At 59.1% G+C, this 57,671-nt stretch carries 51 protein-coding genes, 3 tRNA genes and 1 pseudogene (1 of these 55 running past the window's edge); 34 read left to right on the plus strand and 21 right to left on the minus strand.

Features of this window, described 5'->3' with window-relative positions; genetic code table 11:
- On the plus strand, nucleotides 1-1,065 hold a 1,065-nt coding region (locus tag QP868_RS06925; RefSeq protein WP_284925870.1), incomplete at its 5' end, for an HNH endonuclease signature motif containing protein.
- Between the two features lie 108 nt (nucleotides 1,066-1,173).
- On the opposite strand, the gene QP868_RS06930 is transcribed toward QP868_RS06925, so the two are convergent.
- Nucleotides 1,174-1,839, minus strand: a complete 666-nt coding sequence (locus QP868_RS06930) for a response regulator (protein ID WP_284925871.1) — start codon at nucleotides 1,837-1,839, stop codon at nucleotides 1,174-1,176.
- Nucleotides 1,836-3,053: a sensor histidine kinase gene (locus tag QP868_RS06935; protein WP_284925872.1), complete on the minus strand. Its 1,218-nt coding sequence runs from the start codon at nucleotides 3,051-3,053 to the stop codon at nucleotides 1,836-1,838. Before QP868_RS06935 ends, QP868_RS06930 begins: the two co-directional genes overlap by 4 nt.
- 164 nt (nucleotides 3,054-3,217) lie before the next feature.
- Here QP868_RS06935 and serA point away from each other — a divergent pair, with 164 nt between their 5' ends.
- Nucleotides 3,218-4,801 (plus strand): phosphoglycerate dehydrogenase, encoded by a 1,584-nt coding sequence (gene serA / locus QP868_RS06940; protein ID WP_284925873.1) that lies wholly within the window; start codon nucleotides 3,218-3,220, stop codon nucleotides 4,799-4,801.
- 1 nt (nucleotide 4,802) lies between these two features.
- On the opposite strand, the gene QP868_RS06945 is transcribed toward serA, so the two are convergent.
- Entirely contained in the window at nucleotides 4,803-5,660 is an 858-nt protein-coding gene (locus tag QP868_RS06945; RefSeq protein WP_284925874.1) for an HpcH/HpaI aldolase/citrate lyase family protein, read from the minus strand.
- 89 nt (nucleotides 5,661-5,749) lie between these two features.
- Here QP868_RS06945 and QP868_RS06950 point away from each other — a divergent pair, with 89 nt between their 5' ends.
- From QP868_RS06950 to QP868_RS06975, 6 genes are all read left to right on the plus strand, one after another.
- A complete protein-coding gene (locus QP868_RS06950; RefSeq protein WP_284925875.1) occupies nucleotides 5,750-6,790 on the plus strand; it encodes a 3-isopropylmalate dehydrogenase in 1,041 nt (346 codons plus the stop codon).
- A 48-nt stretch (nucleotides 6,791-6,838) separates the two neighbouring features.
- The gene (locus tag QP868_RS06955) at nucleotides 6,839-7,930 is read left to right on the plus strand and encodes a branched-chain amino acid aminotransferase (RefSeq protein ID WP_284925876.1); all 1,092 of its coding nucleotides are present in this window, start codon (nucleotides 6,839-6,841) and stop codon (nucleotides 7,928-7,930) included.
- 265 nt (nucleotides 7,931-8,195) lie between these two features.
- On the plus strand, nucleotides 8,196-9,578 hold the full coding sequence (locus QP868_RS06960; RefSeq protein ID WP_284925877.1) for an MFS transporter: 1,383 nt from the start codon (nucleotides 8,196-8,198) through the stop codon (nucleotides 9,576-9,578).
- A gap of 65 nt (nucleotides 9,579-9,643) precedes the next feature.
- Nucleotides 9,644-10,723 (plus strand): lipoate--protein ligase family protein, encoded by a 1,080-nt coding sequence (locus QP868_RS06965; RefSeq protein WP_284925878.1) that lies wholly within the window; start codon nucleotides 9,644-9,646, stop codon nucleotides 10,721-10,723.
- A 70-nt stretch (nucleotides 10,724-10,793) separates the two neighbouring features.
- On the plus strand, nucleotides 10,794-11,579 hold the full coding sequence (thyX, locus tag QP868_RS06970) for an FAD-dependent thymidylate synthase (protein ID WP_284925879.1): 786 nt from the start codon (nucleotides 10,794-10,796) through the stop codon (nucleotides 11,577-11,579).
- Between the two features lie 13 nt (nucleotides 11,580-11,592).
- Nucleotides 11,593-12,258: a maltokinase N-terminal cap-like domain-containing protein gene (locus QP868_RS06975; RefSeq protein ID WP_284925880.1), complete on the plus strand. Its 666-nt coding sequence runs from the start codon at nucleotides 11,593-11,595 to the stop codon at nucleotides 12,256-12,258.
- Nucleotides 12,259-12,260: 2 nt separating this feature from the next.
- Here the strand turns inward: QP868_RS06975 and selB are convergent, their stop codons facing one another.
- The 4 genes from selB to QP868_RS06995 form a co-directional block, all read right to left on the minus strand.
- Entirely contained in the window at nucleotides 12,261-14,033 is a 1,773-nt protein-coding gene (gene selB, locus QP868_RS06980) for a selenocysteine-specific translation elongation factor (RefSeq protein WP_284925881.1), read from the minus strand.
- Nucleotide 14,034: 1 nt separating this feature from the next.
- A complete protein-coding gene (gene selA, locus QP868_RS06985; protein ID WP_284925882.1) occupies nucleotides 14,035-15,366 on the minus strand; it encodes an L-seryl-tRNA(Sec) selenium transferase in 1,332 nt (443 codons plus the stop codon).
- A gap of 14 nt (nucleotides 15,367-15,380) precedes the next feature.
- Nucleotides 15,381-15,475 (minus strand) — tRNA-Sec (locus QP868_RS06990).
- 31 nt (nucleotides 15,476-15,506) lie between these two features.
- Nucleotides 15,507-15,692, minus strand: a complete 186-nt coding sequence (locus QP868_RS06995) for a hypothetical protein (protein ID WP_284925883.1) — start codon at nucleotides 15,690-15,692, stop codon at nucleotides 15,507-15,509.
- 124 nt (nucleotides 15,693-15,816) lie between these two features.
- Between QP868_RS06995 and selD the strand changes: the two genes are divergently transcribed.
- Both selD and QP868_RS07005 read left to right on the plus strand, forming a co-directional pair.
- On the plus strand, nucleotides 15,817-16,818 hold the full coding sequence (gene selD, locus QP868_RS07000; protein WP_284925884.1) for a selenide, water dikinase SelD: 1,002 nt from the start codon (nucleotides 15,817-15,819) through the stop codon (nucleotides 16,816-16,818).
- Between the two features lie 127 nt (nucleotides 16,819-16,945).
- A complete protein-coding gene (locus QP868_RS07005; protein ID WP_284925885.1) occupies nucleotides 16,946-18,652 on the plus strand; it encodes an ABC-F family ATP-binding cassette domain-containing protein in 1,707 nt (568 codons plus the stop codon).
- A gap of 38 nt (nucleotides 18,653-18,690) precedes the next feature.
- On the opposite strand, the gene nrfD is transcribed toward QP868_RS07005, so the two are convergent.
- From nrfD to glsA, 7 genes and pseudogenes are all read right to left on the minus strand, one after another.
- Nucleotides 18,691-19,785 (minus strand): NrfD/PsrC family molybdoenzyme membrane anchor subunit, encoded by a 1,095-nt coding sequence (nrfD, locus tag QP868_RS07010; RefSeq protein ID WP_284925886.1) that lies wholly within the window; start codon nucleotides 19,783-19,785, stop codon nucleotides 18,691-18,693.
- A complete protein-coding gene (locus tag QP868_RS07015; protein WP_284925887.1) occupies nucleotides 19,782-20,864 on the minus strand; it encodes a 4Fe-4S dicluster domain-containing protein in 1,083 nt (360 codons plus the stop codon). Before QP868_RS07015 ends, nrfD begins: the two co-directional genes overlap by 4 nt.
- 77 nt (nucleotides 20,865-20,941) lie before the next feature.
- Nucleotides 20,942-24,199 (minus strand): annotated as a pseudogene (fdnG, locus tag QP868_RS07020) (formate dehydrogenase-N subunit alpha); the annotation flags it as partial.
- 25 nt (nucleotides 24,200-24,224) lie between these two features.
- On the minus strand, nucleotides 24,225-25,115 hold the full coding sequence (locus QP868_RS07025; RefSeq protein WP_284925888.1) for a 3-methyladenine DNA glycosylase: 891 nt from the start codon (nucleotides 25,113-25,115) through the stop codon (nucleotides 24,225-24,227).
- A gap of 3 nt (nucleotides 25,116-25,118) precedes the next feature.
- Nucleotides 25,119-26,111, minus strand: coding sequence for a malate dehydrogenase (locus QP868_RS07030; protein WP_284925889.1), 993 nt, complete (start codon nucleotides 26,109-26,111; stop codon nucleotides 25,119-25,121).
- 52 nt (nucleotides 26,112-26,163) lie between these two features.
- On the minus strand, nucleotides 26,164-28,620 hold the full coding sequence (locus tag QP868_RS07035) for an ATP-dependent RNA helicase (protein ID WP_284925890.1): 2,457 nt from the start codon (nucleotides 28,618-28,620) through the stop codon (nucleotides 26,164-26,166).
- Nucleotides 28,620-29,927, minus strand: a complete 1,308-nt coding sequence (gene glsA / locus QP868_RS07040) for a glutaminase A (protein ID WP_284925891.1) — start codon at nucleotides 29,925-29,927, stop codon at nucleotides 28,620-28,622. Before glsA ends, QP868_RS07035 begins: the two co-directional genes overlap by 1 nt.
- A 19-nt stretch (nucleotides 29,928-29,946) precedes the next feature.
- Between glsA and QP868_RS07045 the strand changes: the two genes are divergently transcribed.
- The 3 genes from QP868_RS07045 to QP868_RS07055 all read left to right on the plus strand — a co-directional run bounded on the left by QP868_RS07045 (nucleotide 29,947) and on the right by QP868_RS07055 (nucleotide 33,625).
- Complete coding sequence (locus QP868_RS07045) at nucleotides 29,947-30,756, plus strand: fumarylacetoacetate hydrolase family protein (RefSeq protein WP_284925892.1); 810 nt, start codon at nucleotides 29,947-29,949, stop codon at nucleotides 30,754-30,756.
- A gap of 62 nt (nucleotides 30,757-30,818) precedes the next feature.
- Nucleotides 30,819-32,291: a glutamate--tRNA ligase gene (gene gltX, locus QP868_RS07050; protein WP_284925893.1), complete on the plus strand. Its 1,473-nt coding sequence runs from the start codon at nucleotides 30,819-30,821 to the stop codon at nucleotides 32,289-32,291.
- Between the two features lie 65 nt (nucleotides 32,292-32,356).
- Nucleotides 32,357-33,625: an alpha/beta fold hydrolase gene (locus QP868_RS07055; protein WP_284925894.1), complete on the plus strand. Its 1,269-nt coding sequence runs from the start codon at nucleotides 32,357-32,359 to the stop codon at nucleotides 33,623-33,625.
- Nucleotides 33,626-33,639: 14 nt separating this feature from the next.
- On the opposite strand, the gene QP868_RS07060 is transcribed toward QP868_RS07055, so the two are convergent.
- Nucleotides 33,640-33,912 (minus strand): hypothetical protein, encoded by a 273-nt coding sequence (locus QP868_RS07060; RefSeq protein ID WP_284925895.1) that lies wholly within the window; start codon nucleotides 33,910-33,912, stop codon nucleotides 33,640-33,642.
- 154 nt (nucleotides 33,913-34,066) lie between these two features.
- Here QP868_RS07060 and QP868_RS07065 point away from each other — a divergent pair.
- Together QP868_RS07065 and QP868_RS07070 are read left to right on the plus strand one after the other, a co-directional pair.
- Nucleotides 34,067-34,138: transfer RNA gene (locus QP868_RS07065), tRNA-Gln, on the plus strand.
- 16 nt (nucleotides 34,139-34,154) lie between these two features.
- Nucleotides 34,155-34,227, plus strand: a tRNA-Glu gene (locus QP868_RS07070).
- Between the two features lie 86 nt (nucleotides 34,228-34,313).
- On the opposite strand, the gene QP868_RS07075 is transcribed toward QP868_RS07070, so the two are convergent.
- Together QP868_RS07075 and QP868_RS07080 are read right to left on the minus strand one after the other, a co-directional pair.
- The gene (locus QP868_RS07075; protein ID WP_284925896.1) at nucleotides 34,314-34,973 is read right to left on the minus strand and encodes a DUF4282 domain-containing protein; all 660 of its coding nucleotides are present in this window, start codon (nucleotides 34,971-34,973) and stop codon (nucleotides 34,314-34,316) included.
- A 104-nt stretch (nucleotides 34,974-35,077) separates the two neighbouring features.
- Nucleotides 35,078-35,797: an IclR family transcriptional regulator gene (locus tag QP868_RS07080; RefSeq protein ID WP_102238688.1), complete on the minus strand. Its 720-nt coding sequence runs from the start codon at nucleotides 35,795-35,797 to the stop codon at nucleotides 35,078-35,080.
- Between the two features lie 140 nt (nucleotides 35,798-35,937).
- Between QP868_RS07080 and leuC the strand changes: the two genes are divergently transcribed.
- The 7 genes from leuC to QP868_RS07115 all read left to right on the plus strand — a co-directional run bounded on the left by leuC (nucleotide 35,938) and on the right by QP868_RS07115 (nucleotide 42,784).
- Nucleotides 35,938-37,341 carry a 3-isopropylmalate dehydratase large subunit gene (leuC, locus tag QP868_RS07085; RefSeq protein WP_284925897.1) on the plus strand — a complete coding sequence of 468 codons (1,404 nt, stop codon included), beginning with the start codon at nucleotides 35,938-35,940 and terminating at the stop codon, nucleotides 37,339-37,341.
- Nucleotides 37,342-37,373: 32 nt separating this feature from the next.
- Nucleotides 37,374-37,973 (plus strand): 3-isopropylmalate dehydratase small subunit, encoded by a 600-nt coding sequence (leuD, locus tag QP868_RS07090; protein WP_284925898.1) that lies wholly within the window; start codon nucleotides 37,374-37,376, stop codon nucleotides 37,971-37,973.
- A 67-nt stretch (nucleotides 37,974-38,040) separates the two neighbouring features.
- The gene (murA, locus tag QP868_RS07095) at nucleotides 38,041-39,360 is read left to right on the plus strand and encodes a UDP-N-acetylglucosamine 1-carboxyvinyltransferase (RefSeq protein WP_284925899.1); all 1,320 of its coding nucleotides are present in this window, start codon (nucleotides 38,041-38,043) and stop codon (nucleotides 39,358-39,360) included.
- Nucleotides 39,357-40,091 (plus strand): lysophospholipid acyltransferase family protein, encoded by a 735-nt coding sequence (locus QP868_RS07100; protein ID WP_284925900.1) that lies wholly within the window; start codon nucleotides 39,357-39,359, stop codon nucleotides 40,089-40,091. The genes murA and QP868_RS07100 overlap by 4 nt, the downstream gene beginning before the upstream one ends.
- Nucleotides 40,088-41,092 (plus strand): NAD(P)H-dependent glycerol-3-phosphate dehydrogenase, encoded by a 1,005-nt coding sequence (locus QP868_RS07105; RefSeq protein ID WP_284925901.1) that lies wholly within the window; start codon nucleotides 40,088-40,090, stop codon nucleotides 41,090-41,092. Before QP868_RS07100 ends, QP868_RS07105 begins: the two co-directional genes overlap by 4 nt.
- A 31-nt stretch (nucleotides 41,093-41,123) precedes the next feature.
- A complete protein-coding gene (locus QP868_RS07110) occupies nucleotides 41,124-41,672 on the plus strand; it encodes a YbhB/YbcL family Raf kinase inhibitor-like protein (protein WP_284925902.1) in 549 nt (182 codons plus the stop codon).
- 2 nt (nucleotides 41,673-41,674) lie between these two features.
- Entirely contained in the window at nucleotides 41,675-42,784 is a 1,110-nt protein-coding gene (locus tag QP868_RS07115) for a D-alanine--D-alanine ligase family protein (RefSeq protein ID WP_284925903.1), read from the plus strand.
- A 48-nt stretch (nucleotides 42,785-42,832) separates the two neighbouring features.
- Here the strand turns inward: QP868_RS07115 and QP868_RS07120 are convergent, their stop codons facing one another.
- Complete coding sequence (locus QP868_RS07120) at nucleotides 42,833-43,342, minus strand: DUF3515 domain-containing protein (RefSeq protein WP_284925904.1); 510 nt, start codon at nucleotides 43,340-43,342, stop codon at nucleotides 42,833-42,835.
- Between the two features lie 43 nt (nucleotides 43,343-43,385).
- Between QP868_RS07120 and thiL the strand changes: the two genes are divergently transcribed.
- From thiL to mutM, 9 genes are all read left to right on the plus strand, one after another.
- A complete protein-coding gene (thiL, locus tag QP868_RS07125) occupies nucleotides 43,386-44,348 on the plus strand; it encodes a thiamine-phosphate kinase (protein ID WP_284925905.1) in 963 nt (320 codons plus the stop codon).
- Complete coding sequence (locus QP868_RS07130; RefSeq protein ID WP_284925906.1) at nucleotides 44,345-45,844, plus strand: DAK2 domain-containing protein; 1,500 nt, start codon at nucleotides 44,345-44,347, stop codon at nucleotides 45,842-45,844. The genes thiL and QP868_RS07130 overlap by 4 nt, the downstream gene beginning before the upstream one ends.
- Before the next feature lie 2 nt (nucleotides 45,845-45,846).
- Nucleotides 45,847-48,048 (plus strand): ATP-dependent DNA helicase RecG, encoded by a 2,202-nt coding sequence (locus tag QP868_RS07135; RefSeq protein WP_284925907.1) that lies wholly within the window; start codon nucleotides 45,847-45,849, stop codon nucleotides 48,046-48,048.
- Nucleotides 48,049-48,594: a 16S rRNA (guanine(966)-N(2))-methyltransferase RsmD gene (gene rsmD, locus QP868_RS07140; RefSeq protein ID WP_284925908.1), complete on the plus strand. Its 546-nt coding sequence runs from the start codon at nucleotides 48,049-48,051 to the stop codon at nucleotides 48,592-48,594.
- Between the two features lie 3 nt (nucleotides 48,595-48,597).
- A complete protein-coding gene (coaD, locus tag QP868_RS07145) occupies nucleotides 48,598-49,092 on the plus strand; it encodes a pantetheine-phosphate adenylyltransferase (protein WP_284925909.1) in 495 nt (164 codons plus the stop codon).
- Between the two features lie 83 nt (nucleotides 49,093-49,175).
- A complete protein-coding gene (locus QP868_RS07150; protein WP_102238701.1) occupies nucleotides 49,176-49,685 on the plus strand; it encodes a YceD family protein in 510 nt (169 codons plus the stop codon).
- A 2-nt stretch (nucleotides 49,686-49,687) separates the two neighbouring features.
- Nucleotides 49,688-49,891, plus strand: a complete 204-nt coding sequence (rpmF, locus tag QP868_RS07155) for a 50S ribosomal protein L32 (RefSeq protein WP_040348679.1) — start codon at nucleotides 49,688-49,690, stop codon at nucleotides 49,889-49,891.
- Between the two features lie 10 nt (nucleotides 49,892-49,901).
- Complete coding sequence (gene rnc, locus QP868_RS07160; protein ID WP_284925910.1) at nucleotides 49,902-50,594, plus strand: ribonuclease III; 693 nt, start codon at nucleotides 49,902-49,904, stop codon at nucleotides 50,592-50,594.
- A gap of 30 nt (nucleotides 50,595-50,624) precedes the next feature.
- A complete protein-coding gene (mutM, locus tag QP868_RS07165; RefSeq protein WP_284925911.1) occupies nucleotides 50,625-51,596 on the plus strand; it encodes a bifunctional DNA-formamidopyrimidine glycosylase/DNA-(apurinic or apyrimidinic site) lyase in 972 nt (323 codons plus the stop codon).
- Here the strand turns inward: mutM and QP868_RS07170 are convergent.
- Nucleotides 51,523-52,755 carry a sensor histidine kinase gene (locus tag QP868_RS07170; RefSeq protein WP_284925912.1) on the minus strand — a complete coding sequence of 411 codons (1,233 nt, stop codon included), beginning with the start codon at nucleotides 52,753-52,755 and terminating at the stop codon, nucleotides 51,523-51,525. The genes mutM and QP868_RS07170 overlap by 74 nt on opposite strands.
- Nucleotides 52,756-52,879: 124 nt before the next feature.
- Between QP868_RS07170 and QP868_RS07175 the strand changes: the two genes are divergently transcribed.
- The 3 genes from QP868_RS07175 (at nucleotide 52,880) to QP868_RS07185 (ending at nucleotide 55,098) form a co-directional block, all read left to right on the plus strand.
- Entirely contained in the window at nucleotides 52,880-53,179 is a 300-nt protein-coding gene (locus QP868_RS07175; protein ID WP_284925913.1) for a hypothetical protein, read from the plus strand.
- Between the two features lie 93 nt (nucleotides 53,180-53,272).
- Nucleotides 53,273-54,460, plus strand: coding sequence for a hypothetical protein (locus QP868_RS07180; RefSeq protein WP_284925914.1), 1,188 nt, complete (start codon nucleotides 53,273-53,275; stop codon nucleotides 54,458-54,460).
- A complete protein-coding gene (locus QP868_RS07185; RefSeq protein ID WP_284925915.1) occupies nucleotides 54,457-55,098 on the plus strand; it encodes a response regulator transcription factor in 642 nt (213 codons plus the stop codon). Before QP868_RS07180 ends, QP868_RS07185 begins: the two co-directional genes overlap by 4 nt.
- A gap of 53 nt (nucleotides 55,099-55,151) precedes the next feature.
- On the opposite strand, the gene QP868_RS07190 is transcribed toward QP868_RS07185, so the two are convergent.
- The gene (locus QP868_RS07190; RefSeq protein WP_284925916.1) at nucleotides 55,152-56,732 is read right to left on the minus strand and encodes an SLC13 family permease; all 1,581 of its coding nucleotides are present in this window, start codon (nucleotides 56,730-56,732) and stop codon (nucleotides 55,152-55,154) included.
- A 138-nt stretch (nucleotides 56,733-56,870) separates the two neighbouring features.
- On the minus strand, nucleotides 56,871-57,671 hold the 3' portion of the coding sequence (locus QP868_RS07195) for a DMT family transporter (protein WP_284925917.1). 84 nt of this gene lie beyond the right edge of the window; only the last 801 of its 885 coding nucleotides appear in the window; its start codon lies off the right edge, out of view; the stop codon is at nucleotides 56,871-56,873.

Below are 57,671 nucleotides of genomic sequence, written 5' to 3' on the forward strand. Positions count from 1 at the left end.
GAGCTTGAGTTGTGCGTGTCGATGCCTGAAAAAGAAGAATGGTTAAAAGCCCAAGCCGGTATCACTGTCACAGTCCCGGTCCTGCACTTCCTCACGCACCTACCGCCACCAAACAAAAACAGGGACAAATACCGGGGCACAGTTTCAGGGAAAGACCCCGGGGCAGATAAACGCAGACCCGAATCAGATCAAGACTTCAGAAGAAACCAAACTGACGAACGAATACATGAGGACCAAGGGAGTAGTGCGCCACCAGGGACTAACAGCCTGCCGGGCGATAGTGCGGGTAGTGGGCTTGATTACGGGTTGCCGATCAAGGTGGACCTAGATGCCCGAGTGCCGGTGATGATGAATGGCCGGGTGCCATTAGACGTAAAGACTGCCGATGAGGTGATCGCTCAGGCGAAGTGGGTGTACCAGATGTTCACAGACCCCGAAACCGGGGTAGTCCTAGAATCCACGCCGACGAAGTATTACATCCCAGCTGCTCTGAAACGCATGGTTGAAGCTAGGCATCCTGATTGCAGTGCCCCCTGGTGTGCCACACCTGCCAGGGTGTGCGAAAAAGACCATATCGAACCGTTCAACCACGAGGACCCCGAAAACGGTGGGCTCACAGTGATGGAGAATCTGCACCCGTTGTGTAAGCGGCATCATCAGGAGAAAACCCAGAAACGATTACGCGTCGACAAGATGGATGACGGTTCCCTGGCGTGGGTGTTCCCACGGATTGGTGCCATGCTGGTCTACCCACCAGAATCACGGATTAACCAACTCCAGTACGAACGGTTACTTGAGTACTTCGACACCGGCGACCAAGACATCAGCCACACCATTAATGAGTACCTCGCAACAGAACACGAAACCACGTGCCGCTCTGAACCCGGGACTGGTCATGGTGCAGAACCCACAGAGGCAGGCAGCCCTGAACCCGGGCCTGTTGAATGTCCAGGGTGGGCCCAGGAGTTCCCCCGTGACGTAGCTGACGAATACGCAATCGCAGCGGAAGTGTTCAACGGTGACACCCGCCCCTGGGAACCCAGCGAAGAACCACCGCCCTTCTAATCTTGGTTGTTTTGGTCTCCACAGTTCTAACCACGGCGTGTAAGCCGGTGCTGCTCTAACCCGCGGGGCGCCTCGGGGTCAGCCAAAGCAAAACAGCGGCTCAGCGCCTCACACCACACCGGCCTCGTAGGCGAAGATGACGGCGTGGATGCGGTCGCGCACCTCGAGCTTGGTCAGAATATGACCCACGTGCGTCTTCACAGTGGGGCCCGCCATAAACAGCTCGCCCGCAATTTCAGCATTGGACTTCCCACGCGCCACCAGCTCAAACACCTCACGCTCACGCGCCGTGAGCCGCTCCAACTTCTGCGCGTGCTCATCAGGCACCACCGGCGCAGCGACCACCGTCTCCAACAGGCGGCGCGTCGTCGTCGGCGCAATCACCGCACCACCCACGTGCGCCTGCCGGATCGAGTCCAGCAACACCTCGGGCCGGGCATCCTTCAACAAAAACCCGCTCGCCCCCGACCGCAACGCCGTCAACGCATAATCATCCGTATCAAACGTCGTCAACACAATAATCGTGGGCACCTGCGGCAACGCCCCGGCATCACCCAAGGCCACAATTTCCTGCGTAGCAGAAAGCCCATCCAAAACCGGCATGCGAATATCCATGAGAACCACGTCAACCGCATGCGCCCGCACAGCTTCAACCGCCTCACGACCGTTCTCCGCCTGCGCCACCACCCGCATGTCATCCTGCGAATCAATCACCATCGCAAGACCCGCACGCACCAAAACCTGATCGTCAACAAGCAACACCCGAACAGTCACGCAACATCCTCCGGCAACGACAGCTCAACCAAAAAACCAGTCTCAGTGGGTTCAGCAACCAGCGAGCCCCCATGAATATGCGCGCGCTCCTCCATGCCCTGGATGCCCGCCCCAGACCCTGGCGCCACAGCAGATTCGGCCCGCCCGGTAGAAACAACTCGTGCCACGACCCCCGCCTCACCAGGCTCCACCGTGACATCTGCACGCGCTTCCGGCCCACCATGCTTCATCGTGTTGGTAAGCGCCTCCTGCACAATCCGAAACACCGCCAACTGAGCCGCCGGCGCCAACGCGGGCACATCAGCCGCAACACGCAGCGTCACCTCAAGCCCCGCCGCCCGCACATTCTCAACAAGCGCCCCGAGGTCCTCAATACCTGGCATCGGAGTAGTCTGCGCACTGGCACTGGGATCACGCAGAACCCCCAACATCCCACGCAAATTACCCAGCGCTTCACGGCCAGTCTCTGCAATCGTTTCCAACGCATCTACAGCAGCCTGAGGTGAAGCCTTCGCTGCATAACGACCACCGTCAGCTTGCGTAATAATCACCGACATCGAGTGGGCCACGATGTCGTGCATCTCGCGTGCAATCCGCATCCGCTCCGCATCAGAAGCCAGGCGAATCTCATTCTCACGTTCACGCTCCAGCAGCGTGTTACGCTCAGCAATCCTCTGCGTATCGTCACGCTTACGCCAATGAATATCCCCAAGCGTCCACGCAAGCGCCACCGTCACCATGGGGAAAACCAACCCCGCCAAAACTATGAACAGCAGTTCGCCAGCGGTGGCATCCGAAAGCCTGGCACCAGACACATAAAAGTAAGCGAAATTACTGGCCGCAAAAATGAACGCCGCCACAATTCCAATGCCCAGGAAAACCTTTCCCCACCGCCGAGGTGCATAAGCAGTGACCGCGTGCACCGTCACGGGGACGGCGATAAGGGCAGGGTGCGGGAACGCAAACGTCAAGGCGTAAACAAACCCAGTCGCTACCACAATCCATCCCGTGACCAGGGGAAACGTTCGCCTAAACACAAGTGAAGCGCTCATCGCGGTCAAAACCACGGTCTGAATCACCCCGCGAGGTCCGGGCTCATACGCCGGAAGCCCGACAGAAATGAGCACCAGCGGAGCAGCGAAGATAAGCGAGTCAACCACCCACATGTGGGCCGACATAAACTGTGATGCCCTCACATGCCACGGTTTTCCCATGCCCATTAGTTTAGGTAGAAGGCACGGGTTGTTCATCGTCCCGCGGTATGAAATGTTCCGCGTAGAACGCCACCCCCGCTGTAAAACATATTCATCGCCATGAATAAGATACGTATAGGCCCGTATTCCGCACCTGGGTCGTCAGCACGTGTTCAGGAGGCACAGTGAAACCCGTTGTCCTAATTGCAGAAGAACTATCACCCGCCACCGTCGACGCACTAGGGCCAGATTTTGAAATCAGGAAATGTAACGGGGCAGACCGCGCCGAACTCCTGCCCGCCCTCAAAGACGTCAACGCCGTGCTCATCCGCTCCGCAACCAAAATGGACGCAGAGGCAATCGCAGCAGCCCCAGAACTCAAAGTCATCGCTCGCGCCGGTGTTGGTCTTGACAACGTAGAAATCCCCGCCGCCACCCGCGCTGGCGTCATGGTGGTCAACGCGCCTACCTCCAACATCATTTCGGCAGCCGAACTCACCATGGCGCACATCCTGGGTTCAGCACGCAACTACGGTGCAGGTCACGCTTCCCTCAAAGCAGGGGAGTGGAACCGCTCCAAACTCTCCGGCGTCGAACTCTACGAAAAGACCCTGGGCATCGTGGGCCTGGGACGCATCGGTGGCCTGGTCGCTGAACGCGCAAAAGCCTTCGGCATGAACCTCATCGGCTACGACCCCTACATCTCCGCGGCACGCGCAGCTGCCATGGGCGTGACCGTTGTGAGCCTTGACGAGCTCCTCGAACAGTCTGACTTCATCACCGTTCACATGCCAAAAACCCCTGAAACAATCGGCATGATCGGCGAAGAAGCATTCACCAAAGTCAAACCCACCGTGCGCATCATCAACGTTGCCCGCGGAGGAATCGTGGACGAAGCAGCACTCGCCAAAGCCGTTGAAGACGGCCGCGTAGGTGGCGCCGGTATCGACGTGTTCACCCAAGAACCACCCGTGGACTCACCTCTCATGGCACACGACCGCATCAACGTCACCCCACACCTGGGCGCCTCCACCGCCGAAGCCCAAGAAAAAGCCGGCATCGCTGTGGCCCAGTCCGTGCGTAAAGCCCTTGCCGGTGAACTCGTGCCAGACGCTGTCAACGTTGCCGGTGGTGCAATCGACCCGCAAGTCCGCCCCGGCATTGCCCTCACGGAACGCCTGGGTCGCGTCGTTTCAGCCATGGCAGGCGATCCGGTCACTCACCTGCGCGTCGAAGTGCGCGGCGAAGTCACCCAAAAAGACGTCAGCGTCCTCAAACTGTCTGCCCTCAAGGGACTGTTCCTCGACGTGGTCGACGGCGCGGTGTCCTACGTCAACGCCCCACTTTTTGCGCAAGAACGCGGCGTCACCGTCGAACTCGCCACCGAACCCCTAAGCGAGAACTTCCGCAACGTCGTCACGCTTGTCGCTGCCACCTCGGCGGGGCAACAAATCCGCGTCGCTGGAACCGTTACCGGCCCCAAGGACGTACAGAAGCTCACCGAAATCGACGGCTACGACCTCGAAATGAAACTCAACGACCACCTCGTCATCTTCAAATACGACGACCGCCCCGGCGTCATTGGGCTGTTTGGTCAGGCGTTGGGCAACCTGGACATCAACATTGAAGCCATGCAGGTTTCGCCCAACAACGATCAGGCGTTGGCCGTGCTCGCGGTTGATTCGGAAGTGTCGGCCGAGGTCGTTAACACCGTCGCTTCTGAAATCGGGGCGAGCTTCGCTCGGGTTGCGAATATCGAAGAGGAGTAACTCAGTTCTTCCACAGCCCATAGGAGTCTGACAGTTGCGCAATTTTCTTTGCGCGGGCCAGACGGGGCAGGTAGGAGCCGTCGGCGATCGCGTCATCGCCGGCGGATTCTGCTTCCTCCAGCATTTTGCGCGCCCACGTGCGGTCATCCTCACTGGGTGCTAACGCGTCATTCGTGGTCACAGCCTGTTGCGGGTTCAAAATGAGCTTGCCCGTCATGCCCATCTTCAACGTCCACCCGCAGTCATGGAGCAGGGCTTTGGAGTTTGCGCTCGCGGGGGAGGGGCCATCGATTGCGCCAGGCAAACCGCCCACACGGGTGGCAACGACCAGCCGTGAGCGCGCGTAGGCAAGTGCCATGGGGTCATCGCCCACACCCGTGTCCTTGCGGAAGTCATTAGTACCCAGGGCCAGGCGGAACGTGCCCGGTGCCTGTGCGATGCGGGTCGCAGCTTCGATACCAATTGCTGTTTCAATGAGCGCTAAAACTGGGATGCCCGCACCGGCCCGCATTGCGGTCAGGGTGACCTGGTCCGGCTCCTCAGTGTTGGGCAACATGACCCCTTTGAGGCCCGGGAGCCCGTTGAGGGCATCCAAGTCTTCTTCCCACAGGGGCGTTGTGATCGAGTTGACGCGGACCCACCCTGCCATGTCGGTGGACAAAGCCTTGACAACATTGGCACGCGCTTGGTCCTTGGAAACGTCTGGAACGGCTGCTTCGAGGTCGAAAATCACGGAGTCTGCTTCGCTCGTTTGAGCTGGTTCAAACGATTCGGGGCGGATCGCGTTGACCAGAAGCCAGCTTCGGGACAGTTTTGCGGGCAGAGCGGCGGCTCTTTTGTTGCGAATGGTTGTGGGCATATGAGCAGTGTATGTAACACTCGCACCAAATCGACCATGTTGTGAGATGTGTTACTGAATAGTGAGACTGTGCGGCTACTGTGAACCCTATGACTACGTTCAAAATTGCAGTAATCCCCGGCGACGGAATCGGAAAAGAAACAGTCCCAGAAGGACTGAAAGTTCTCAAGCGCGCAATCGAAGCAAGCGGCGATTTCGTTGAACTCGATCTCAAGGAATTCGGGCCATCCGCCGAACGCTACTTGGAAACCGGCGAAACCCTCACCGACGAAGAACTCGAACAGCTGCGCACCCATGACGCGATTTTCTTTGGTGCTATCGGCGACCCGCGCGTGCCATCCGGTGTCCTTGAACGTGGCGTCATCATCAAACTGCGCTTCGAACTCGACCACGCGATTAACCTGCGCCCCTCCCGCTACTTCCCAGGTACCAGCTCGCCTCTGAAAGACCCCGGCAACATCGACTTCATCGTGGTGCGTGAAGGAACCGAAGGATCATACTCAGGGCAGGGCGGTTTCCTGCGTGCTCACACTGAACATGAAGTGGCAAACGAAATTTCCGTCAACACCCGCTACGGAGTCGAACGCGCCGTCCGCTACGCGTTCGAGCAGGCCAACAAGCGCCGTCAGAGGCTCACCTACGTGCACAAAACCAACGTCATGGTCCACGCCGGCAACCTGTGGGAACGCGTCGTGAAAGACATCGCGCCGGAGTTCCCTGACGTGGCCGTTAACTACGAACACGCCGACGCCTGCACCATGTACGTTGTCAACGACCCACAGCGCTACGACGTGATCGTCACCGACAACCTGTTTGGTGACATCATCTCCGACCTCGCAGCCGCGGTGACGGGCGGGATTGGTCTTGCCGCCTCGGCGAACCTCAACGTCACCGGAACCGGGCCGTCACTCTTCGAACCTATCCACGGATCCGCCCCCGATATCGCTGGTGAAGGAATCGCAGACCCCACCGCAACCATCCTGTCTGCAGCTCTCATGGCACAGAACCTGGGCCTGGATGTTGCGGCCAAAGCAATCGAAACAGCGGTCGAAGCTGACATCGTTGAACGGGGCGATGCGAAGCGTTCAACTTCAGAAATCGGGGATGCGATCGCGCAACGCATTGGCTAAGGGAGTAACATCGGTCACAGAAGCGAATCGAGTTAATGGAGACTTACTATGAGCACATTTGTCCAGCAGAAGAACTCGCAGCCCGCTCCACAGGGTGTACGCGAAGCAATCCTGGCTAAGCCAGGTTTCGGTGACTACTTCACTGACCACATGAGCCACGTCCGTTACACCAAGGACCAAGGGTGGCACGCACACACCGTGAAGCCATACGGCCCACTGGTTCTGGACCCTGCCGCTGCAGTTTTCCACTACGCGCAGGAAATCTTCGAAGGAATGAAGGCATACCGTCACGCTGACGGTTCCGTGTGGACGTTCCGCCCCACCAAGAACGCGGAACGCATGAACAAGTCAGCAGCCCGTCTAGCGTTGCCTGAAATTTCAGCCGAAGACTTCGTCGGATCCCTCCGTGCGTTGGTTGAACTCGACGAAGCGTGGGTCGCAACCCCGAAGGACGCAGCTGACGAAGTCTCGCTGTACCTGCGCCCCTTCATGATCGCCTCCGAAAAGTTCCTGGGTGTCCGCGCAAGCCACGAAGTCGACTACTACGTGATCGCGTCACCAGCCGGACCGTACTTCGCAGGCGGGATCAAGCCTGTTGACATTTGGCTGTCCAAGGACCTCAAGCGTGCTGGCACCGGCGGAACCGGATTCGCCAAGTGCGGTGGTAACTACGCAGCATCTCTGCAGGCCGGTAACCAAGCGGCTGAAAAGGGCTGCCAGCAGGTGATGTTCACCGACGCTAAAGAGTCCAAGTACTTGGAAGAACTGGGTGGCATGAACCTCATGCTGGTCACCAAGGACAACGAACTGATCACACCAAGCGTTTCAGAAACGATTCTGGACGGTGTGACCCGCCGTTCACTGCTGGAACTGGCGCCTTCGATTGGCCTGACCCCTGTTGAGCGTGACATCGAGGTTGCCGAATGGCGTGAACGTGCCGCTGCCGGTGAAATCGTTGAAGCGTTTGCGTGTGGAACCGCTGCGGTGATCACACCAATCGGACGCCTGGTATCAGACGACTTCACGATTGAGCAGAGCACAGAACCAGGCGAAGTAACGATGAAACTTCGCTCGACCCTGCTGGGCATTCAGTACGGCCGGGCAGAAGGACCTGAAGGCTGGATGGTCAAGCTGGCCTAAACTCCTGGTCTAAACTCCTTGGCGTAAACCGCGCTAGAACTCCTCTCGAGGGCCCCTTCGGGGGCCCTCGCGGTGTCTCGCATTTAGCCCCTCCGTTTTCACCCCACTCAAAAAATGGAGTAAGGTGTACCGCTAAGCGCGTAAGGTGTGTGACCTAGCTCGTGGAAGGGCTCAATAGCCAATCAACTTCCAGGCCGCAGTGACGGCATACAAATTCCGGTCGGCAGATCTGATCGGCGCGCCACTTCAGATAGGAATAACTGTCATGAATCGTGTGGCAACAAACGTGCCAACGGCACAACAGGTGGTTTCAAACCTCCCCTGGAAATGGAATGTTCAAGGCGCAATCTTCATTGTGGGTGGCCTTGGATTCATGTTCGATGCGTGGGACGTGGCCCTCAACGGGTTCCTCATCCCACTGTTGGCAAAAGAGTGGGGCTTAAGCATTGGGCAGGCGGCTTGGATCGCCACCGCCAACCTCATTGGAATGGCCTTGGGAGCCTTCATCTGGGGCGGAATCGCCGACCGCATGGGACGCAAAAAAGCGTTCACACTGACCCTGCTGATCTTTTCCGCGTTCACGGTGCTGGGAGCCTTCGCACCCAACTACGCACTGTTCCTCATCTTCCGCTTCTGCGCCGGATTTGGACTAGGCGGGTGCATCCCAGTGGACTACGCCCTGGTAGGCGAGTTCACCCCCACGAAACACCGTGGCCGCGTACTTACAGCCATGGACGGCTGGTGGCCAGTGGGCGCAACCCTCTGCGCCGTTGTTTCAGCATGGCTCGTGAGCTTCGCATCATGGCACACCATCATGCTGGTCATGGTGCTACCTGCCCTGCTGATTGTCGCAGTCCGCTTCTTCATCCCAGAATCACCCATGTACCTGCTGTCCCAGGGCCGCCACCAGGAAGCAGACGCAGTCATCCGAAAACTCGTCAACCGCACCGGCGCCAACGTCACCGAATGGTCCCACGACGGCGTTGAAGAAGCCCCCAAGGCTGCACCTCTTATGCAACGCTTGCGCGCCATGACCGGACAGGTGAACCTGCTATGGCAGTACTCGTGGAAGATCACGCTCACCTCGTGGGTCTTGTTCATTTCAGTGCTTCTGCTGTACTACGCGGCCCTGACCTGGCTACCGGGAATCCTTAAGAAACAAGGACTCACCGACCAGGCTGCGTTCATCACCACGGGCGGCATGACCGCGATCGGAATCGCCGGTGTGGTCGCTTCAGCGCTCCTCATCGAAGTCATTGGCCGCAAATGGGTGCTGGGCTCCTCCGCTGTGCTCGCATCAGGGGCACTTGTGTGGTTCGCGCTCGAACTCGAAAACTCCGGAGCACAGCTTTCGCGCGCCGCAGTGATCGCAATCCTACTGTTCGGATTCCTCATCCAAGTTTCCGTGCCCGCCCTCTACACCTACGTCACCGAGCTGTACCCCACACGCCTGCGCTCGTCCGGATTCGGCTGGGCCTCGTCCGCCAGTCGCGTGGCCATTGGTATCGCCCCCATTGTGTTCGGTTCGCTCTTGTGGCCAACGATCGGGCTGGTCAACACGTTCGCGCTCACCGGCGCCCTAGTGGTGCTCGCTGTGATCGTCATGGTGTTCTTTGGCCGGGAAACCGCAGGCGAGGAACTCGACTAAAGCTGCAACCCACCTCGGCGGGCGAGGCTCCCGCAACCTGGTCCCAAAGCGGTAGGCTCGACTGTATGAACACGTTTCACACGGAAAGAAAAGTCCCTGGCGGAAAACTCGTCGTTGTTGACGGTGAACTCACCGACGGTGTCATCACCCACGCGCAAGTGTCCGGGGACTTTTTCTTCGAGCCTGAAGAAGCGTACTTTGCGTTGGCCCCCGCCTTGGCGGGCGTGAGCATTGCGGATAGCCGTGAGAGCATCACTGAGCGGCTGGATAAGGCTGTCACTCAGGCCGCCGCCGAGGTGGGTGCCCAGGTGGACTTGCAAGGTTTCAGCACCGCTGATGTCGCGTTCGCGGTGCGACGCGGTCTGACAGGTGCCACCGATTTTTGGGACCACGAGTGGGAAATCTTTCACGACGAGTCACGCCCCACGGTTGAAAACGTGGCACTGGACCAGGTGCTTCTGGAAGAGGTGGCTGCTGGCCGCAGAAAACCCACCGTGCGCTTCTGGGAGTGGGACGACACCGCGGTGGTGATCGGGTCGTTCCAGTCGTACTCCAACGAAGTCGAACCTGAAGGCGTTTCGCGCTACGACGTGCAAGTCGTTCGACGAATTTCAGGTGGGGGAGCGATGTTCATGGAAGGTGGCAACTGTGTGACCTTCTCGATTTACGCCCCAGACAGCCTGGTAGCTGGACTGAGCTACGAAGAGTCCTACGCTTTTATGGACCAGTTCATTCTGGATGCGCTTACCCAACTGGGGGTCAACGCAAGCTACGAACCCATCAACGACATCGTGTCTCAACACGGCAAAATCGGGGGTGCAGCCCAGAAGCGCGTGTCCGCAGGTGCTGTTCTGCACCATGACACGTTGAGTTACGACATCGACGCCAACAAAATGGTCGAAGTTCTGCGCATCGGAAAAGCTAAGATTTCTGACAAGGGCGTCGCTTCGGCGAAGAAGCGCGTGGACCCCCTGCGCAGCCAAACGGGTGTGAGCCGTGAACGGGTGATTGAGACCATGATCGACACGTTCACCAGCAGAACCGGGGCCAGCAACGGCGGCGTCACCGCTCAGGAACTGGAGCGAGCACGCGAACTCATCGAAACGAAATTCGGCACGGAAGAGTGGACGAAACGAGTTCCATAAACGTACGCGTGGACCACGCGCATAAGCCACTAGACTGGCAGTCAAAAGTACCACAACAGAAGGAGCCCACGTGCGCCCCGTTGAGCCCAGTGTTGAACTGATTTCACGCCCTAAAATCGACTGGGAAGAAATCACAGCCTACCTTGAAGAAGTAGGCGGAACCGCGTGGTCAGACCGCGTACGCGAACAGGAATCCCCTGACAGCGAAGACTTGCTCGAATTCGCCGGACGCATGTGTTACCGCTCGTGGGAACCGGGTCTTAACCCAAACGTGGGGCGCGTGCGCACCGACTCCACACAGTACTTGGGCAACGTGGTCGCCTCCCAGCACGGGTCCGTTCTGGAACACGCCAGCTACACGTTCATTCTGCACAACGTGTCGCGCGTCTTTACCCACGAACTCATCCGCCACCGTGCAGGTGCCGCATACTCCCAAGAGTCCTTGCGCTACGTACGCTTAGAGGACATTCCCTTCTGGTTCCCCGAATGGGCGCGTGAAGATGAAGAGCTCATGAAGCGTAGCCTCGACCTCCTGGACCGGATGGAAGAGCACCAGAAGTGGATGAGCGAACACTTTGGGCTGGACGAAGAAGGCCAGAACTTTACACACAAGAAGCACATGACATCGTTCATGCGCCGTTTTGCTCCTGAAGGACTGGCAACCGGGATCGTGTTCACCGCGAACCTGCGCACGCTGCGCCACGTGATCGAGATGCGCACCGCGAAAGGCGCAGAGGAAGAAATTCGCCTCGTGTTTAACAAGATCGGTGAGATCATGAAGAAGGAAGCCCCCGCGATCTTCGCCGACTACACAGTGGAAGACGGAGAGTGGATTCCGGGCACACGCAAAGCATAAAAGGAGCCCCACCATGTCTGATATTTACGACGCAGAACTTAAACCTTCTAAGAACCAGGTGCTTGCCACCGTCTTAGGAACCGACGAAGCAGACATCGAGAAACTCGCAAGCTACCGTTTCGACGACCCTGCTGGCCAAATCGGCATGGAAGTACACATTGTGCGTACCCCCGACGGCTCAGTTCTTCAGGTGCCACTGGTGTACCGCCCCGAACCGTTGGAAGACGCGGAAGAAGACGAACTCATCACCACCATGGAACACTCGGTGCTGGGCACACGCTACGTGTACCTGGGCATGTCAGACCCCGTGTTCGCAGAAGCACTCGACGTCACCATCAGTGAAGAACAGGGCGGTGCTGAACAGTTCTTGGTGGAAGACGACACGCGAACCCCCATCACTGAGGGTCTTGCGACTGTTACCGGAACCGGTGAGATCGAACTCGAAGAGGAAGAAGACGACGAAAACCTCATCGGCGTTCTTGAACTGTTCGCAGAACTCGACCTTGAGGGCCTCAGCCAAGAAGAAGCCGCTCAACCAGGCCAGCTCATTGGCACGTGGGAAGGACAGGACACGCCTGTCCTGCTGGCCCACTCCGGCCTGGTGTACGTCGATGACGCAGAGTTCGACGACGAAGACGGTGAAGAGGAAGACCTCGACGACGCCACCCAGGACAACTAAAACTAACCCCGCACACGCCTGAGGTTGCCATCCACACGGGTGGTCCAACCTCGGGCGTCTGTGTGTTCCAACAGCGGAATGGCAACCCGGCGGGTCGTGTCCAACGCCTGCCGGGCCTGACTCAAAGTGAACGGTTGCGACAGCCCTGCCAGCACCCGCATGGCCCGCGCCGGCGTAGACGGAAGCACCACAACCCCGTCGCCTAGACGCAACAGCCTGCCAGCCTGTTCAGCGGCCGCAAGCTCACGCACACCCAGGCCCAGATCCTCCAGATCTCTGGCTTCCGGCGCATCAAACGGGCGCTCAGACAAACGCCGCTCCAGCTCCGCAACACCAGACTCTGCAGCCCCCAAAGAACCAGAGCCGGGAAGACGGGCAAAGCCGGAAACCACCTCGGCGGGGGTCTTAACCAGACCTTCCACCAACTCACGCGGGCACCCCACACGCTTCGCCAACTGAGCAAGCGGTACTCCCCGAGACAACGGATCGCGGGCGTCGTCCTCAAGCAGCGCCGCAACCTGTGCCACCCACGCGCGCACAACGTCCTGCCGCACCAGCCACGCACCCATGCGCGCAACCCCCGCCGGCAGCTGGTCTGCCTCAGTCGGCACGTCGTAGCCGAACGTGGTCAACGTGGACTCCCGCACGTGCCCGCGACGGGTCAGTTCAGCGGTGAAATCGGCAGGGGAGTAGTGCTCCAGGGCGCGGGCGCGCTCAGTGGCGGACCCGCGCCGAAAAAGCTCGGGCGGGTCCACGTCCAGCACGGTCAAACCGCCCAGCACCGCGCGTTCCCCGCTTCCGCGCACCACCAGCCGGTCACCCACCTGAACCGGAATCGAGCGGGACAGTTTCAGGCGCGCGTAGCGGCCAGACAAGGGACGCACGTGTGCCTGCAGGCTAGCCGCGCCAATGTGGACGGTGACATCGGTGGGAATCGTGTCTACAGCCACCCCAGCGACGTCCACAACGTCCGCCACATGCCAGGCATCCGGCGTGATGAGGGCGTCACCTCGGGAAATGTCCAGTGCAGAGACCCCGCGCAGGTTCAGCGCCACCCGGGACACCGGCGCGATGCTGCTGACTGCGGAGTTGTGATTCTGCAACCCCCGGACCGTGACGCGGGTGCGGGATTGCGCCGAGGCGAGCTCCAGGGCTTGCTCGGTAGTCACCGTGCCTTCGCCCAAGGTTCCTGTGACGATTGTGCCCGCGCCGGTGATGGAGAACGCGCGGTCCACCCAGGTGCGCACCCGCCCGTCCGTAGCAGGTGGGGGTGCCGTACTGGTGACCGCATCTAGGGCGTCAAGGAGTTCCGGGAGGCCCTCCCCAGTGACCGCCGAGGTGGTCACCAGGGGCGCGTCGGTTAGGCAGCTGAGTTCGGTGCGGGCTTGGGAACTCGCGTGAGCGATCTGCTCAGGCGTTGCCGAGTCGCACTTGGTGAGCACAATGACACCTCGGGTGATTCCCAAAGCCTCCAGCGCGTCACGGTGATCAGTCGACTGGGCCGACCAGCCTTCATCGGCCGCCACGACGAAACACACGATAGGGGCCGGACCGAGCCCAGCCAACATGTTGCCAATGAAGCGTTCGTGGCCGGGCACATCAACAAACGACACGTGTGTGCCACTGGGCAACGTGCAGTGCGCGAAGCCCAAATCGATCGTGAGCCCGCGCCGCTTTTCCTCATCTAACCGGTCTGGATCTGAACCTGTCAGGGCGCGCACCAGGGCGGACTTGCCGTGATCCACATGCCCGGCCGTGGCAACAACAAACGACATGTCAGCGGTCCGCGTCTACAGCCCGGGCGCACTCGATAATCCGGGAGGCAAGCACGTGATCGTCCGACGGGTCAACACACCGCACGTCTACCAGGCACGCACCGTCCTGCACGTGCGTGACCACGGACGGTTCACCCACGCGCAACGGCTTCGCAACCGACTCCGGCAGCCGCACGGCCCACCCGGGAAGCTCCACCCCGGTGCCACCGCCGCCACCCACGCGACCGGCGTGGGGCGTGATCTCGACTGACACCTCGGCGTCGTTGAGGGTTGCCGCCAGCGCTTCAGTGCGCTCGCGGAGGTTCTCAGAAGAGAGCCCCACATACGTGTGGACGGGCGGTTCCTCACCCACGACCGTGGCCGCCAAGGTGGCCAACACGAATTTACTGGCCCGCACCGCGCGCGCCAAAGGGTGAGTTGCAAGCTGTGTGACCAGCTGGCGCTTGCCCAGAATGATGCCGGCCTGCGGGCCGCCTAACAGCTTGTCGCCTGAAAACAGCACCACGTCTGCGCCGGCCTCCAACTCCGAGGTGGCATCAGGTTCGTTGGGCAAGTGCGGGTTGGGTGCCAAAAGGCCCGAACCGATGTCCACAACAAGCGGTACGTCGTATTCGCGCGCCAGTTCTGCCAGAGTCCGTGTGCTGGGGGAGGATGTGAACCCGGACTGCGCATAGTTGGACGGGTGAATCTTGAGAATCGCGGACACCTCGCCTGCCTCACACTCACGCCGATAGTCCGCCAGGTGGGTGCGGTTGGTGGAACCCACCTCGGTGATGGTGGCACCTACCGAACGCATGAGTTCATGCAAACGGAAACCAGCCCCAATTTCCACGAACTCCCCGCGCGAAAGCAGGAGACGACCGGGCCTGCTCTGCGCGGCCACGAGCATGAGTGCTGAGGCGCAGTTGTTCACCACCAGTGCGTCCTCAGCGGCCGGCACGTGGAGGGTGAGAGCGTCGGTGGTTTCGACACCTCGGCGCCCTCGCTTGCCGGATTCCAGGTCCATCTCAATGTCGACGTACGCGGCGGTGTGCCCGGCGACTTCTGAGGCCCACGGGCTCAACGGGGCGCGACCCAGGTTGGTGTGGACCACCACGCCTGTCGCGTTGATGGTGGCGCGGTAGATGCCGGAGTTGAAGCGGGTGAGGTCTGCGGTGAGGCCGTCACGGAAGGTCGCCGAGGTGAAGGAAGGTTGCGTGCGTGCGCGGTCTAAGTGCCGGCGGACAATGGCCCGCGTGGTGGTCGCGTTGAGGTGCGTTGAGGCTGCGCGAACCCAGTCGCTGGCCAGCAGAGTATCGGTGCGTGGCAAATTGCGACGCGGATCTTCAGACACGTGTCCCCTTCCTGTGGCGGAGGCGGACGGGAATCGAACCCGCCAAACCGAGCTACTCGGTTTCAACAGTTTTGAAGACTGCGGGGCCCACCAGGACCCGGACGCCTCCATGAGCAAAACCTACCATCGAAGGGCCTCACTTAGTTGTCTAACATTTCTTCGTAGAAGTCGAATTGCTCGTCAGTTCCGAATGGGTCAATCACCCAGTTCGAAGCTTTATGAGCGTGGAGCATTGCCTCGACACTGTCCACAAATTTCTCGTATTCAGCTGGTTTGATTTTCACTGCAACGGTCAAGACAAAATTTTGTTCGTTGGCGTTCTCCATCGAAAACGTACTCCCACATAGCCGGTGCTTGGTTGAATGCGCGCTCACACGCACATCGAAAACATCGTTGCACACGTGAGGTGCGCTACGCGCATGAGCTGTGAGCCTGGGATACGCTGGGGCCATGACTGCTCACGATCTTCCACGTTTAACGTCCCTTGCTCACGGTGGTGGGTGCGCCTGTAAAATCCCGCCGGGCGAACTCGAAGAAGCCGTGAAAGGCTTGGCTGGCCAAGACTACGACTCGGTTGTCGTTGGCTTGGACGACGGTGACGACGCGGCCGCAGTGAGTATTGGCAACGACACGATTGTGCTCTCAACAGCCGACTTCTTCACCCCTGTCGTTGACGACGCGTTCGACTGGGGACGCATCACAGCGGCTAACGCACTGAGCGACATTTACGCGATGGGTGGCACCCCTGTGGTGGCCATCAATCTGGTGGGCTGGCCCCGTGAGGTCCTGCCGCCGTCTCTGCTCAAGGACGTGCTGGCCGGTGGCCTCGAAGTTGGTAAACAGGCAGGGGTTCCCGTGATCGGTGGGCACTCGGTGGACGACCCTGAACCCAAATACGGCATGGCGGTGACCGGTACCGTGACCCCTGACGCGCTCATGCGCAACGACGCTGCTAAGCCGGGCCTTCCCATTACGTTGACCAAGCCACTGGGCGTGGGAATCCTCAACAACCGCCACAAGGCAACCGGCGACGTGTTCCCTGAAGCCGTCGAATCCATGACCACGCTCAACCGTGAAGCCGCGGTTGCCGCAACACAAGCCGGTATCACCGCAGCCACCGACGTCACCGGTTTTGGTCTGCTGGGTCACCTGTTCAAAATGTGCCGCGCATCCGGAGTAGGTGCCCGTATCGACATGTCCGCTGTACCCGTTTTGGACGCTGCCAGAACAAGTGTGAGCGAAGGGTTCATCCCCGGCGGCTCACGCAGGAACTTGGACTGGGTGAAGTCGAACCTGGCTGAACAGTTTCAGGTAGGCGCAGGCGTCAGCGATGACGACGTGATCCTGTTGGCCGACGCTCAAACCTCGGGTGGACTGTTGCTCGTAGGTGAGATTCCGGGCCACCCGATCATCGGCTACACCACGGACGAACCGGGAATCCAGATCAGCTAAGAATAGCCCCTGCCACATATCTGGTGAAGTCCCTTGTGTATGATGGCCTCATGCTCAAGTGATCTTCGTTCCGCTCCCGCGACCGAGGCTGTGCCCGGCGGGAGATCGCGCGACCACGAGGATCTTTATGTCTACCACCAGCGCACCTGCGTCATCCCCTGCTCACCTTCGAGTTGAGGGGATCTCTAAATCATTTGGCGACCGTCGTGTCCTGACTGATATCTCTTTCTCCGTTCCTGCTGACAGCCGTGTGGGATTGATCGGGGAGAACGGCTCTGGCAAGAGCACGTTATTGCGGATCATTGCTGGACACACTCAACCAGACACCGGAATTGTCCGCGTGTCTCGGCCAGGGGGATTGGCTACGGTTGGCCTATTACACCAGCGTCCGCCTTTTGACATGGACGATTCTGTCGCTAACGCTCTCGAGTCTGCCGTAGCCCATGCCCGGCGAGCTGCAGAAGCAGTTGAACAGGCTTCACAAGCGCTGGCTGAGGATCCACATACGCCAGGTGCTGCCGAACACCTTGCCACAACCTTGGACACTGCTCAACGATTGGGAGCCTGGGAAGTAGATGCCCGGATCAGCACAACGCTGGCAGGGTTCGGGCTCGCTCACCTCGACCGTGAGTTTCCTACTGGATCCTTGTCAGGTGGCGAGCGTGCCCGCCTGTCCCTGGTGTGGCTGTTGCTTTCTCGACCGGACGTACTTTTGCTGGACGAACCCACGAACCATCTGGACGACGCAGCTTCCGAGCACTTGTGCCAAATGTTGGCCGAGTGGTCTGGACCTGTGTTGATAGCAAGTCACGATCGCGCGTTCCTCGATGAGTCTGTCACCGGCTTGGTTGACCTTGACCCCCGCCCAGTACCTCATAAGGCACAAGACATCTCGGCCGGTCCAGCTTCAGGCGTGGGCGTCACTCGCTACACGGGCACCTACACCGACTATCTAGATGAACGTCGACAAGTCCGAAACCGATGGGAGCTCCAATACGAAGAAGAACAAGCAGAGCTCAAACGGTTAAGCGCCGCGTTGCGTAACAGTCGGACGGTCGGCCATCCGGGCCGCGAACCTCGTAGTGAGATTCGAATGGCCAAAAAGTTCTACGCTGACCGGAACGCTAAAGTTGTCTCGCGCCGCGTGAACGACGCTCGTGCACGGTTAGAGGAGCTTCAACAACGACAAATTCGGCGTCCACCTCGAGAGCTAGAGTTCCAAGGTCTGACCGCCGCTAGTAAACCTGAACCGGCTAAAACTGGTACCGTTCTCAGCGCCGCGAAGGTCAGCGTTGAGAACCGGCTTGCTTCGGTATCCCTGACTGTTGATCCGTCCACAAAACTGCTGGTCACTGGTGCAAACGGGGTGGGAAAGTCCACTTTGCTTTACGTGCTTGCTGGCGATTTATCTCCGTCCCGAGGTGTCCTGACTCGTCGTAGTGGTGTGCGCGTAGGCATGTTGGCGCAGGAGACCACTCTTCTCGATCCTCACTGCCGGGGGTCAGGTCGCACGGTAGCGCAGGCGTACGCAGACATGGTGGGAGTTGCACGGGCGGCGCAGGTTCCTCTGTCGACGTTTGGGCTAATCGCGCCCTGGGACCAAAATCGTCCCGTCGAAGCTTTAAGCGTGGGACAACAACGTCGCCTGGCCCTGGCAAGCCTGCTGGCCGATCCGCCAGACGTGCTATTGCTGGACGAACCCACGAACCACCTCTCATTGGCGCTTGTCACTGAACTCGAGGCAGCCATTCCGGGGTACCCAGGTGCGGTCGTGGTCGCTTCACACGACAGGTGGCTACGGCGCAACTGGAGTGGTGACGTTTTAGAGTTATGACCGCGGGCCGACTCAGTCTTTACACTCAGGTAGTCACCTCACGTGACAATTGAGTCGTGCGTGATACCCGCCTCTTGACGCGCCCGTAAACGGGCCTTCTGCGGTTCCACCACGTACTTGGGGTCCTGTGTGGACGCGTGCCCCGCGTCCATGACCCCAAACCTGGTCAGCGCCGAACCTGCCACCAGGCACGCGCCCGACACAATCGCACCCACCCGGTTGCGCCCCACCAGGGCAGTGCCCACACCGCCGGCGATCACGCACGCCTCGGACAGGTGCATGAGCTTGCCCGCGTGCCCAATCTTAAGCGGTTCGGCCTCCAACGGGTGCATGTCCTTCTTGGTCCACGTCAGCGCAATCAGGTCACCGGCCACACCCATGAGCGCTAAGAGTCGCGCTGGCCCCGCCTGCGCGGGGGAAGTGGTGACCATGGCCGCACCTCCGGCTGCCAAAGACGCCGAGGAGGCAAACACAAACGGCAACCCTCGCCTGGCCGCGTTCCAGGTTGGAACTGCTGTGTTGGACAAGAGAGCGGCCGTGTACACGGCAAGTGGCGCACCCAAAGCAGACGCGAGGAACCCCGCCGGGGTTTCCACGGCGAACAGGGTTTTCTTACCAGCCTTGACCAACGCAGTATCTTCGCCGGGGATGTGACCTTCCAACATGCGCACGACCTCGGCCGCAGCAGCTACCCCCGCACCGGTAGAAAAACCACCCAAAATCCACGACCCCAAACTCATAGGGGACGTGACCTTCACGGTGCGCATCATGTTAAGAAAACGTTCGGGACGCCCCAGGTCAGCAATCAGCGCCACCGCACCGGCACTAATCGTGCCTAAGGCTGTGAGCCTGGCGTTACGACGAAGCTCGTGCAACCCCGTCAAGTGAGCGCCAGCCGCCAGCAGAGCGGAACCACCGGCAATCCCACCTAACACCAGGTATGCGCCAATCTCATGCTTCCACGGCGGAGCTTTCACAATCGGGCGACCGTAATACGACTCGAACTGCGCCTCATCCACCATGAGGTCTTCGCCACCACGACCACGTTTCTTACGGTTGCCACCTTGCCCAAAAAACTTACGGAAACGCTTTGCGCGTTTTGGGGGCCGGTAACTGTCGAACTCTTGCGTCACTTGCGACCTCCCAAAAACGCGACCGTAGCAGCTGCGAGCATACCCAGTGCAGCCACTCCTGCGCGCTTGTACATACTGGGCAGATCCGCCGTGGGCACCCGCGGGTCAGGCGGTAAGCCGTACACCTCGGGCTCATCCAAAAGCAGGAACACCGAACCCGTTCCGCCCACACCGTCATTGGGGTTGGCGCCGTACAGCCGTGCCTCGGTCATTCCGGACTCACGCAACTCAGCCACGCGTTCTTGCGCTGTTTCGACCATCGAGTCGTGGTCACCGAACTTAATTGACGTGGTGGGGCACGTCTGCGCGCACGCAGGAGTCTGACCCTCCACCAGTCGGTCGTAACAGAGCGTGCACTTGTTGGCCGTGCCCGAGTTGGGTACTTCTTGGTCCAACGGCTCACGGTCCGGGTTCGTATTCACCGTGCCATCGTCACGACGCTCAATCACCCCGAACGGGCACCCAGCAACACACGTTCCACAGCCGTTGCACACATCGTTTTGCACCACAACAGTGCCAAACTCCGTGCGGAAAAGCGCACCCGTGGGGCACACATCCAAACATCCGGCGTGTGTGCAGTGCTTGCACACATCCGAACTCATCAACCAGCGGAACTCGGGGGTATCCGGCTGCGCGTCTGCGCCGGTGGGGGCACCCGCGCCAGCCGCGTCACCTTGGCCAGCCAGCCCGCCCAAAATATCGACGTTCGACAGATCCTCTGACGGGGCAGGCAAAGTGGCCCGCGCCTCGGGGGAGCTGTTAGCCGGGCGTACCTGCGGCATACCCAAGCTCACCAGTTTGCGGCCCGACTCCCGTGCGCTCGCAATATCGTCCTTGCCCTGCTCAACGAATTTCACGTGACGCCACGTGTTCGCGCCTAGACCACCGGTGTTGTCAAAGGACGAACCCAGCATTTCCAGGGAGCCGTCCTGCGGGTTCCGGTTCCACTCCTTGCACGCAACTTCGCACGCTTTACACCCAATGCAAATGGAGGAGTCGGTGAAAAAGCCCTTGCGTTCGTGGGCGGTGTGCCAGTTGGCATCAGCAATCGGGTCGGTCGCTCCGGCTAGCTGGCCCATTACTTGTCACCTCGTTTAAATCGCGCACGCTTATCATCCCACTTTGCAGCACCCGGGCCGTCCGCGCCACCAGCGCCACCAGGGCCGGCAGCATCCGCATCCCGCGTCGCCGCAGCACCTTCGACCGGAGCGGGTCCTTCGCCCGGTGGAGGAACTGCACCTTCCTGCGCTGGGAGGTCGTGCCCGGTATCCAAGGTGACTCCCGCCTCGGCCCGGTACTTATCAACCAAATCCCGCAACGCTTCACCCCGTGGCCTGCGCCCGGGCTTGATCGCAACCGCGATCGACTTGGATTCCTGAATCTGCGCGTTGGGGTCCATGGTGACACCAATGAGGTCGTTCGCCGAATCCCCAGACACCACGGCGTGCGAACCCTGCGCCCAGTGGTACGGCAAACCAATCTGGTGAACCGTGCGCCCGTTGATGTCCAGAGGCGTGAACCGTTCACTGACCATTACGCGGGCCTCAATCGCTGAACGCGGCGTGATCAACGTGGCCCATTCCCCGTGCGTCAAACCTTCAAGCTCAGCCAGTTCAGGGGACACTTCACAGAACATTTCCGGCTGGAGTTCTGCCAAGTACGGCAACCAGCGGCTCATTCCACCTGCCGTGTGGTGTTCCGTGAGGCGGTACGTGGTGAACACGTGCGGGTACACGTCCTTGCCCGCTTCGCCACTGCCCGGCGAGTACAGGTTGATGTCGTCGGCAATCGTCATGCGCGCTGGACTGTTCTGCGGGTCGTACAGTGGGTTCGGAATCGCCGACTCCGGTGGTTCGTAGTGCGTGGGCATAGGCCCGTCGACCACACCGGTGGGCGCGAACAGCCATCCCTTACCGTCAGCTTGCATGACGAACGGGTCATCACCTGCAAGAGCGGCCGGTCCCACGGCGTCTTCCGGCGGTTCGTAGTCGGGAGCGCGGTCGGCTGGGAAGTCCGGAATGTCGTGACCCGTCCAGCGTTGCTGTTCTTGGTCCCACCACACGTACTTCTTGCGTTCCGACCACGGCTTTCCTTGCGGGTCAGCGGATGCGCGGTTGTAGAGCATGCGCCTGTTGGCCGGCCATGCCCAGCCCCATTCGCGGGCTGCGATGTCTTGTTCCTGCCCGGGTTTGCGGTTGGCGGCGTGGTTGATTCCGTCGGCAAACACGCCGGTGTAGATCCAGCAACCGCCCGAGGTGGTTCCGTCCGCCCGCATTTCATTGAAGCTGGCGAGTGGCTCACCTTTGTTGGGGCCGTCGAGGTGGAAACCGTTGATTTCGGCAAGGACCGCTGACGCGTCGGGCTCGCCGTGCTCATCGACCGGGTAGTCCCACGTGAGGTCCAAGAGCGGACGGTCACGCGGGTCCGTGGAGTCGGCGAGCTTTGCACGGATCCGGTTTCCGAGGTCGTAAAGGAACTCCAAGTCCGAGGTGGCATCCCCGGGCGGAGTGATGGCCTGGTGGCGCCACTGCACGAGGCGCTGCGTCTGTGTGAACGTTCCGGCCTTTTCCGTGTGGTTGGCCGCCGGCATGAAGAAGACTTCCGTACCGATGTCTTCTGTGCGCAGTTCGCCCGTTTCGATTTCGGGCCCTTCTTTCCACCAGGTCGCCGATTCGATCATGTTGAAGTCGCGCACAACCAGCCACTTGAGGTGCGACATGGCCATACGCTGCATGCGACCGTTCGCAGACCCCACCGCCGGGTTCTGCCCCAGCAAGAAGTATCCGTCAACCTTGTCCTCAAGCATCAACATGCACGACTGGTACGTGCCGTGCGGTCCGTTAATACGGGGGAGGTAGTCGTACGCGAAGTCGTTTTCTGGTGTGGCCTTGTCACCCCACCACGACTTGAGCAGGCTCACCGCGTACGCATCGCCGTTGGCCCAGAAGCCCTTCTTCTTTTTGTCACCCACGGCGCCGAGGTATTGGTCCAGGGTGTCGTGCGTTCCGGCTTTGGGCATGGGCAGGTAACCGGGAAGCAGGTGGAACAGGGTCGGGATGTCCGACGCACCTTGAATCGTGGCGTGCCCGCGCAACGCCATGATTCCACCGCCGGGGCGTCCCATGTTTCCAAGCAGAAGCTGGAGGATCGCCGCCGTGCGGATGAACTGCGTTCCCATGGAGTGCTGCGTCCAACCCACTGCGTAGGCAAAGCACGTGGTGCGCTCCCGACCCGAGTTCTGCGTAATGGAGCGTGCCACGTATTCAAAGTCTTCGCGCTTAATGCCACACATCTGTTCCACCAGCTCAGGCGTGTAACGCGAGTAGTGGCGCTTAAGGATTTGGAAAACAGTCCTGGGGTGCTCATATGTGGGGTCGGTGGCCGGGCGACCTGTTTCAGGGTCGATTTCGTACGCCCAACTGGACTGGTCGTAAGTCTTGGAGTCCTTGTCGAACCCAGAGAACAGACCGTCGAGGTCCTCCGTGTCGCGGTAGTCCTCGTTGATAATCGTGGAGGCGTTGGTGTAGGCCTGCACGTACTCAGCAAAGTACGCGTCGTTTTCAATAACCCACCGGATCAGCGCTCCTAAGAACACAATGTCGGAACCCGCCCGGATAGGCACGTACTTGTCAGCAAGTGCCGAGGTGCGACTAAAGCGAGGGTCGATGTGAATGACGCGTGCTCCACGCCTTTTAGCTTCCGTCACCCATTGGAACCCAACGGGGTGAGCTTCAGCCATGTTAGAACCTTGGATCACAATGCAATCGGCATTGGCCATGTCCTGGAGGTACTGGGTGGCGCCTCCTCGCCCAAATGAGGACCCCAAACTGGGGACCGTGGCGGAGTGTCAAATACGTGCCTGGTTTTCCATCTGAACAGCGCCGGCGGCGGTGAACAGTTTCTTAGCCAGGTAGTTTTCTTCGTTGTCGATCGTGGCTCCACCCAGGGACGCGATTCCCATGGTGCGGTTGAGCGGACGACCGTGTTCGTCAGTGTCTTGCCAGTGAGCGCGACGCGCTTCAATGAAACGTTCCGCGATCATGTCCATCGCGGTGTCTAAGCTGATCTTTTCCCAATCCGTGGAGTGGGGAGCACGGTACAGGACATCCGTGACACGCCCAGGCGCGTTCACCAACTGTTCTGAGGCCGCACCCTTAGGGCACAAGCGTCCACGTGAAATAGGGGAGTCCGGGTCACCTTCGATCTGTACAACCTTGTTGTCTTTCACGAAGATTCGCTGGCCACACCCCACCGCGCAGTAGGGGCACACCGACTGAACGACTTTGTCAGCGGTCACGGTGCGCGGTTCAGTGTTTTGGGTCTTCTTGCTGGTCACGGAGGGACCGCGACCAAATGCGTCACCAGTGGTGAGCTGCCGCACCACCGGCCACTGCAAGAAACTAAACCGACCCATGCCTGGGAGTCTAGCACCAGCGTGGCTACTGGATCAGGTTTTGTGCCTGGTCAATCTGGGTGATGAGACGACGTCTCAAGGCTTGAGCCTGCCGGGAAAACTCCTCTTGCCTGCGCATGTATTCGGCTTTCCCCTGCGCGGTTTCAATCGCGACGACCCCGTACCCCCACGCGCGCACATCGTAGGGTGAGGCTTCCATGTCGAGTGTGCGAATCGCACGCGCAAGGTCGAACGTGTCCAGCACCGTCGCAGATTCCACAATCGGTTCCAGCTTCATCGCCCACTTATACAAGTCCATTCCGGCGTGCAGACACCCGGGTTGTTCGTTCGCGCGCATCCCTTGCCGTGTGGGTTGCAGCGTGTTCAGCGGACGTGCCGGGGGAGTGAAGAACCTGAACGCGTCGTAGTGGCTGCACTGGATGCGGTGGTTTTCGACCACGCGGTCCGTCTCTTCTTGGCTCAACCGCAGTGGCACTTGCGAGTGGCGGTGTTCCTGCGCCGTCTGCTTGTACACCATGGCCCATTCGTGCAACCCAAAACACCCGAACGACGCCTCCCGGTCCACGGTCGCTTCCAACAGTTGTCGGATGAACACTGCCCCCTGCCCGCGGTCGGCTGCCCACGCGCCCACGTCAACGTGAGCTACCGTGTGCCCGGCGTGCTGGCCACGGGTGTACCAGCGCCGGTTGAAGTAGGCCTCATCCGCCGAGGTCTCAACCACCACCGCTGTTCCCGCACCCGGGTGCCATGTGGCGAGCTTGCCGGGCTTGAACGGGTAGTACGTGAAAAGGAAGTCCTCAACCGGGTGTTTTTCGCCGCGGGATCGGCGTTCCAGGTGGGAAGCGGTGCGCTCATGAACGGCCTGTTCATGAGCGTCACGAAGTTCCCGCCATTCGCGGGGTGAAAGAATGTGCACGGTTTAGTCGAGGTGTCCTTTGCCCGCTGCGGTGGAGCGTTCGTCAAGGAGTTCGTTGGCCGAGGCGGTAATCCGCTCCCGCTGCAGATCGTCTAGTTCTAGCTGGGGAACCACCGTGTAAGTGCCGTTCTCAATCGTCACCGGGTAGGAGTACACCACCCCGGCGGGTACACCGTAGCGCGCCACCTCGGGTAGCGCCTGGGTGGGGACCGCCATGGACACCCAACGGCCGTCCGTTCCCTGTTCCCAGTCGCGAAGGTGATCCAAGGTCGCTGACGCTGCAGACACCACTGAGGAACCACCTCGGGCCTTTATCACGGCGCCACCGCGGGTGGCGACCGTGGGCACGATGGTGTCCAACCAGGTGTCCTTATCAATGACGTCAAGGGCAGGAGTGCCGCCCACGGTTGCGAACGTGAGGTCAGGGAACTGTGTGTTGGAGTGGTTACCCCACACGGCCACCTGAGCGATCTCACCCGCACTCACGCGAGCCCGCTGGGCAACTTGCCCGATTAAACGGTTGTGGTCCAGGCGGGTGAGCGCGGTGATGTTTGCGGGGTTGAAGCCCTCTTTTTCTGCGTGGTGGGCGGCCACCAATGCGTTCGTGTTGGCAGGGTTTCCGGTGACCACGACTTTGCAGTCCGGGTGCGCAACCTGCCCCAAGACACGGCCTTGAGTGGCGAAGATGCCTGCGTTGACTTCAAGAAGATCGCCACGGGTCATGCCGTCCTTGCGGGGTGCCGAACCAATGAGCAGGGCCGCGTGAGCGCCGTCAAAAGCAACCTCGGGGTCATCGGTGGCCACGATGTTTGCGATGCGTGGCGAGGCATGGTCCACGAGCTCCATAATGACCCCGTCCAAAGCCTGAACCGCCTGTGGGACTTCGAGGAGGCGCAACTCAATGGGTTCGTCCCCGTAGACGTAGCCGTCAGCGAGCCGGCCCAGAACGTTGTATCCGATATTTCCTGCAGCACCTGAAACAGCGACGATTTTCATGAGCGCCCCTTTCTGAAGTCTGGAATCATTCTATCGGCCAAAGGCGGGTAACTTACCGAGGTGCTGACCGGTTTGTGCGCGCCGTGGGTACCGCGTTCCACGGGTCCTCAGGCCACGGGTGTTTGGAGTACTTGCCCCGGTTTTCGGCCCGCACATGCGCATACGCGCCATTCCAAAAACTGCGCAGATCATCTGTGACCGCCAGGGGTCTGCGGGCTGGTGACAACAAATGCATGAGCACTGGGCGCCCCAGAATGCTAGGCGTGTCAGCCAGACCAAAGCACTCCTGGAGCTTCACCGCCAACACAGGCGCTTCCGGCTGACCCCCGTGGGACTCCGGCGTGGGGTAGGTGACCCGGACTTTGGCACCACTGGGAACCTCGAGCCGTTCAGGAACCAGCTCGTTAAACCGGGCTGCTTCCGGCCACGGGAATACGCGCTGCAGGGCCGCCGCCAGGTTGATTTTTTGCCCGCGGCCCAGCGCCTCCAGATCAGGCTCAAGCCACGTGAGGTCCTGCAGGGCATCCAGGGTGACATCGGGCCACGGGTCACCCACGACGGCGCGCACAAAGCCCAACCGTGCACGCAAGGCCTCAAACGCGGGATCACCCTCACCCGGCTGTTCTGAAATCCCCGGCACCACGGCGCGCAACCCACGTGTCTCACACGCAGCCCGCACAGCGTCCACTACCGCCTGAGCTGACGGCTGCACCGGGGTAGAGGCGAGCTCAATCGCACCCAGTTCCTCCACCTTCCGGGCCTGCACTTTGCCGTCTGTAAACTCGGCGCGCTCAACCGTGCGGTGTAGCGCACCGGCGGCCTCTAGCGCAGTCGCTTCATCGATCGACACGGCCAACTGCGCACGCGCCTCACTGCCCGCACGCGCCATGCTGGCAACCGCGATCCAGTCATCGAACCCATCTGCGCGCACACCGGTCCCGGAGGCGGTCAGGTAGGTGTCACCTCGGCGGCGGGCAATCCACTCCGGGCGCGCCAACGCGGTCACCAACCCCACAACAGTGCGCGGAACGGAACCCTGGGGTGCATCCACGCCAGCAATCCGGGAAAGCCGGGCCACCTCGCGCTCAAATGCCGCCGTGCCCGAAAGTTTCGACACCAACTCCGGCACATCGCGCGCCCGGTCATCAGCGGCCAGCGAGCACGCGACCCGCACCGCCTGAGGCCCCACCTTCTCCACTCCATCAAACAGCGCGCGAGCCACATGCGGGTCAGCCGGGACGCTTGCGAGCTTGTGCCCAACCGGGGTCGCCTCGCTGTCCTCGTCTAACGCTCCCAGTGCAGTGAGTGCCTGCACCGCCCGCTCCGTTGCCCGAGGCGGCAGCTCCGTTGGAATGTCCAGCCCGACTCCCAGCGGGGTTCCCCACACCGCTAAATCAAGCACAGTAGACGTGAGGTCTGAGGTTGTGATCTCTGGGGGAGTGTGGGCTGGCCGGGACGCGAAATCCGCTTGGCTCATACTCCTGATGACCCGGCCCGGGGCTTCACGATGAGCACGACCCGCCCGCTGCACCATGGCTGCTTTTGACGCGCCCACGGTGACCAGGCCGGAAATTCCGCGCACGGAATCAAACCGCGCTTGCCGATCCAGTCCCGCATCGATCACCGAGCGAACCCCTGGAACCGTGATCGCCGATTCGGCAATGTTGGTCGCCACGATCACCCGAGTGCTCCCAGGTACGTGACCGCGCACGATTCTCTGCTGGGCGGCAACACTGAGCCGGCCGGACAGCTCCTCGGTAGGGAAGTCACGGCGCACACTGGCTGCAACTCGCTCGATTTCGCGGGCACCAGGCACAAACACCAAGACGTCCCCACCGCGCTTGCTACGGTGCTGAGCCTCGGCAACTGCGACACCTGCCACGTGGTCCAAGAAGTCCCAGTCCACGCCACGTTCAGTGAGCGGACGCGGCCCGGGCTCCCACACGGTCTCACACTCAAACGTGGGCACGTGAGCGGATAACAGCGTCGCCTCTTCACCCGTGGCTTGCGTGAGAAGGCCCGTCCACATGTCACTGTCTAACGTGGCCGACATCGCGTACACGCGCAGATCATCACGCATCGCCGCGACTTGCGCCACAAACGCGCACGCCAGGTCCGAATCGATCGACCGCTCATGGACCTCGTCCAAAATGACGGCCGAAACACCCGCCAACTCCGGGTCCCGCAACAGCCTGCGGATCAACACCCCAGTCGTCACGAACTCAACTTTCGCGTCCGCTGGGACGTCACGGTCACCTCGGACGGTGTACCCCACCGGCAACCCGGACAGTTCCCGCAACCGGGCAGCCGCCGCCTGAGCGGCAATGCGGCGCGGCTGCGTGACGATCACGCGCCCTGACCCCAGGTTGGCAACCGCGGGCGGGACCACGGTGGTTTTACCGGAACCCGGGGGCGCCTGGATAACAGCTACCCGAGGTCGTTGATCCGCAATCTGCTCCACGAGCGAGGCTGCGGGCAGGTTGGCGGCGATTCGGCCGAGGTCGAACATTACTTAGCGAACCAGCTCGAATCCACGGGCTCTTCGGTCGGTTCGATGTCGGACAATGACGTGTAGACCTCATCGCGCAAGTCAGCGAAATGCTCATTCGGGTCGAGGATGGTCACTGTGTGGCCACGGCGCTTAAGCTCAAAAATCCCAGCGTGGAGCAACTTGTACCCCACCAGGGACACCGACGGCACGCTCCTGAAATCGATAACAATGGGCTGCTTGTTTTCTGGGGTCTCAAGAATGGACCGCAGTGCTTTTTCAGCCAACGAGAAGTCCATGCTTCCCTGAATGTGAATGTGCAAACGGCCTGAGCTGTCCGTTTCTTTTTCCAGAACAGACGACAGGACAGGGCTTGGCGGCCTCATCATGTGAAGGCCCAAGTCTTCGCTCATGCGTTCAAACGCGTCCACACCGCGCACCGAGTTGCCGAACTTATCAATCGGAGGCGAAAACGCTGCCGCCCCCATCTGGCCCGGAAGAGAGCCCATAATGCCACCAGAGACTCCCGATTTGGCAGGAATCCCCACATTGGTGAGCCAGTCACCAGCCGCGTCATACATTCCGCACGTGGTCATCACGGACAACACCTGCTGGGCCACCCATTCGGGAACCACGCGCTCGCCAGTCTGGGGGTTCACCCCACCGGAAGCCAAAGTCATCCCCATGACTGCCAGGTCCTTGGCCGTCACCGCAACGGAACACTGACGCGTGTAGCCGCGTACCACCTCGGCGGGATCACTGATGATGAGGTCATTCGCACGCACCAGCGCAGCCAGTGCCAAATTACGCCACGCCTTGTCGATCTCCGACTCATACACGGCGTCGTCATAGGACAGCTCCCGTCCAGCAAAAGCGCTCATCCCGGCAAGAATGCGCTTCTCGCGTTCCTCTCTGCTGGCCCCTCGCGAATGAACCAGGGCGTGGGTGGTCACCGCACCAATGTTGATCATGGGGTTGTCTGGCCGTCCGGTCGCTTCGTCCAGGCTGATCGAGTTGAACGGGTCGCCAGATGGTTCCTCACCGACAGATTCGTTGACGCGCTCCAGGCCACGGTCGGCAAGCGCCATCGCGTACACGAACGGCTTGGACACGGACTGGATCGAAAACTGCGTATCGGAGTCTCCCACGGAATAGACGATTCCTTCTGGGGTGCACAGGGACAGCCCAAACAGAGTGGGGTCCTGGTTGGCGAGTTCGGGGATGTAATCTGCCATCGCTCCACCGGTTTTCCTCAAACCGGCTTCGTGGATCGACTGCAGATATTCGGTGACAGGGGAGTACACGGGGTTCGCGGTGGAAGTTTCCATGGCTACTAGACTAGTGCCCATGCGAATCGTTCGTTTTGTTCACAACGACGCGCCACACTACGGCGTAGTTGAAGGAAATCTCCCTGAAGTTAGCGACGACGGAACTTTTGACACCTCGGAACTGGAGGTGGCGGTCCTAAGTTCTGACCCATTCTTTAGCCCTGCGCAATCGACCGGCGAACGCCTGCCATATGACGAAGTGCGGATGCTGGCCCCGATCCTGCCCCGCTCAAAAGTCATTGGTGTGGGCCGGAACTTTGCCGACCACGCCCGCGAACTCGGAAACGACGTTCCGGTCAGCCCGCTGACATTCTTCAAACCCAACACCTCGGTGGTGGGGCCCGGTGAGCCTATTCGCCTCCCCGCCATCAGTGAAGAAGTGTCCTACGAAGCTGAACTAGCCGTGGTGATCTCCAAGATCGCCAAGAACGTTACGCCAGAAAACGCGTACTCCTACGTTTTGGGATACACCGCGGCAAACGACGTGACACTGCGTGATATCCAGCGGATCGACAAACAGTGGTCGCGAGCCAAAGGCTTCGACTCCAGCTGTCCGCTGGGGCCATGGATCGAAACCGAATACGACCCAGAAACCGTACGCATCCGTTCGTGGGTTGACGGTGACCTCAAACAAGACGGGAACACTGAAGACTTCATCTTCGACATTCCCACCGTGATTGCCCACCTGACCGAAGTCATGACTTTGCTGCCCGGTGACGTCATCTTGACGGGAACACCCGCGGGAGTAGGTCGCATTGAGGCGGGTAACCGCGTTGACATTGCGATTGACGGGCTGGGAGTTCTGTCCAACCCCGTCATGGACGTCTAACGTTTAGCGTCGTTGCACGAACACACTTACACACACGAACACACATACAAAGAAGGAACACCGTGACTGTACGAGTCCGCTTTTGCCCGTCACCAACCGGAACCCCGCACGTGGGAATGGTGCGTACCGCCCTGTTTAACTGGGCATACGCCAAGCACACCGGCGGAACCTTTGTTTTCCGTATCGAAGACACCGACGCCGCCCGCGACTCAGAAGAATCCTACGGCCAAATCATCGAAGCGATGAAGTGGCTGGGGCTTGACTGGGATGAAGGTATCGACGTGGGCGGACCACACGGCCCATACCGCCAGTCCCAGCGTGGCGACATTTACGCCGAGGTCATTGAGAAGCTCAAGGCCGGTGGCCACATTTACGAGTCGTACTCCAACGCAGAAGAGATCGAAGCTCGTCACCGGGCTGCCGGCCGTGACCCCAAACTGGGCTACGACGGCTACGACCGTGACCTGACCGAAGAACAGATCGCAGAGTTTAAGGCGCAGGGCCGCGAACCTGTATGGCGTGTGCGCATGCCCGATGAAGACATCACGTTCACCGACATGGTGCGCGGCGACATTACGTTCAAGGCCGGTTCCGTTCCCGACTTCGTGGTCGTGCGCGCCAACGGCCAGCCACTGTACACCCTGGTGAACCCGGTTGATGACGCGCTCATGGGGATCACCCACGTGCTGCGTGGTGAAGACCTGTTGAGCTCAACCCCACGCCAGATTGTTCTGTACGAACACCTCAAGGCGATCGGTGTTGCTGAACGCACCCCAGAGTTTGGTCACCTGCCTTATGTGATGGGCGAAGGCAACAAGAAGTTGTCCAAGCGTGACCCCGAATCGAACCTGTTCCACCACCGCGACAACGGGTTCATCCCCGAAGGTTTCATCAACTACCTTGCTCTTCTGGGCTGGTCGATCGCGGCTGACCGCGACATTTTCTCCGTTGATGAACTCATCGAAGCGTTCGACATTCACGACGTGTTGCCCAACCCCGCGCGCTTCGACGTGAAGAAGGCCACAGCCATCAACGCTGACCACATTCGCATGTTGGACGTTGAGGACTTTGCGCAGCGTCTGGTGCCGTACCTGCAGGCGGCCGAGGTGTTGCCCCAGGAACCGAGCGACGAACAGTTGGCAGTGTTGAAGGACGCGGCTCCGCTTGTGCAGACCCGCATGAACCTGCTCAGCGAAGCGCCTGATCTTTTGCGCTTCCTCTTCGTGTCAGATGACAGCTTCGAGTTCTACGAAGACGGCCTCAAGACACTGAAAGACACCGCTCCTGAGGTGCTGGACCAGGCGATCGAAACGCTGGAACCCATCACCGACTGGACCACCGACACGCTCCACACAGCACTGCAAGAAACCCTGGTGGACAAGGCCGGCATCAAGCCTCGCTTGGCGTTCGGACCGCTTCGCGTGGCAGTTTCTGGACGCCGAATCTCGCCACCTCTGTTCGAGTCCATGGAGATTCTGGGCAAGGAATCGTCCATGTTCCGCCTGAACAAGCTGCGCGAACACCTGGCTGAGTAACCCGCCAGCCCGACTGAGCGGCGAAAACCCGGCAACCACCTCGGCGAACAACCACAAGGAGACCCATGCTCACCCGCACGTACACGATTCCCGGACTCACCGTTGACGAACACACCGTCACGGTGCCGCTCGATCACTTTGGGGACACCCCAGGGGAGCTCGCGGTGTTCGCGCGCGTGTACTCCCTGCCAGGTTCCGCGGAAAAGCCGTACCTGGTGTATCTGCAAGGCGGGCCGGGGTTTGAAGCCCAGCGCGTGACCGAGCCGTCCGGGTGGGTCGGGCGCGCACTTCGCGAATACAACGTGGTCATGTTGGACCAGCGGGGCACCGGGCAGTCCAGTCCCGTTGGATTTGTTGACGGGCACTTTGTGGGAACGGGTGACAACCAGACGCCGGCCACGGTTGCGGACTACCTGACGCACTTCCGGGCGGACGCCATTGTGGAGGACGCCGAGGTCGTTCGCGAGTCCCTGGGTGCTTCCACCTGGGCGGTGTTGGGGCAGTCGTTCGGCGGGTTCACCGCACTGCGGTACTTGGCAGAACACCCGGAGTCCTTGGAACGCGTCATGTTCACCGGCGGGCTGCCACGGGTGCCCGGTGCGGACGGCGGTGAGGCTGACGCGGATCCGGCCATTGTGTACCGCGATACGTGGGAGATCATGGCGGGGAAGTCGGACCGGTTCTTTCAACGCTACCCGCATGCGCGCGAGGCGTATGAACGCCTGTTTGAGCGTGTGGCCGATGGGATTGAGCTACCGGATGGCACGGTGGCCACGCAGGCGCACGTGCGTGGATTGGGGCAGTTCCTGGGTGCCGGCGGGGGAGCGGAACGCTTGAACTACCTGTTGGCGCTGGGTGACTCGGTGGCCGGGCGTCACGACCTGCAGGACGCTTTGACCTTTGGCGCGCGCAACCCCATCTATGCGGTGTTGCACGAAAGCTGCTGGGCTTCCGGTGTCGCTACACGTTGGGCTGCCGAACGTGCCCGCCCTGAGGACCAGGATCCTTTCGCTCTGGCGGGTGAGCACGTGACGCAGGACCACTTTGAGTCCGGGCCTCTGGAGGCGTGGAAAGACGTGGCACATGTGTTAGCCGACCACGAATGGCCGGTCATGTGGGACGCGGACAAACTTGCTCACGCACGTGGCAAGGTTCCTGCGGCGGCCGCGGTGTACTTCGATGATGCGTATGTGCCGTGCAAACATTCCTTGGCTACTGCCAAGCTCGCGGGGGTTGAACCGTGGGTGACTAACGAATATGAGCACAACGGACTGCGTGCGTCAGGGGAGCGGGTACTGGACCGCCTGTTGGCCATGACCCGCGGCGAAGTGTGATCACGCGTGGGCGGTTAGCTCACAGCTTGGTTCTGCCGTTTGAGCACGGTAGCGATGATGATCGCAATGATCGGACCCAGAATGGGCACGAACACCGCTAGCAGAATCAGCAGTGTCGTGTGCAGCGGTTTGAGCTGGGCGAAAACCACCAGGACTATCGCAGCGACCAGCAATATGAGCGAAACAGGAGCCACGAACATCATGGCCACAACACCTGCGTCGGCATAAAACGGAACCTGCGGCCCGGTAGACAGCGTCGAAGAAAAAGACACAGTTGGTAGGAGCATTTTCGCCTCCGTTAAAACAACCAATGAGTTGGTTTGATGATAGCACCCGCCCTGTGATCGGCAACACAAATTTGTGCCGGTTTTGCACAAGAGCGCCAAGGTATGTAAAGTAGTCTTTCGTTGCCGACGCGGGCTTCAAGCCCGAGTCTTGCATTGGGGTATGGTGTAATTGGCAGCACGAGTGATTCTGGTTCATTTAGTCTAGGTTCGAGTCCTGGTACCCCAGCGCTATTTCAGCACAAGCCCCCGTCGTCTAGTGGCCTAGGACGCCGCCCTCTCAAGGCGGAAACGGCAGTTCGAACCTGCTCGGGGGTACACATTCCAAAACTTCATACACATGAGGGGCGCATCTGTTTTCGATGCGCCCCTCATGCGTGCGGTTCCGGTTGCGAGCCCGGAGATTAGTCGGTCAGAGCCCTCCGCATTTCAGTAGTGTTTTGCGCCGTACGGATATTGGCAACCATGAATTCGAGCGCAATACGCGACAAAATGATCTGCGCAAGAGCAGGAATCCACCCCAGGAAAATAGTGGGCAGGAACATCATGCCCAACAGCCCACCGCCTGAGCCAGACAAGGCGTAGCTGAGACCGCTAGCGGCTGCAGAAGCAATCGCGGTGATGACGATCCAAAGAAGCCACGTTCCCACCGCAGTGACGATCGAAAGCGTGTACAAAACACTTGCAAAGTTGATCGTCACAAAGTTTTCGAACTTCAGGTCAAACAATGCCTTGAAGAAGCGCGTAAACACGTTTCCTCTAGGAGCCTGCGCTTGAAACTGACCAGTTGGCTGGGAAACCTCGCCGGTGTTGTAGTTGGCAGCTGGGTATGGCTGGCCAGCGGCAGGCTGACTTGCAGCAGGTTGTCCGGCGGTAGGCTGAACAGGGGCTGAAGCATACTGCTGTTGCGGTACAACAGGACCGGTTTGGGTTGACCCCTGAGGCACATGTCCTGGGGTTGCTTGCGGGGCGGAGCCATATGGGCTTGAACCGTAAGCGCTCGGCGCGTTCGAAGGTGGCGTCGGACTGTTAGGCGCGCCGCTTGAAGGGTAGTTGTCAGTCATGTTTGACTCCTTTGTTCATGGTGCTACATCAATCATGTTACGCAAATCGCACATAAAAGCCGGGGCCACCCTAGGAAAGAGCAGCCCCGGCCAGCGTGCAGGCCCTATGCGCGATTCAGCGCATCCGTAAGAGCTTTCGCAGCCTCGAGAACCGACTGTGCGTGCAAACGGCCAGGCTGCCTAGTCAAACGCTCCACCGGGCCGGAAATCGACACGGCCGCAACAACCCGCGAACTCGGGCCACGGACTGGCGCAGAAACTGATGCCACGCCTCGTTCGCGTTCCGCGATCGACTGTGCCCAACCTCGGCGGCGGACACCAGAAAGAATCGTGGCAGAAAATCGTGCGCCACGCAGACCCGTGTGCATGCGGTCCGGTTCTTCCCATGCGAGCAACACCTGTGCAGCGGAACCCGCGCGCATACTCAAAGTGGCGCCAATGGGAACGGAGTCACGTAGACCCACGGGCCGTTCAGCGGCGGCGACGCACAAGCGCAGGTCACCCTGGCGACGGAACAGCTGAGCGGACTCGCCTGTGCGATCACGCAACTGGTTCAAAACAGGGCCAGCGGCTGCGAGCAAACGGTCTTCGCCGGCTGCGGATGAAAGTTCGGACAGGCGTGGGCCTAATACGAAGCGCCCTTGAAGGTCTCGCCCAACCAGCCGGTGATACTCAAGAGCAACCGCCAGGCGGTGTGCGGTGGGGCGAGCCAGGCCGGTGAGGCTCACAAGTTCAGCCAGCGAAGCAGGCCCGGCTTCAAGTGCGGATAAGACGAGTGCGGCTTTGTCGATAACTCCAACGCCGCTTCCATTTTGGTTGCTCATACCCTCAATTGTAGGTCTCACCATCTAAGATGCAAGTTCGGATGGTGGTACATCTGGCTAGTGTGAGTCTCGAAAAATCGCAGTGAGAGTGCCCGTGCCTAATAACAGGCGCAGGTTGCGTGTCACGAAGGAGATCTACCGTGGGAACCACACTTGCAGAGAAGGTCTGGGCTGACCATGTTGTCACAGCCGGTCAAAACAACGAACCTGACCTCATCTACATTGACCTCCACCTCGTCCACGAAGTGACCAGCCCTCAGGCATTCGAAGGTCTACGTCTCGCGGGCCGCAAAGTCCGCCGCCCGGACCTCACAATCGCAACGGAGGACCACAACACTCCCACGGTTGATATCGACAAGCCTATTGCCGATCTCACCAGCCGCACTCAAATCGACACTCTGCGTAAGAATGCAAAAGAGTTCGGCATCCGTTTGCACTCGCTGGGTGATGTGGAACAGGGAATCGTGCACGTTGTGGGCCCTCAACTGGGTTTGACGCAGCCGGGCACCACGGTGGTGTGTGGTGACTCCCACACTTCGACCCACGGCGCGTTTGGCGCGCTCGCTTTTGGGATCGGTACCAGCGAAGTCGAACACGTGCTGGCTACGCAAACTCTTTCCCTCAAACCGTTCAAAACCATGGCCATCACGGTCAACGGAACCCTGCCTGAACACTCCTCAGCCAAGGACATCATCCTGGCGGTCATCGCAAAAATCGGCACCAACGGTGGCTCCGGCCACGTGCTCGAGTTCCGCGGTGACGCAATCCGCAACCTGTCCATGGAAGCGCGCATGACCCTGTGCAACATGTCGATTGAAGCAGGTGCCCGCGCCGGCATGGTCGCACCCGACGACATCACGTTCGAGTACCTGCGGGGTCGCCCTCACGCGCCCACGGGCGACGCATGGGACCAAGCGGTTGCGTACTGGAAGACTTTGCGTACGGATGAGAACGCGGAATTTGACGCCGAGGTCGTTCTGGACGCCGCGGACATCGAACCTTATGTCACTTGGGGGACCAACCCTGGTCAAGGTTTGCCACTTTCGCAGTCGGTTCCTGACCCCGCTCAGATCGTTGACGAGAACGAACGAATCGCGGCAGAAAATGCCCTGGCGTATATGGGCTTAACTCCCGGCACCCCGCTAAAAGACATCGCGGTGGATACCGTGTTTTTGGGTTCGTGCACGAACGCCAGAATCGAGGACTTGCGTAGCGCAGCAAGCGTTCTCCGAGGTCGTTCAAAAGCTCCCAATGTACGCATGCTGGTTGTCCCGGGTTCGGCTAAAGTGCGCCTGCAGGCTGAAGAAGAGGGGCTGGACAACGTCTTCACCGACTTTGGTGCGGAATGGCGTTTTGCCGGTTGCTCCATGTGTCTGGGAATGAACCCAGACCAGCTTTCAGAAGGCGAACGGTGCGCATCCACCTCGAACCGAAACTTTGAAGGGCGTCAAGGAAAAGGCGGGCGCACCCACCTGGTCAGCCCCGTGGTGGCAGCGGCCACTGCAGTGAACGGAACCCTGTCAACCCCAGCAGACCTGGCGTAAAACCTCGAAGCGTAGAGCACATAGGAGTCATCGTGGAAAAGTTCACTTCACACACCGGCGTGGGTGTCCCATTGAACCGTTCAGCCGTTGACACTGACCAGATCATTCCGGCTGTGTACCTCAAACGTGTAACCAAGACCGGTTTTGACGACGCGTTGTTTGCGCGCTGGCGCAAAGACCCTGAGTTTGTTCTCAACCGCGAACCGTATGCAAACGGGTCCGTGCTGGTTGCTGGGCCCGACTTTGGGACAGGCTCATCGCGTGAACACGCAGCGTGGGCACTTCGCGACTACGGATTCAAAGCCGTTCTGTCATCCCGCTTTGCCGACATTTTCCGTGGAAACGCCGGCAAGAACGGCCTTGTTGTCGCCCAGCTTGAACAAGGTGACATTGATCTCCTTCTCAAGCGGATTGAAAACCAGCCTGGAATCGAAGTCACGGTCGATCTGGAGACACGCACGGTCCAATGTGACGATCTGACCCTGCCGTTCGACATTGACGACTTCACGCGCTACCGCCTCATGGAGGGTCTGGACGACATTAGCCTGACACTCAAGCACGAAGGCGATATCGACACGTATGAAGCTCAGCGACCAGGCTTCAAACCCACCACGCTTCCTATCCCAGAGTGAGCAAACTGAAAACTTTGGAACCCTGCCTGGGCTAGCATTGCTCTAGTTGCCCAAAGAAAGGATTCCGATGCTGATCGTGCACGGAGGTACACCTCTGGCCGGCACTGTCCGCGTACGCGGAGCCAAAAACTTGGTCTCTAAAGCGATGGTGGCCTCGCTGTTGGGCGAGACTCCGTCGGTTCTGCGGAGCGTTCCGCGTATTCGCGATGTTGAGATCGTGACCGGTCTTCTGGAACTTCACGGTGTTCGCACCCATACAGCGCCAGACGGTGACCAGCCAGACGGCGAAATTCACATGGACCCAAGCAACATCGAGTCCGGTTCGATCCCTGACATCGATGCACACGCGGGGTCCTCACGTGTACCGATCCTCTTCTGTGGTCCACTTTTGCACCGCTTGGGTCAAGCATTTATCCCAGATCTTGGTGGGTGCCGGATCGGGGACCGTCCTATCAACTTCCACCTGGACGTCCTGCGCCAGTTCGGTGCAACCGTCGATAAGACGCCGGGCGGGATCAAGCTTGAAGCACCTCGGCGACTCACCGGCACCAAAGTTGAATTGCCCTACCCATCTGTGGGCGCTACCGAACAGGTCCTTCTCACCGCAGTCCGCGCAGAAGGAACAACGGAGCTGAAAAACGCTGCTGTTGAACCGGAAATCATGGACCTCGTAGCTGTACTCCAAAAGATGGGCGCAATCATTTCTGTCGACACTGACCGTGTGATTCGCATTGAAGGTGTCGACTCCTTGCGTGGCTACACTCACCGTGCTATTCCTGACCGGATCGAAGCCGGTTCTTGGGCCTCGGCAGCGCTGGCCACGGGCGGCAAGATTTTTGTCGAAGGCGCTCAGCAAGAGCCCATGATCACGTTTCTCAACGTGTTCAGAAAAATTGGGGGAGAGTTTGACGTCCGCGAAGACGGCATCCTGTTCGCTCACCCAGGAACCGAGCTACAGTCGGTAGCCCTCGAAACCGATGTGCACCCAGGCTTCATGACCGACTGGCAACAGCCGCTGGTGGTCGCGCTTACGCAGGCGAAAGGGCTGTCCATCATCCACGAAACCGTGTATGAAAACCGGTTCGGATTCACGGACGCGCTTGTGCGCATGGGGGCGAATATCCAGCTCTACCGTGAGTGCCTGGGTGGTACGCCATGTCGATTCGGTCGTATGAACTTCAACCATTCCGCAGTGATCTCCGGGCCCACCGCGCTCACTGGACAAGACATTGAGATTCCGGACCTGCGTGGAGGCTTCTCCCACGTCATCGCAGCGTTGGCGGCTGAAGGAACCAGCAAGGTGCGGGGGCTTCAGCTTCTGAATCGTGGGTACGAAGACTTCACCCACAAACTCGAGTCGCTAGGTGCGCGAATGGAGATTCCATGACCCAGAACCTCTCTGACGTGACATTCACGCCTGAAGATCAGAAGCGCACGAAGCGACTTGCCCGCCTGGTGGCGCCCACGTTGAGAGCTTCATACCGGGTATTTGGTCGTTGGGTAGACGAAAACCCGCACAACATCCCCAAAGACGGCCCAGCGATTCTTGCGGTGTACCACGCGAGCCTGCTCGACCCAGTGTTCGTTGCGCTATCACTGTGGTCGAACGGGCGATTGCCTCGGTTTATGGCCAAGTCTTCACTGTTCACCGGCATCATTGGTCGCCCTATGCGCGCGCTGGGACAGATCCCTGTTCTCCGGGACTCAGCGACCGCCTCGGACGCCTTGAAGTACGCACGCAAGGCACTCGACGCAGGCGAATGCGTGGTTATCTACCCGCAAGGAACCCTGACTAAGAACCCCGAACTCTGGCCTGAGAACTTCAAAACTGGGGCAGCCCGCCTCGCGCTAGAAAGCGGAGTGCCCATCGTGCCAGTCGCGCACTGGGGGACCAGCGCACTCATGCCACCGGGAGCTAAAAAACCAGCCTTCAAACCTGGCAACATCGTGCGCATCAACTACGGTGAACCAATTGACGTCACAGGTATTGAACCTACTCGCGAAAACTTACGCGCCGTCACCAGCCACATTGAAGCCGTGATTGCACGCGATGTCGCACGGCTCAGTGGCAAACCACTTCCCGAACGCTACACACACGCATTGGAGCTGTCCTTATGAAAATCGCGGTCATGGGCGCCGGGTCGTGGGGAACGACCTTTGCCAAAGTGATTGCTGATTCGGGTAACCCCGTAACGGTGTGGGCGCGCAAAGAAGAAGTCGCCCACGAAATCAACACGCAGCACACCAACTCCCGATACTTGGGTGACATTGTGCTCAGCGACCTCATCACCAGTACATCTGACCCGGTTCAGGCTGTTTCTGAGGCAGATGTTGTGGTGCTGGCGATTCCCGCGCAGAGTATGCGCACCAACCTGTCGCAGTGGAAGGACCACCTGAAGGCAGACTGTGTTCTGGTGAGTCTCATGAAGGGGATTGAAGGTACGTCCGGTAAGCGGATGACTGAAGTGATCGCCGAGGTCGCAGAAGTTCCGCTGTCCCGCGTGGCTGTGGTGTCCGGGCCGAATTTGGCAAAGGAGATCGCGGAGTCCCAGCCAACGGCCACGGTGATTGGGTGCGAGTCGGCTACCACGGCCGAGGCGCTTTCCGACTTGTGTGCCAACAGCTACTTCCGTCCCTACACCAACGCTGATGTGGTGGGGATCGAGCTGGGCGGTGCCATTAAGAACGTGATTGCACTCGCAGTGGGAATCGCAGACGGTCAAGGCTTAGGAGACAACTCAAAAGCTTCGATCATCACCCGAGGTCTAGCAGAGACGACGCGTTTAGCTGTCGCTATGGGCGCCCAGCAGCACACGCTGTCAGGCTTGGCTGGTTTGGGTGACCTGGTGGCCACGTGCGCGTCTCCACTTTCGCGTAACCGCACTTTTGGTCGCCTGTTGGGAGAAGGCAACACGGTTGACGAAGTTGCCGCCCAGATGACGCAAACTGCAGAAGGTGTAAAAACTGCCCCCGCGGTTCTGGCGTTGGGCGACACGTACGGAGTGGAGTTGCCGATCACTCAAGCGGTGGCGGCCGCTTTGGATGGATCGTTAGCGGTTTCAGATCTCTCTGGTGTTCTTTTGGCGCGTAAACGTAAGGATGAAGCTCCAGTTCGCTAGTGTGAAAGAACCACAAAAGGAGGAGGAAGAAATGTCCACTTCAACCGACTATCTGAACTCACCATTTGCACGTATGAACGAAGTTCCACGCTTCGATCTGACCAGCCCTGACATTACTGAAGGTCAACCATTGGCGGTTGCCCAGGCCTCGGGCATCATGGGGATTGACGGTGGACAGGACCGTTCGCCTGCTCTGTCTTGGAGTGGTGCCCCAGAAGGTACCCAGGCGTATGCAGTGACATGCTTCGACCCTGATGCGCCCACTGGTTCCGGGTTCTGGCACTGGGTGCTCACCGACATCCCGGCAGACGTGACATCCCTGGAAGCCAACGCAGGTGACCCTGATGCTGGACTGCTTCCAGAAGGTGCGGTCATGATGCGTAACGACGCAGGTTCTGCACGTTTCGTGGGCGCTGCTCCACCGGAAGGCCACGGGCCACACCGGTACTACTTTATTGTTCACGCCCTGTCCAAGCCTCTTGGTCTTGAACCAGACGCGAGCCCGGCCTTTGTTGGATTCAACATGTTCTTCGCCTCACTTGGCCGCGCTTGGATCCAAGCAACATATGAAGTGAAGTGATAATGACGCAACGCCCCCTCGTCGCCGTGCTCTTTGGCGGTCGTAGCCCTGAACACTCAGTCAGCTGCGTGACGGCAGCCGGAGTGATGAACGAAATCGATCCGAACGCTTTTCGTCTCCTTCCCATTGGAATTACCCCAGAAGGAAAGTGGCGGGTTGTCCACGACTGGAAATCGTTTTCTTTTGACCGAGACAACATGCCGCAGGTTGTAGACAACCAGACTGAAGTGTTCGTGTCACCGTCGAAAGACGGTTCCCTCATTGAGCGCGACGCACAGGGGGCGTTTGCGGATTTAGGATCCCCGGATATCGTGTTCCCGCTCCTTCACGGACAGTACGGGGAAGATGGCACCATGCAGGGTCTTTTGTCGCTGATGGACGTGCCGTTTGTGGGGCCCGGCGTGTTTTCCTCATCAGCTGGGATGGACAAACACTTCACCAAAATGGTGCTACGTGCAGCAGGCATTCCAACAGCGGATTGGAAAACCATTTCGCTCACCCAATACCAGGCTGACCCCCAAGCCACCATCGACTCCCTGCAGGAACTGGGGCTACCCGCCTTTGTAAAACCCTCCCGCGCTGGGTCCTCCGTGGGCATTAGCAAGGTGAGTGACACCTCGGGCTTTAAAGCAGCGCTTGACGATGCCTTTGCACACGACACCAAAGTGATTGTGGAGCCCTTTGTTGACGGCCGCGAAATCGAATGTGCCGTGCTGGGGTCCGTCAGTGACCGCGAACTCAAAGCGTCTTCTCCAGGTGAAATCACCGTGTCTGGCGATCACGAATTTTATGACTTCGACGCCAAATACCTGGACCTGGACGCGACCACGCTCACGTGCCCAGCTGATGTCGAACCAGACGTGGCTGAGCGGGTTCGCGACATCGCGTGCCAAACGTTCCGGGCATTCGATTGCACAGGGCTCACTCGCGTGGACACGTTTGTGAGGCCAAACGGTGAAGTGTTGGTCAATGAAATCAACACGTCCCCCGGATTTACCCCGACGTCTGGGTACCCGTTCATGTGGGAAAAGAGTGGCTTGCCGTATAGGGACCTCATTACCGAACTGCTGACAATCGCCGTTGAGGACCACAAGCGTTCAGCGACTGCTTAAGAGCGTGTGGGCTGCTAAGGGCGTGACGCGTGCACGGCCGTAGCGTGTTTACGGTGTGAGGGAGTCCGTTGCGATCGGGTTGTTGTTTTCATCAACCACCGTGGCGTCTTTTCCGCTCACGCACTCACCAGTTTTTTCCAGCGTGGACACGGCTCCAGAGATAGCTGTGAGGACATCCGCGCCGGACACCTTTTTGGGGTCCACAAGCAGCTCAACTGAAGGCGTGCGACCATAAGCGACGAAACGCCACGAGTCGTCTTTTTCTTCCACCGAAATCCAGTCCACTCCATCCACGTGGACGCATGGGTCAGTGGTAGGCGCTGGCGGTTCCATGCCACACCGAAGAATCACCGCGGTAGGGTCTCCCCACGCGTCGGTGGCTTGCGAGGATGTTTTGCGGTTCTGATATTCGCCGATCGCATCAGGGAGTCGCAGCATGACATCGGCACATGCGGCGGAAGTCGCATGTGGTGCCGGTTCCACCACAACAGTTGGGGTGCACGCACTGATACCCGCAAGAGTGAGGCCAACAAAACAGATCGACAGAACACGACGCATATGACCCAGGATAGCCGTTCTGAAAATGCGTAAGCTGGTGGCTATGCAACAGACGTTAGGATCCCTGGGAGAAGACCGCGTCCTAGAACGCATCCTGTCACACGTAGACCCTGGCGATCACGTGTCTGTGGGTCCCGGTGATGACGCAGCTGTTTCCACCCTGCCCGGTCCCACCGTCACCACCACCGACATGCTGGTGGAAGAAAGTGACTTTCTACTTTCGTGGCTCGACCCGTACAGGTTAGGGGTCAAAGCAGCAGCACAAAACATCTCCGACATTTACGCAATGGGTGCCACACCCCATGGGCTCCTTATGTCACTGTCAGCCCCCAACGCCACCCACATCGACGTGATCGAAGAGTTCACGCGCGGGCTCAACGACGAAGCCCAACGGGCCGGTGCCGCCATTATTGGGGGAGACCTGTCAACCGGGGGCCTCATCACAATAGCGATCACTGCCGTTGGGTACTTGCGCACAGAACCGATTTTGCGTTCCGGCGCCCGCCCCAATGACGGGGTGTTCCTGGCTGGCACGGTAGGCCACGCCGCAGCTGGACTCGATCTGCTGTTTGCTGGACACCGACTCGGAGACAGCGAAACCGACCCTTTTATCGAAACCCAGCTGGCACCTCGGCCGGATTACACCACAGCAGCCCTACTGCCAGGGTGGGCGCACGCTGGAATTGACGCGAGCGACGGACTCAGTGGGGACTTAGGCAAGGTCGCGCGGAAGTCAGGCGTAGACATTGAACTGGACCCGGAGGCAATTGCGGGGCTGGCTCAACAAGTGCTCCCGGCCGCACGAATCCTTGGGGATCCAGACCTGGCGCTCAAATGGGTGCTCCACGGAGGCGAAGACCACGGCTACCTGGTTACCGGGCCAGCGGACACGGCTCCGGTAGGCTTGACCCGGATCGGAACATGCGTGACCGGGACGGGAAAACTCACGCTTGACGGAACAGATATTCAGCCCGGAGCGTTCACCCACTTTTCGGAGGCACAGTGAAGGATTCGGCTCGCGTCAACGCGAGGCTCGCAGCACGGTGGGCCAGGCGCGCGGTTGAACGCATGAAACGGCGCCGTCACGACATCGACGAAATCAACGTGTTTCCAGTTCCCGACGGTGACACCGGCACCAACATGTATGACACGGTCCGTTCCGCGTACCGGGCGGTCGAAGAACTCACGGGCACCGTCACCATGCACCGCGTGGTTGACGCCATGGCGACAGGAGCGCTGAGGGGAGCCCGAGGCAATTCCGGGCTAATCCTGTCTGTGGCCCTGCGCGGGGTTGCAGACGCTTTGGACGGGGTTGCCGAACTCGATGCACATACGTTCGCCGGGGCGATGGAACTTGCGGCGGCTAGGGCTGAACAGGCGATTGCGACCCCAGTTCACGGAACTATGGTGACCGTGCTTCACGAAATGGCTCAGAAGGCGCGTGAAGAAGCTGACGCTGGTTCGGATCTGCTGACCCAGTTAGAAGCGGTGCGCAAACGTTCACGCGAAGCCTTGGGGGAGACCACTGGGCAGCTTGCGGTCCTTTCCGATGCGCACGTCGTAGACGCAGGCTCCACAGGAATCGTGGAGATGTTTGACCTGCTTTACCTGACTGTGGCAGGGCGAGCGCCGTCTTCTGATGGCATACGGTATGCGCCTGCTCAGGGTGTTGAAATGCGCGCAGAGGTTGGCCTTGAACTGGTGTTCTGGTGTGCTGAGCAAAAAGACAAAACACGGGAAGTCACGCGTGCGCTCACGAAGCTTGGGGGTACGTCCATTGTGGTGTCGTGGCCCAAGATTCACGTCCACGTGTCTGATGACGAAGCGGCCCGTTCTGTTTTGGCGGCGTGCGAACCGTTAGGGATCGTGCAGTTACGCATGGAAGATCTGAGCGAAGAAGGCGGTTCACGCATCAACGTGGTTGGGCTGGCTAGCGGAATGGGTGTTCTCATGCAGACGGCCCTCACCCAGGCGGTCGCTGTGAACGCGAATGTGCCTGGGTGGGCAGATCACGTGGATGAACTGATTGAGGATGGCGCCCACACCATTGTCAGCGGTGTGCCTTCAGTGACCCATGAACTCTTGACAGCTGCCCCGGCTGACGCTGTTCTCACTGCACCGGGGCCGGTCTCTTTGCTTGCGGCGATGGCCGTTTTCGACCCCGAGGTGGAGGCTCAAGACTGTAGGGACGACATGCGGGAGGCGATCGAGGGAACCCGGGAAGGTGTGATCACCCGCCCACACCCGGAAGGACCTTTCTTGTCCGAGGACGGTGAAACGCGGGCCGCTTCCGAATCGTTGTCTGAAACGGTTCTTTCGCTCGTGGAGTCGTTAACCCACCAAGGTTCAGTGGAAATCATCACGATTGTGACCGGCCGGGACGTTCAGGCCACCGGGTTAGTGGCTACCGTCGCTCAGCTGAAGACTCAGTACCCCGGGGTGCGGGTTGACGTCATTGAAGGTGACGTGCCCGAATGCATCGTCGCTGTTGGGTGCGAATAGAGATGGCCGGACCAGCAGACACCCTGTTCGATCACTTCGTTCACACACGTGAACAGAAAACGGCGTTTTCAAACTTGGGACTGGGCACAGTCGACCAGGTGCTAAGGCACGTGCCCCGAACCTACCTGTTCCCTGGTGAGCTCACCCCCATGGAAGAGCTCGAACCGGACACTACCGCCGTAGTCCTAGGTAAGGTGCTCTCGGTTGATCTGATCAGGCTGAGGGATCGTAAACGCTCACTGACCAAGGTGAAACTTGGGGGTCGATACACGGCGGTTGAGCTGACATTCTTCAACATGCCGTGGCTGGAGAAGAACCTGGCACTCGGACAAAACATCGCGGTTTCCGGGAAAGTTGTTGACACCAAGTACGGGCGCCAAATTAACCAACCCAGAATCCTGGACAGCAACTTTGAGCTCGACGACGGTGAGTGGGGCAAAGGTTCGGTGAGCATGCACCAGGAAATGCAGATGACCAAACCAATGCCCATTTATTCCGTCAAAGGAAAAACCAAGCTGTCTACGGTCACCCGTGTGATCCACCGGATGCTCGACCGCTTGCCCTTAGAAGCGTTTGCAGACACCATGCCTCAGCACGTGCGGAGCGAGATGGGGCTGTACTCGTACAAAGAAGCACTGGAAGGCATCCACCGGCCTCGCGACAAAGCCCAACTGCAGCAGGCCCGCGAATGGTTCGCATTTGAAGAAGCGTTTGCTCTGCAAACCTACATGCTCAGCAACAAGCAAGTTCATGAAAAGGAAGCCGCCCCCACGCTCGCCGGGGCAGCCATGGGCAAGCTCGATCAGTTCGACCAACACCAGACTTTTGAACTCACCCGGTCACAAAAACAGGCTGGAACAGAAATCTCCCGTGACCTGGTGCGCTCAACGCCCATGAACCGGCTTTTACACGGTGATGTGGGTTCCGGAAAAACACTCGTGGCCCTGCGAGCCATGTTGCAGGCGGTGGACTCTGGATACCAAGCCGCTCTTTTAGCTCCCACTGAAATTCTGGCCACTCAGCACGTGGGAAGTCTGCGCTCGCTGTTAGGTGAGCTCGCCTCGGACGGGTTTACCGACGGCGTGCGAATCGAACTTCTCACCGGTTCCATGTCCGGGCGCGAACGCAAGCGCGTGGCCACCGAACTCGCCGCCGGAATCGTGGACATTGTCGTGGGAACACACACGCTCCTGTCCGACACCACGATCTTCGACAAGCTGGGGCTCGTCGTGATCGACGAGCAGCACCGGTTTGGTGTTGAACAGCGCGAACAGCTACGAGAAAAAGGTGGCGGGAAGGTTCCACACACGCTCGTCATGACCGCAACCCCCATTCCGCGCACCGTGGCGTTGACGGTGTATTCGGACCTGGACGTGAGCACTCTGCGGGAGCTGCCCGGTGGTCCCAAACAGGTGAGTACCCACGTGGTTCCCATGTACGAAAAGCCCCGGTGGTTTAACCGCGTGTGGGAAGTGGTGTCTGAGCAGGTGCAACACGGGCACCAAGCGTTCGTTGTCACCAGCCGGATCGACTCAGAAGAAGACCCAGATGCTGCGAGCGAGAGTGCGCAGGGCGGGAATGCTGGGGAGGCTGGGTGCTCGGACCCAGGGCGACCTCGGCTCTTAGGGGTAGAAGAACTTGCAGACAAGCTGCGTTCCCTCCCGGAGTTAAAAGACGTGCGCATCGAAACCCTGCACGGGAAGTCCGAACAAGACGTGAAAGAAACCGCCATGCAGCGGTTCAAAGATCACGAGTTCGACGTGCTGGTGGCCACCACGGTGATCGAAGTGGGAGTAGACGTCCACAACGCCCGCGTCATGGTGGTGTTCGACGCAGACCGGTTCGGGGTGGCACAGCTCCACCAGCTCCGCGGCCGTGTGGGGCGTGACGGCAAACCGGCAATGTGCTTTTTTGTCACCCAGAACCGTGAAGACTCCGAATCGAGAGAACGGCTGGAATACGTCGCCTCGACAACGGACGGGTTCGCGTTGGCAGAATACGATCTCAAAACCCGTAAAGAGGGTGACGTTTTGGGAACGAGCCAGTGGGGTGCTGCGCGCCTGCGTTTTGTGTCCATCAAAGACGAAAACCTCATTATGACTGCCCGAAACGCAGCCCAAGGTGCGCTTCAGGATGATCCGAAACTCGCCCAAAGACCAGCGCTCGCGCTGTACCTCACCGACATTATGCAGATCGAGGACTAAATGCGCGTCATAGCCGGAAAATACAAGAGCCGCGCACTCACCGCGCCACAGGGAGCGGACACTCGACCCACCTCGGACCGGGTACGCGAATCCCTCTTCGCAACCCTGGACATGCTGGGCATGATCGACGGGGCACGGGTGCTGGACTTGTTTGCCGGGTCCGGCGCGTTGGGAATAGAAGCGCTTTCCCGAGGTGCCAGTGACGTCGTGTTTGTCGAAAAGGCTCACCGTGCTGTCGCCACCGTGAAGAAAAACCTGGCAGCGGTAGGGGAGAAGCGCCTGGTTGTGCAGGGCGATGCGACCGCGCCTGCGGTGACAGGGGAGTTTGACCTGATCCTGGCCGACCCTCCATACCCCTTGGATGAAACTGCTATTACGCGGATGCTCACACGGGGAGAAGTGCTACTCAAGGACGACTCGTCGCTCATCGTGGTGGAACGGTCCGCGCGCTCGCCCCAACCAGAACCACCGGAGACTCTGAACCTGTTTAAATCAAAAACATACGGGGAAACTGCCATCTGGATGTATGAGCGGGCTAGGATTTAGGGCATGAAGGTAGTGTGCCCTGGATCATATGACCCTGTTACTCGCGGACACATCGACATTGTGGCGCGGGCGGCCCGCCTGTTCGACCAGGTGGTGATCGCCGTCGTTCACAACCCCAACAAAAACGGGACGTTCAGCGTGAGCGAAAGGCTCGAACTCGTCAAAGCCGGGTTACAGGAAGACCCGAGGACCACCTCGGCCGGCAACATTGAATTTGACGACGTTCCCGGCGGGCTCCTTGTGGACTACTGCGAATCCATTGGGGCCGTAGGTGTGGTGAAGGGAATCCGGTCAGGAACCGACTACGCGTACGAACTTCCCATGGCGCACATGAACCGGCACTTGAAGAACATCGAAACCATCTTCATTCCCGGTGACCCTCTGTACGAGCACATTTCTAGTTCACTCGTGCGCGAAGTCCACTCGCTAGGTGGCGACATTGAAGGCCTGGTGCCCGCCGCTGTGCTTGAAGCGCTCAACGAACGGGCAAAGAAGTAAGCCAAGTTGAATATGCAGGGACGCGTTCGGTAAACTGGTCAATCGCGTGTCAGTCGGGACCGCTTCCGTCAGGAGGGTGAGGCGTGAAAGAGCTTGTATTAGATCTTCGCTCGCTTGGGCTCTTCAAGAAACCTGGTGAGTGGATCAAGCACACCATGACGGTAGGCGCCCCGGAAGACCTGCGGAACGAAATGATCGGAGTCCCCACGGGTGACCCCCTGGACATTGAGTTGCAACTCGAAAGTGTCGACGAAGGCATTTATGTCACCGGCACCGTGAGCGCAACAGCCAAAGGACAGGACGCTCGGACGCTCGAAGACATGACGTTGCCACTGAACGTGGATATAACCGAACTCTTCGTGTACGACCGGCCCCAAGAGGACGAAGACTCGTACGAGATTGAGAACGGAATGCTCGATCTTGAACCGGCAGTCCGCGACGCTCTGGTGATGAGCTTGCCCTTCAGGCCATTGAAGTCTGGAGAAGAGGGTGAGTTCAGTTACACCGTGGGTGACGTGGAGGAACCGGTTGATGATACCGATCCGCGATGGTCTACACTAAAGAGTTTGTTGACTGAAGAGAAAGAGAGCTAGACGTGGCTGTTCCAAAGCGAAAGATGTCGCGCAGCAACACCCGCCACCGTCGTTCGCAGTGGAAGGCAAAGGCACCTGCCCTTGTTAAGACTGTGGAGAACGGTCGCGTTGTGTACTCGCGCCCACACCAGGCCCGCGTAGTTGAAGACTCCGCAGGTACCCCGCTGTTCCTTGAATACAAGGGACGCAAGGTAGCTGACGCCTGAGCGACTACCTATGAGCGAACTTAACAAGCGTCTCGGGGTCAACATTGACCCCGAGACGCTTCGTCTTTCTCTGACCCACCGTTCATACGCGTTTGAAAACGGTGGTATCCCCACCAATGAGCGGCTTGAGTTCTTAGGGGACGCGGTCCTGCAGCTCAAGACCACCAAATGGTTGTTTGACCACAACACGGATGCGTCTGAAGGCCGGTTGGCGAAGATGCGTTCCGCGGTTGTGAACTCGCGTGCCTTGGCTGGGGTTGCGCGCACGTATGGGATCGGTGAGTTCCTGCTGCTGGGCAACGGTGAAGAACGCACAGGTGGCCGCGACAAGGACTCGATCCTGGCCGACACCGTTGAGGCCATCATTGGTGCCTGCTATGTGTCCCAGGGTCCTGACGCTGCGGATGCTTTAGTTGAGCGCCTGGTTGGGCCGCTTCTTGAAGACGCCGTGAACCTGGGCGCGGGCATGGACTACAAGACCACGTTGCAGGAAGCTGCAGCGGACCTGAGCCTGGGCGCCGTGCACTACGATGTCACGGGCGAAGGCCCCGATCACGCGCGCGTGTTCACCGCTGTAGCGTATTTAGGCGAAACGCGGTGGGCTGCCGGCGAAGGCACGTCGAAGAAAAACGCTGAACTTGTGGCCGCGGAAGTTGCGGTGAAGAAGATTCTTGAAAAGTACCCTGGGTGGCACCGGAACTAGTGGCTGGGCACGCAAAGGAGCGGGGCCTGAATGCCTGAACTTCCTGAAGTAGAGTCCGTGCGCCGAGGTCTTTCTGCCTGGCTCACAGGCGCCACCATCACCCGTGCCCAGGTGCTCGACGCGCGGATACTGGGGACCACCTCGGCGAGGAATGTGCCGGCGGAGCGGGTGGTGAGTTTTGAACGCGCGCTGGAGGGCGTGCGAATTGTGTCAGTTGAGCGGCGCGGAAAGTACATGTGGATGCCGTTGGCTGGCGACGGGCTGCGTGGTGACAGTGTGGCCGGTGGCAGTGAGACCGCCGAGGTGGATGAGTGGGCGCTTGCCATGCACCTGGGGATGAGTGGGCAGGCCAGGATTCACGAGGCAGAGGATCAGTTGCACCCGCACACGCGGGCGGTGTTCGACGTGGCTGGGCCAGCAGGAGTGGGGCAGTTGCGGTTTGTGGATCAACGTATTTTTGGTCACCTGGGTGTTGAGCGTCTGGTGCCTGGTGTTGCTGGGGTTGGTGCTACTGGTACGGCCGGTGAGCGTCGCTTGGTGGCGGAGTCGGCTAGTGGGGCGGGCCTGGATCCTTTTGAGGGTGGGTTTTCGGTGCCGGTGGTGGCTCGGGCATTTGCGCGCAAGAATGTGGCAATGAAGACTGCTCTGCTGGACCAGCGCGTGGTCAGTGGTGTGGGCAATATTTATGCTGACGAGGCGTTGTTCGAAGCGGGCGTACACCCGGCGGCGCGGGCTTCGCGGTTGCGGATTTCGCGGATTGAGCGGGTGCTGGAGGCTGCTCGTGATGTGATGGCGCGTGCGTTGGAGGTGGGTGGCACCAGTTTTGATGCGTTGTATGTCAACGTCAACGGCGAGTCCGGGTATTTTGAGCGGTCGCTACAGGTGTATGGCCGGGAAGGTCAGCCGTGTGTGCGCTGTTCGACGCCCATTACGCGGGTTGTGCTGGGCGGGCGGTCGACTCACGTGTGTGTGAGGTGTCAGAAGCCGCAGCGGTTGCGTTAGACGGTGTGGGGTTCTGCCCAGGTGTGTTGAGTGGCACGGTGGCTGTGACGGTGAATGACTCTGGTGTTGTGTGAAAGTCGGCGGTGCCGTTGAGCATAGTCACGCGACGTTCAACGGAGAACGCGGTGGTGGTAGGCGGCGTGTATTTTTCTGGCCGAGGTGTTAGCTGGCGGGGCGTGTTCTGTGCCGTGATCAGGAGGCTGGGGCCGTCGCATGTGACGTCGAGTGTTGTCGATTGGTCATTGATGTCGCCGTGTTTGAGGATGTTGGTGGCGAGCTCTGTCAGTAGCAGCCCTACACCCGCTGTGCGTTGTGGTGGGCAAGGTTGGTCGGTGACTGCGCAGGTGATGCGAATGGGGCGTTGAGCTGCTGAGAACGCTTCGCGGATGTCGTCGCACACGGTTTCGACAGCGTGACTGAGGGCGACTGTGTTCGTGGTGGTGGAGTGGAGTCCTGCTAACAAGGAGCGCAGGTTTTGTTGGTTAGTTCTGTTGGCTAACAGGATTTCTGTGATGTCTTGATTGAGTTCGCTACCCGGTTCCGTTTTGCTCAGAGCGTTTCTGAGCATGAAGTTTTCTTTTGTGAGCCCGTGTGACACGGTGTCGTGTGCGTCAAGCGCGAATTGGTTGCGTAGGTCAGCTTCGCGACGTTCGGATTCCGCGGCTTGGGTGGCTGCGTCGGCAATGAGCCGGGTGATTCGTTGTTCTGTGGTTCCTGCAGCCCAGCCAAGGGTGCTTGCTAACACGAAAGTGCCTATTGAGATTGCGCAGTGGAAGAACGAATAGTACTCAGCCCCGAGGAGCAGGTACGCGTTGAGAGCGACAAGGGACGCGAAAGGCAGGGATGTGAGTTTCCAGCGTTTATAGGTGAGCAGTACGGCGCCGGCAACTGACAGTGCCAGGTCGTTGATCACTGCGTTAGCTGTGAGCCCAACTGTCAGTGTGATTGAAACTGCGGTGATGATGAGCGCAACCGTGCGGGGAAAGTATGGGAGCGCAATGATGAGTAGGCCAAAAGCGATATCGAGCTGAGCGTTGAGGTCCGTGAGAAGCTCGAAGGACGAGGGTGCCCCAATGAAGAGTCCCACGATTAGAGTTGCCAGACGTATGTAGGGGTCGATGACTCTGGGGCCACACAAAGCGCGGGTCATGGCACTCATGTAATCTCCCCGGAAGTGATCAAGAATATACGTTAAATGACGGATGTGAGAGTCATTTCGTGATCAGTACTTTCAAAGTGTGACCTGTTCAGAGGTTACGTAAGTACTTCACTTTGGAGCTCTCATGAAGAAAACACCTTTCCTCGTGTCCACCAGCATAGTCGCGTTGCTTGTTGGCAGTGTTCTTAGTGGACCGGCTAATGCAACGACAAAAGATTCGTCGATGACTACAGAAGAAGCAGTTGAACGTCTTGTTGAACTGAATCCAGGAACCACGGAAGAAGAAATGAGTGCCGGGCTTCGCGAGTATGCGGAAGAAAACGGTCAAAGCTATGAGCAAGTCGTTGATGACGCGCTCCAAGCTGCTGAAGAAGAGGAAGCGCAATGGCAGAAAGATAAAGCAGAATACGAGCGCAATAATTAAGAGGAACAGAGCACGCACTGACGTTCGATCTGTGCTGTTTGCCATGTATTTTTACATCACAGCCTTGCGCCTAAACAGAAAGCTTCCACCAATATGAAAAAGTTGATCGCTTCGGTGTGTGTCGCCGGGCTAGTTTTCGCAAGTTTGTCGGGGTGTTCGTGGTTTGACCGTTCGGGTGTGGTGGTCAGTGAGGACGAATTCCGCATCACAGAAGATACTCTTTTTGCAACGCAGCTGAGCCCGATCTATCAGGAAATGGACACAGCGCCTGGCATTAACACAAGCTATTTGGTGACGTTTGATCGGGATGGCTCTGTTCAAGCGTTGAAGATTCACCCGATGGCAATTGGTGAGCCGATTTGGCAGGGTGACACTCTTGTCGCGGTGGATCGGAAGTATGACTATTTCGTGTCGGATCGGGTGGTCAAGGTTGACCATCCGAAGGTGGAAGTGATGACGAACATCGTTGCCAGTTCAACTACGGATGAGGTTTTTGCGCTGATGAATGATGGTGATACTGAGGATGGGTATAAGACGAGCGTTGAAACTTTGACTCAAGGAGGCCACACGACCACGAAACTCGACGGTGCTTACCTCATGACGTCGGAATGTGACGGCGTTTTGTATGGCATTGGTGATGCGGAAGGGCGTGTTGCCGCGCAAGCGCCGAAAGAACTAGGGGACAACGTAACAGCTTTGGTGCAGGCCACTGGAACGGCAAACCATCAGGAACACGTCATTTCATATCAACGGACTCATGAAGGTGAAGGGTCGGCAACCCCATTACCGTGTTTCACCGATTCAATTGCGAACCTAGCATTAGACGTATCGGAACCTGACCGCCCGGTTACGCTTACTGGATCTGTGCGTGTGAGAAACGTTCGCGATGGGTCCCACCACGATGTAGTTCTGCGCAACCCCGACGGTACAAGGTACGAAACGTACATTGAGGCGCCGAACTACGATTTGAATAGTGTATCTGGGCGAAGCTTCAACTGGCTGAACAATGACGGAGTCTACTGGCGGACGAATATTGATACGGGTGTGACGGAGAAGTTGTTTCAGATTCAGGAGTCGGAACAGTTTTTTGCGGTTGGTAGCGTGGCCTTTTCTCCCGAGGGTATTCATATTATTGCTGAGCTTGAAGAGGGCACGGTGATTAAGTCGTTTAGTAAAAAGGATGGGTCGTTAATTCGGACACTGGAGGTTCCAGGGTTTGACACGATCACGGCCCGTACTCGGCAACACTGGACCTTAGCGGTTTCACCACACGTGCCATGACAAACGTACTTTTGTGTGATGACGACTCGTGGGCACTGAGAGGTCTTGAACACGTGCTTAGCGAGGCTCAAGGCTTCACCGTGGTGGGTTCGGCAAGACAAGGCGAGGATGCAGTAGCCCTCGCCCGTGAATTACGTCCGGACACAGTCCTCATGGACATTTCCATGCCACCGGGAATCAGCGGAATCACCGCAACCGCACAGATCCTTGCAAACAACCCCAACCAAACTGTGGTGGCACTGACCACCACTGCCTCCGGTCCAGGCATACGTCACATGCTCGAATCCGGGGCAGTAGCCGTCATGAACAAATCACTTCCACCTGAACGCTTTGTCGACGTACTAAAGCACATCGTCCACGATGAACCAGCCCGCTACCTAGCCACCCTGCGCGAAGACCTGATCCTGACCCGACCAGACCCTTCAGCGCCACTGACAGAAAAACTCACCCAAAAAGAAGAAGAAATCCTCCTTCTCCTGTGCGACGGACTGACCTATACAGACATCGCCAAACGAGAACACTGCTCCGTGGCGACCGTTCGCACACATGCCGAACGGCTCCGAACCAAACTACACGCTCAAAGCGTCAGTCAGCTGATACTCCGGGCAATCCAACACAAAATCTATATTCCAAAGTGAGGCACAACCCAGCCCACACGGCACGCAAGGCGCTGACACCTCGGCAAGACACCTCACAAACCGAACACCCACGTCAGCAACGTCATGGACGCCAGCGTAATGAGCACGATACCGATCAGGTTGAGCCAGATACCACCTCGAACCATCTGCCCGATCGTCACATAACCCGAACCGTACGCAACAGCGTTTGGCGGTGTGGCCACGGGCAGCATGAACGCACACGTCGCAGCCAACGCAACCGGTGCGGCGAACAACAGGACATTGACGTCCATACCCATTGCAATACCAGCAGCCACCGGAATGAACGTAGCACCGGTCGCAGTGTTTGACGTCAGCTCGGTAAGGAACAAAATTGCACCCGCAAGCACCGCAATGACAAGGATCAGTGGCACCCCAGCCATTCCTGCTGCCATGTCTCCAATTACCTTGGTGAGCCCGGACTTTTCAAACATGCTCGACAACGCAAGTCCACCACCGAACAACAACAGCACATCCCACGGCAGTTCCTTAGCGCTCTGCCAGTCCAGGAGCTTCACGCCTCTTTCCGCCCCCGCAGGAAGCAAGAACAGCAACAGGCCACTGGCCATAGCAATACCTGCATCATCAATAGGCGGTTTTTCAAAAACAAGCGGAATCGTAATCCACGCGAGCGCTGTCAGGATGAAGACGCCCAACATCCGCATTTCACCAGAAGAAATAGGGCCCAGCCGGTCGAGCTCTTTGCGGATGAGCTCGTTGCCACCAGGAATCTCGGAAATCTCTGGTTTGAACAGCACCTTGACCAGCAGAAACCACGTGATTACCAAGAAGACAGCAGAAACGGGAACACCGACAGCCATCCAGCCCACAAAGCTGATGGACACTCCTTGAGTCTCCGCCATATATCCGGCTAGGAACGTGTTAGGCGGAGTGCCGATCAGCGTCCCAAGCGATCCCAACGACGCGGCATATGCAATACCGAGCATCAGCGCAGTACCAAATTTTGATTGAACGACATCCGTCACTGAGGTGGTTGACGACTTGCCGGTGGCCTCGTTTACCAGCGTGAGTACTGACATTCCGATGGGTAGCATCATGACGGCCGTTGCGGTGTTCGACACCCACATGGACAAGAACGCGGTCGCGATCATGAACCCTGCGATCATCGCGCCGGGACTGTTAGGCATGATCCGCAAAACACCCAACGCAATTCGCCGGTGCAGATTCCACCGTTGCATGGCAAGCGCAATGAAGAATCCGCCCATGAACAGGAAGATCGTTGCGTTTCCGTACGAGGCACCAACCTGGCTGAACGTGAGAGGCTTGGGCTCTGCGCCGTCCTCAGCGATGGGTTGTGCGAAAAGCGGGAACGCAACGAGTGGCACCAACGCAGTTGCTGGAATTGGAATTGCTTCCGTCATCCACCAGGTAGCCATGAGCCCTGCGATCGCAGCGGTCAAACGTGCATTGTGACCCACAGTTTCAGGGAGAAGAAACCACAGGGCTAGAGCAATAACGAGTCCAATAGAAAAACCCGCCCAGCGAAATGCGTTCGTCTTAGAGGGAATCCCGGTTGCGCGTTCACCAGGGGACTTGTAATCAACTTCACGACCCTTGTCAGGGTCTGGACGCAGATCGTCCAGGTAGTCGGGCATGTTATGAGAGTTCGAATCTGGAGTGTGCATATGAATCAGCCATTTCCAAACCACTAGAAAACACTTCGTTGTGTGCAACACACCTTACACAAGTTTCCTTGATTTGAACGTGTGTCCCGCTGTGCGAGTTCAACAGTTTCAAGCCTTGCGGACAGAGGGTGGCAACGTGGGGAGTGATAAGAAACCCACCGTGGCCAAGGTGAGGAGAATTCCTAAGAACTGGAGGAGCGTGGGACGCTCTGTTAGCACGACCATACCCAACACCACCGCTGACATTGGTTGGACCAACAACAGTGAAGCTGCGGTATCCGCACTCACATCTGCGCTGCCACGGCCAATGAGCACAAACGCCAAGAACTGTCCTAGCATGGCGGTCGCAATGAGCAAGACCCACGCTGTACCATCAAGGCCAAAGTTCAACGGCTGTACTACCGGAGCCACCGTGGCGATAACGACCACTGAGCCAAAGGTCCCCAGCGCGACTGGCGTAAACATTCGCCTGCGATCATGCAAAGATGCCACCCTGTTGCAATATAAATACCCGGCAAAAAACACGCCCGCCAGAATCCCGCACACCCCGCCACGTAACGGGTGTGGCCCAGTTGTGACCGAGGAGCCCAAACCGGCCGTGAGTGCAAGACCGGGCAGCATCACTGGAACACCCAAAATGAACTTTTGCGCAACGGGAGCTCTATGGATCAGCCAGACAAGGAACGGGTAGACCACAACCTGGGCGCCAATGAGGACAGTGGCGATACTAGCGCCAGAGTCCAGAATCGCCTGATTGAACAACATATAGTCAAGGGCCAAAAACAGTCCGGACAGCAAACCAAACGTCCACTCAGTCCGGGAGAGTTTGCCAAACCGTACCCGCTCAACCGCCCACGCCACTCCCAGCGGGAACATGGCGAAAAGGCACCGAAAGAATGCTCCGGTCAC

The organism is Brevibacterium sp. UMB1308A (genome assembly GCF_030230605.1).
GTDB lineage: Bacteria > Actinomycetota > Actinomycetes > Actinomycetales > Brevibacteriaceae > Brevibacterium.

Bases quoted from the DNA above. Each gene is read 5' to 3' on its own strand.
- QP868_RS07015 (WP_284925887.1), bottom strand. From the start codon at position 20,864: ATGGGCCAGCTAGCCGGAGCGACCGACCCGATTGCTGATGCCAACTGG.
- QP868_RS07075 (WP_284925896.1), bottom strand. From the start codon at position 34,973: ATGACTGACAACTACCCTTCAAGCGGCGCGCCTAACAGTCCGACGCCA.
- glsA (WP_284925891.1), bottom strand. From the start codon at position 29,927: ATGGAAACTTCCACCGCGAACCCCGTGTACTCCCCTGTCACCGAATAT.
- QP868_RS06965 (WP_284925878.1), top strand. From the start codon at position 9,644: ATGAACACGTTTCACACGGAAAGAAAAGTCCCTGGCGGAAAACTCGTC.
- QP868_RS06995 (WP_284925883.1), bottom strand. From the start codon at position 15,692: ATGGAGAACGCCAACGAACAAAATTTTGTCTTGACCGTTGCAGTGAAA.
- QP868_RS07110 (WP_284925902.1), top strand. From the start codon at position 41,124: ATGTCCACTTCAACCGACTATCTGAACTCACCATTTGCACGTATGAAC.
- QP868_RS06975 (WP_284925880.1), top strand. From the start codon at position 11,593: ATGTCTGATATTTACGACGCAGAACTTAAACCTTCTAAGAACCAGGTG.
- selB (WP_284925881.1), bottom strand. From the start codon at position 14,033: ATGTCGTTTGTTGTTGCCACGGCCGGGCATGTGGATCACGGCAAGTCC.
- QP868_RS07105 (WP_284925901.1), top strand. From the start codon at position 40,088: ATGAAAATCGCGGTCATGGGCGCCGGGTCGTGGGGAACGACCTTTGCC.
- QP868_RS06955 (WP_284925876.1), top strand. From the start codon at position 6,839: ATGAGCACATTTGTCCAGCAGAAGAACTCGCAGCCCGCTCCACAGGGT.
- rsmD (WP_284925908.1), top strand. From the start codon at position 48,049: ATGCGCGTCATAGCCGGAAAATACAAGAGCCGCGCACTCACCGCGCCA.
- QP868_RS07005 (WP_284925885.1), top strand. From the start codon at position 16,946: ATGTCTACCACCAGCGCACCTGCGTCATCCCCTGCTCACCTTCGAGTT.
- QP868_RS07030 (WP_284925889.1), bottom strand. From the start codon at position 26,111: ATGAAAATCGTCGCTGTTTCAGGTGCTGCAGGAAATATCGGATACAAC.
- QP868_RS06960 (WP_284925877.1), top strand. From the start codon at position 8,196: ATGAATCGTGTGGCAACAAACGTGCCAACGGCACAACAGGTGGTTTCA.
- QP868_RS07045 (WP_284925892.1), top strand. From the start codon at position 29,947: ATGCGAATCGTTCGTTTTGTTCACAACGACGCGCCACACTACGGCGTA.
- coaD (WP_284925909.1), top strand. From the start codon at position 48,598: ATGAAGGTAGTGTGCCCTGGATCATATGACCCTGTTACTCGCGGACAC.
- QP868_RS07115 (WP_284925903.1), top strand. From the start codon at position 41,675: ATGACGCAACGCCCCCTCGTCGCCGTGCTCTTTGGCGGTCGTAGCCCT.
- QP868_RS07080 (WP_102238688.1), bottom strand. From the start codon at position 35,797: ATGAGCAACCAAAATGGAAGCGGCGTTGGAGTTATCGACAAAGCCGCA.
- QP868_RS07055 (WP_284925894.1), top strand. From the start codon at position 32,357: ATGCTCACCCGCACGTACACGATTCCCGGACTCACCGTTGACGAACAC.
- QP868_RS07170 (WP_284925912.1), bottom strand. From the start codon at position 52,755: ATGAGTGCCATGACCCGCGCTTTGTGTGGCCCCAGAGTCATCGACCCC.
- selD (WP_284925884.1), top strand. From the start codon at position 15,817: ATGACTGCTCACGATCTTCCACGTTTAACGTCCCTTGCTCACGGTGGT.
- QP868_RS07035 (WP_284925890.1), bottom strand. From the start codon at position 28,620: ATGTTCGACCTCGGCCGAATCGCCGCCAACCTGCCCGCAGCCTCGCTC.
- QP868_RS07060 (WP_284925895.1), bottom strand. From the start codon at position 33,912: ATGCTCCTACCAACTGTGTCTTTTTCTTCGACGCTGTCTACCGGGCCG.
- QP868_RS06945 (WP_284925874.1), bottom strand. From the start codon at position 5,660: ATGCCCACAACCATTCGCAACAAAAGAGCCGCCGCTCTGCCCGCAAAA.
- QP868_RS07185 (WP_284925915.1), top strand. From the start codon at position 54,457: ATGACAAACGTACTTTTGTGTGATGACGACTCGTGGGCACTGAGAGGT.
- QP868_RS07100 (WP_284925900.1), top strand. From the start codon at position 39,357: ATGACCCAGAACCTCTCTGACGTGACATTCACGCCTGAAGATCAGAAG.
- rnc (WP_284925910.1), top strand. From the start codon at position 49,902: ATGAGCGAACTTAACAAGCGTCTCGGGGTCAACATTGACCCCGAGACG.
- QP868_RS06935 (WP_284925872.1), bottom strand. From the start codon at position 3,053: ATGGGAAAACCGTGGCATGTGAGGGCATCACAGTTTATGTCGGCCCAC.
- QP868_RS07120 (WP_284925904.1), bottom strand. From the start codon at position 43,342: ATGCGTCGTGTTCTGTCGATCTGTTTTGTTGGCCTCACTCTTGCGGGT.
- QP868_RS06950 (WP_284925875.1), top strand. From the start codon at position 5,750: ATGACTACGTTCAAAATTGCAGTAATCCCCGGCGACGGAATCGGAAAA.
- QP868_RS07175 (WP_284925913.1), top strand. From the start codon at position 52,880: ATGAAGAAAACACCTTTCCTCGTGTCCACCAGCATAGTCGCGTTGCTT.
- QP868_RS07180 (WP_284925914.1), top strand. From the start codon at position 53,273: ATGAAAAAGTTGATCGCTTCGGTGTGTGTCGCCGGGCTAGTTTTCGCA.
- QP868_RS07135 (WP_284925907.1), top strand. From the start codon at position 45,847: ATGGCCGGACCAGCAGACACCCTGTTCGATCACTTCGTTCACACACGT.
- QP868_RS07190 (WP_284925916.1), bottom strand. From the start codon at position 56,732: ATGCCCGACTACCTGGACGATCTGCGTCCAGACCCTGACAAGGGTCGT.
- mutM (WP_284925911.1), top strand. From the start codon at position 50,625: ATGCCTGAACTTCCTGAAGTAGAGTCCGTGCGCCGAGGTCTTTCTGCC.
- thiL (WP_284925905.1), top strand. From the start codon at position 43,386: ATGCAACAGACGTTAGGATCCCTGGGAGAAGACCGCGTCCTAGAACGC.
- murA (WP_284925899.1), top strand. From the start codon at position 38,041: ATGCTGATCGTGCACGGAGGTACACCTCTGGCCGGCACTGTCCGCGTA.